A 54971-nucleotide genomic window follows, 5' to 3' on the forward strand; every position below is an offset into this window, starting at 1 on the left:
CACTCCACCGCTAGCTGCCGTTCCCGACAAGCGCTGCGTTGTGATCAGCGAAGCCCACGACTGTAGCACAGGTTTTTGGGGGATCGCAAGACTTTCAGCGAATTCATTCAGACAAGAGCCTCCGCCCTGCAGCGAATCCCTACTGCTCTGTATAGGGAAGCTTGCCGCCCGGCTTGTTCCCTGCAGCTACCCGACCACGAGGAGCGGCCCTTGCGATCAGTGCACCGCAGCGCTGCGTTGTCCGATCAATTCCTTCTCGGCGGTCGCCTGCGGATCCTCGCTGTCCAGGATGTTCGGCAGGGCCAGCGCCAGGCGCTGTGCGTCGGCGCGCAAGATGCGCTGCTTGACTGCCGGGATCTGGGACGGGTGCATGGAGAAGCTGCGCAGCCCCATCGCCAACAGCAATTCGGTGAAAACGGGATCGCCTGCCATCTCGCCACAGACGCTGACGCCCTTGCCCGCCGCGCGCGCCTGCGCGATGGACTGGCTGATCAACTGCAGCACGGCCGGGTGCCAGGGGTCGTAGAGATGCGCGACCGCCTCATCGGCCCGGTCGATGGCCAGGGTGTACTGGATAAGGTCGTTGGTGCCGATGGAGACGAAGTCCACATGCCGCAGCAACAGCGGCAGCATCACGGCCGCCGCAGGAATCTCGATCATCACGCCCAGCTCGACGCGCGTGTAGGCATGGCCGGCATCGGTGAGCTGCTGCTGCACTTTGCGCACCGTCTCGACGATCTGCTTCACCTCGGACAGGTGGGCCACCATGGGGATCAGCAGCCTGACCTTGCCGAACGCGCTCGCTCTATATATGGCACGCAGTTGCTGGCGGAACATGCTGGGCTCGGCCAGGCTCCAGCGGATGGCCCGCAAGCCCATGGCCGGGTTCAACACATGCTCGTGGCGCAGCTCATTGACGGTCAGGCGGTCCAACGGCTTGTCGGCGCCGACGTCTACCGTGCGGATGGTGACCGGCATGCCCTTCATGGCCACCACGGCCGCCTTGTAGGCGGCGAACTGCTCGTCCTCGCTGGGCAGTTCGCCGTCGCGGTTCATGAACAGGAACTCGCTGCGGAACAGGCCGACCCCCGTGGCGCCTGACTCCACTGCGGCCTCCGCATCGGCCGGCATCTCGATGTTGGCGTGCAATTCAATGTGCTCGCCGTCCAGCGTGACCGCCGGCGTATGCCGCAACCGGCCGAGGCGCGCGCGTTCGAGCTCGCTCTGGCGCTGGCGGAAGCGGTACTCCTCCAGCACGATGGGCGAAGGGTTGACGATGACGGTGCCGGCGTCGCCATCGATGATGACCCAGTCGTCCTGCCTGATGAGGCGTGAAGCCTCGCGCGTGCCGACCACCGCCGGAATGTCCATGCTGCGCGCGACGATGGCCGTGTGAGAGGTCTTGCCGCCGATATCGGTGATGAACCCCCGGAAGACGCTGCGCTTGAACTGGATCATGTCGGCCGGAGCGATGTCCGCGGCTACCAGCAGCAGCGGATCCTCGCCGGCGAAATCTCGCGGCGTGACGGGCGTGGGCGTATCCCCCTGCTCTTCCGCCAGCGCCCGCAGCACCCGCTCGACGACCTGCTCCAGGTCGGCCTTGCGTTCGCGCAGATAGTCGTCCTCCATCTCGTCGAACTGGCGCGCCAGCACTTCGAGCTGGGCGGAGAGCGCCCATTCGGCGTTGTAGTGGCGGTCGACGATCCACTGGCTGGCGCTGCCGGTCAGGGCCTCGTCGTGCAGCAGCATCAGGTGCACGTCCAGCAGGGCGGCGAGTTCGTGCGGCGCGTCGTCGGGCAGCTCGGCCTTCAGCGTCTCCAGTTCCAGCACGACGGCATCCCGGGCACGCAGCAGGCGCGCGATTTCCGGCTGGACTTCATTGGGCGCCACGAAATAGTGGGCAACGTCGACGCGGCTGGAAGCAATCAGCACGGCCCGGCCAATCGCCACGCCGCGTGAGACCGCAATGCCGAACACCTGGAAACTCATCAGCACCCTCCGCAGATCAATCCCCAATGTAGCCTGAGCCGCAAGCCCCTCGCGTCATGGTTTTTTCATAGAGGCTTCACCGCGGCGTCAAACCGCCGGCCCAGCATGCCGGCATGAACCGCAGTCTGATCGTCACGCATGCGCTGTCGCATGCCCCCGTCCTGCCGCGCCTGGCGCGTACCCCCTCTCCCCGGTTCAGCGTGAGCTGGGCCAGCAGCGAAGCCGAGGTGCGAGAAGCCCAGGCCCTGCGCTATCAGGTCTTCGCCATCGAGATGGGCGCCCGCCTGCCCAGCCCCAAGGGCGCGCCGGCCGGCCTGGACATCGACCTCTTCGACGCCCATTGCGAACACCTGCTGGTGCGCACCGAAGGCGAAGACGGGGAGCCTGGCCCGGTCGTCGGCACCTACCGGGTGCTGACGCCATCCGCGGCGAAGCGCGCCGGTGGCTTCTACAGCGATACCGAGTTCGACCTGACACGCCTGCGCGGCATGCGCTCGCGCATCGCCGAGATCGGCCGCTCCTGCGTGCACGCCGACCATCGCAGCGGTGGCGCCATCATTGCGCTCTGGGGCGCGCTGGCCGAATTCATGGCGCGCAACGGATTGGACACCGTCATCGGCTGCGCCAGCGTCAGCATGCGCGATGGCGGGCATTTCGCGGCCAGTCTGTGGAAGCAGATCGCGGCAGACCACTTCGCGCCCATTGACTGCCAGGTGCGGCCCCGCCTGCCGCTGCCCATTGCTCACCTGCGCCAGGACCTGCAGGTGGAGCCGCCCGCCCTGATCCGCGGCTATCTGCGCTGCGGCGCGAGGCTGATGGGCGAGCCCGCCTGGGACCCCGACTTCAACACTGCCGACCTGCCATTGCTGCTGCGCACCGCCGACCTGCCGGCGCGCTTTCGCCGCCTGACCGGCGGCTGATCAGCTCACTGGCCTTCGCCGAACTTGTCGTTGACGAGGGCTGTGATCTGGTCCTGGGCGGCCTGTTCGTCGTCGCCGTCGGTCTCCAGCTCGACGGTCGCACCGATGCCGGCGGCCAGCATCATGACCCCCATGATGCTCTTGGCGTTCACGCGGCGGCCGTTGCGGCTCATATAGACCTCGCACTTGAAGCTGCCGGCCAGCTTGGTCAGCTTGGCCGAGGCGCGCGCGTGAAGACCCAGTTTGTTGCTGATGGTGAGGGTGGACTTGATCATTCGTCGGGGGACAAGGGAGGCGTGGCGACGATGCCGGTGTTGGCGCCCTGCATGGCGCGCCGTGCCAGCTCGGTCAAAGGCTTCTGACTGGCATAGCAGAGGGTGCGCCACAGCATGGGCACGCTGACGCCGGTCAGCACCTGCACCTGCTCGCCCGCCAGGCGCTGGGCGCCATTGCTGGGTGTGGCGCCAAAGACGTCGGTCAGCACCAGCCATTCGGACGGACCGGCCGGGGCCATCAGCGCGCGGGCCGCCGTCTCGACGTCCTCGGCACACATGCTGGTGTCGACGTCCAGCACGGTCAACGTCGGGGCGCAATCGGGAAAGGTGTGCTCGGCCACCTGCCGAAGCGCGGAGGCCAGCGGCGCATGGGCAATCACGAGCAGGTTGGGCATGCCGGGATGTTAGCGGGCGGCCTCGATGGCCAGCCCGGAACGGAAGTTCTCCCAAGCAGCCTTGTCGTCTTCTGCGGCCGTCATCAGCGCCTGATAGACACGCCCGCCATGGGCGAAGACGGCAACTCGCGAGACGCCGGCCGCGGTCGCCAGCCGGTATTCGGCGGCTTCGGGCAAAGGCGTCATGCCCGGCACTTGCAGGGCCTGGCCCGGCGGCAGGGGCTGGCCCAGCTTGGTCGCCAGCGCCTGAGGCATGGCCTTCAGGGCCGGACTGAGTTGGGTGGGATCCGGCAGATCGGCCCAGGACAGCGCAAACCGCTTGCCCGCTGCCTCGCACTGGGCCAGGCCCTTGTCCTGGCGCTGATCGACCTCGGGCTTGCAGGGAAAGAGGGCAACCGCTCCCGATCCGGCTGGCCGGGCCTCGCGCCAGTTCAGCGCTGGCTGGCAGGCCGCCAGCAGGGCGAGCATTAGGGCAAATCCGGCGGTCTTGCGGGAGGGCATGCCTGAATTATCGACAGCGGCCCGAGGACAATTCCGCAATGCAAGAAATGCCCTCTCTCCAAGCCCTGGCAGGCGTTCGCGTGCTGGACCTCTCCCGCGTGCTGGCCGGCCCCTGGTGCACCCAGACCCTGGCCGACCTCGGCGCCGACGTCATCAAGATCGAAAGACCCGGCAGCGGCGACGACACCCGCGCCTGGGGCCCGCCCTATCTGAAGGACGCCGACGGCCAGGACACCACCGAGGCCGCCTATTTCCTCGGCGCCAACCGCAACAAGCGCTCCCTCGCCGTGGACCTGTCCAAGCCGGAAGGCCAGGCCATCGTGCGCAAGCTGGCGGCCCAGGTCGACGTGCTGGTCGAGAACTTCAAGGTCGGCGACCTGGCCCGCTACGGCCTGGACGCGCAAAGCCTGCTGGCCGAGCATCCCGGCCTCGTCATCTGCTCCATCACCGGCTTCGGCCAGACCGGCCCCTATGCCGAGCGCGCCGGCTACGACTACGCCGTGCAGGGCATGGGCGGGCTGATGAGTGTGACCGGCGAGCGCGACGACCTGCCCGGCGGCGGCCCGCAGAAGGTGGGCGTCGCCGTGTCCGACCTCTTCACCGGCATGTATGCCACCGTCGCCATCCTGGCCGCGCTGCGTCACCGCGACGCCACCGGCCAGGGCCAGCTCATCGACATGGCCCTGCTGGACACCCAGCTCGCCATGCTGGCCAACCTGGGCAGCAACTACCTCTGCAGCGGCAAGGCGCCCGGTCGCATGGGCAATGCGCACCAGAACATCGTGCCCTACCAGGTGTTCGAGGCCAGCGACGGCCATCTGATCCTGGCCGTCGGCAACGACCGCCAGTTCGCCAAGTTCTGCGACATCGCCGGCCGGCCCGACTGGGCGACCGACCCGCGCTTCGCCACCAACTCGGAGCGGGTGCGCAACCGCGCCCTGCTGGTGCCCCAGCTGGAAGCAGCCGTCCGCCAACGGCCTCGCAACGACTGGCTGGCCGCCCTGGAGGCCGCCAAGGTGCCTTGTGGCTCGATCAACTCTATTGGGGAGGCGCTCTCCGACCCGCAGGCGCAAGCTCGCGGCGCCGTGGTTCCCATGCCCCACCCGCTGACCCCCGAACTGCGCCTCATCGCCAGCCCCATGAAGCTGTCCGGCACGCCCGTGCAGTACCGGCATGCGCCGCCGCTGTTGGGCCAACACAGCGACGAGTTGCTGCGAGAAGCCGGCTGTTCCGTGGAAGAAATCACAAGCTGGCGTAACAGCGGTGTCATTGCGTGAGGGCTAACCCACCCCCAAACCCAGGGTTTCCCCCTGGGTGAGGGATGGAGATACCCCTGCGCCGTCCGCAGCATGCGCTCACGCACCGAGGTGGGCCAACCACCTAGAACCATCCGCCTCGGGTCCGCAGTCACCGGGTCATGTCCACACCGCCTTCATCAGCGCCAGTCAATGCCGCCAACGATGTCACTCCTGAGCCGACGCCGGTCCAGTGGGCGGACATCGTCCAGCAGCTCGGTGCCGAGATCGCCGGGCCGCTGAGCGCCGCGCTCGAGCAGATCCAGAACCTCGCCAGCACCGGCCAGATCGACCGTCGCGGCCTGCGCCTGCTGCGCCGCAGCGTGGACGACGCCCGCACGGCCGGCATGTTGGGCCAACAGCTGTCCCGCCTAGCCTCCGGCCGCCTGCGCCTGAACCGCGAACGTCAGCACCTGACCCAGATGCTGCGCAGCGTGCTGGCGCAGCGCAGCCGCGAGACGCAAGCCCGCGGCGTGCAGGTGCGCCAGTCGCTGAAGCCGGTGGAGATCTGGGCCGACGGCGCCCTGCTCTTCGGCCTGATCAACGCGCTGATGGACTGGGCGCTGGCCAACACGCACTCCTCGGTCGACCTGCGCCTGGATCTGACGCCCTGGCCGGTCAAGGCACGCCTGAGCTGCCGTTTCGCCCACCGCTCACTGGAGCTGCTCGGCGATGAGGCCGACCCGAGCGCCCCCACGCCCGGCCTGGACTCCCTGGCCTGGCGCCTGCTGGAGCAGACCGCCATCACCCTGGGCGTGCTGCCGCTGCGCGAGCAGGAGGCCGGCATCACCCTGTTGACGCTGGAATTCAACCAGCTGGCACCCGAGGAGGCGCCGCCGCCGGACAGCACCCATGCCAAGCTGGAGGCCGAGGCCGAACGCATGGGCGGCAATTCTCGGCCGCTGGCGGGCTGCCAGCTGCTGATCGTGTCGGCCCACCGCGACATGCGCACCGAGGCCCAGGCCGCCGTGCGCCACATGGGCATGCTGGTCGATGTCGTCGGCAGCGTGGCCGAGGCCGAGCAGTTCTGCCGCGAAGGCCTGCCCCACGCCATGCTGTTCGACGCGGCCCAGATGAGCGAGCCCCTGCTGCAGCTCATCGCCGGCGTCATGCGCGATGCGCCGGACTTCGCCTTCGTCGAGATGTTCGACGGCGAGCACCGCACCCAGCTGTCCACCGCCACCGGCGACGGCGTGGCGCGCATCTCGCGCCGCCACCTGCCCGACGCCCTGCCCTCGCTGCTGATGTTCGAGCTGGCCAAGAGGATTTAGCGGCTTCTCTAGAATCCGCGCCATGCTGTCCCGCCGAGCCCTTGCTGCTGCCCTGGTTTGCGTCGCCGCCTTGACGGGCTGTGCCCGCGAACAGGCCCCCGCCGTCGACTACGTGCTGCTGAACGGCCAGAAGGCCAGCTCGCGGGACTGGAACGGCAAGGTCATGCTGGTGAACTTCTGGGCCACCAGCTGCGCGACCTGCGTGAAGGAGATGCCGCAGATCGTCGCCACCCACGACAAATTCAAGGCCCGCGGCCTGGACACCGTGGCCGTGGCCATGAGCTACGACCCGCCGGCCTTCGTGTCCAAGTTCGCCGAGACGCGCAAGCTGCCCTTCGGCGTGGCCATCGACAACACCGGCAGCGTCGCCCAGGCCTTCGGCCCGGTGCAGATGACGCCGACGACTTTCCTCATCAACAAGCGCGGCGAGATCGTCAAGCGCTATGTCGGCGAACCCGATTTCGCCGCCCTGCACGGCCTCATCGAGAAGCTGCTGGCCGAGACCTGAGCACGTTATGGGAGCTGCACAAGCTCTCATGGGCGCGACGACTGCCGGACGCCGACACTGGCGCGATGCGAATCCAGACCCTGACCGCCCTGGCCGCCGCACTGCTGCTGGCCGCATGCGCCCATCAACCGCCGGCGCCAGCGGCGCCACAAGTCCTGCCGACGACCGCTCAGCTGGACGCCGCCCGCCGCGCCGGGCTGGACGCGCCACAGCTCACCCGCCTGCTGAACAAGCCGCTGTACCAGATGCAGCCCGCCGAGGTCGGCCCCTACCTGGCCTGGCAGCAGCTGGACCAGCCTGATCTGCGCAAGCGCATCGCCGCCATTGCACGCAAGAACATCGGCCAGCCCTATGAGCTCTTCCTGCTGGGCGAGTTCCCCTACGAGACCTACGACACCCAGCCGCTGTTCAGCCTGGCCAAGAGCGACTGCGTCGTGTTCGCCGAGCACACCTACGCGATGGCGCTGAGCGCGTCGTGGGAGGAGTTCTTCTGGGTGTTGCAACGCATCCGCTACCGCGACGGCGTCATCGGCACGGCCACGCGCAACCACTACACCGAAGCGGACTGGAATGTCGCCAACAGCTGGCTGGTGACCGACGTGACCCGCACGCTGGGCGCGCCGACGCTGCCCTATCACCAGCGCATCGACCGCCAGGCCTTCCTGCTCAAGCAGTTCAAGATCCAGCGCGACATCGCGGTGCAGCCCTTCGACGACGTCTACATCGCCAAGCAGGACGTGGCCGCCATCGAGGCCGAGCTGCAGGACGGCGACTTCGTCAACGTCATCTCGGGCCGCAACGGCAACCACTACGCCTCGCACGTCGGGCTCATCGTCACCGGCGCCGACGGCTCGCGCCGCCTGCTGCATTCAGCGGAGCCGCGGGTGAGGGAAGAGACCTTGCAGGCCTTCATCGCCCGCATGGCCGAGCGCGATGCGCGCCAGGCCGGCCAGAACAAGCCGACGCTGTCGGGCTTCAAGTTCCTGCGGTTGAACGACGCGCCCCAGGCGCCACCGATGGCGCCACAGCCGCGCCCCTCGCGGCCCGCCGTCCTCGGCTGATCAGGCCGCCGTCGGATTCAGCACGCCGTGGGCCTGCTGGTCCGCGTGGTAGCTGGAGCGCACCATGGCGCCGACGGCCGCGTGCGTGAAGCCCAGTTCGTAGGCTTCCTTCTCGAACTGCTTGAAGGCGTCCGGCGTCACATAGCGGCGCACCGGCAGGTGGTGGCCGGACGGGGCCAGGTACTGGCCGATGGTGATCATGTCGATGTTGTGCGCGCGCATGTCACGCATGACCTGGCGGATCTCGTCGTCCGTCTCGCCCAGGCCGACCATGATGCCGCTCTTGGTCGGCACGCCCGGCACTTCTTCCTTGAAGCGCTTCAGCAGATTCAGGCTGAACTCGTAGTCCGAGCCCGGGCGCGCTTCCTTGTACAGGCGCGGCGCGGTCTCGAGGTTGTGGTTCATCACGTCCGGCGGCGCGGCCTTCAGGATGTTCAGCGCGCGGTCGGCGCGGCCGCGGAAGTCGGGCACCAGCACTTCGATCTGCGTCATCGGCGACAGCTCGCGCGTCTTGGTAATGCACTCGGCGAAGTGGGCCGCGCCACCGTCCTTCAGGTCGTCGCGGTCGACGCTGGTGATGACGACGTACTTGAGCTTCAGGGCCGCAATCGTCTTGGCCAGGTTCAGTGGCTCGTCGACGTCCAGCGGGTCGGGCCGGCCATGGCCGACGTCGCAGAAGGGGCAGCGGCGGGTGCACTTGTCACCCATGATCATGAAGGTGGCCGTGCCCTTGCCGAAGCATTCGCCGATATTGGGGCAGCTGGCCTCCTCGCAGACGGTGTGCAGCTTGTGCTCGCGCAGGATCTGCTTGATCTCGTAGAAGCGGGTGCTCGGCGAGCCGGCCTTGACGCGGATCCAGTCGGGCTTCTTCAGCACCTCGGCCGGCACGATCTTGATCGGGATGCGCGAGGTCTTGGCCTCGGCCTTTTGCTTGATCGTCGGGTCGTAGGTCGTCGTGTCGGACATGGTCAGGGCGTCTTGACTTCGAATTGAGCCGAGAGTCGCTCGGCGAGCCGGCCGGCCGCGGTCGGCCAGTCGGTGAAAACCCCGAGTTTATCGAGAGACGTGGTTTCCAGCCCTTCGTATCCGCACGGGTTGATGCGAAGAAAGGGTTCCAGGTCCATGTTCACGTTCAGCGCGAGGCCGTGATAGGTGCAGTGGCGGCTGACCTTGATACCCAGAGCCGCCACCTTGGCCAAGCCCGCGAACCCCTGCATCGGTCCGGTGAGCGCCGCATGGCTGCCAGGGTCGGCCGGGCGCACATAGATGCCCGGCGCGCCGCCGACGCGCAGGCCGGTCACGCCATAGCTGTCCAGGGTCTGGATCAGGGCCGTCTCCAGCCGGAACACGTATTCCTTGACGAAGATGCCCTGGCGCCGCAGGTCGATCAGCGGATAGGCGGTGATCTGGCCGGGGCCGTGATACGTCACCTGACCGCCGCGTTCGGTCGGCACGACAGGGATATCGCCGGGCAGCAGCAGATGCTCCGGTTTGCCGGCGATACCTTGCGTGAAAGTGGGCGGATGCTCACACAGCCAGAGCTCGTCGGGCGTGTCCGCGTCGCGCGCCGCCGTGAAGGCACGCATGGCCTCCAGCGTGGGCAGGTATTCGACCCGCCCGAGAGTCTTGACGATCATGCGGGCATCATAGGCAGGCGCTGTAAGCCTTCGCTTGCCCGAGCCGACTCGACCCGATGAAGACTCCACTGATTGCCACCCTGCTGCTTGCCGCCTCGCTGGTGCACGCCGCCACCTTGTCCGACGCGCTGACCGCCTATGACGAGGGCAACCTGAAAGCCGCGGCCAAGGGCTTTGCGGATTCCGCCAAACGCGGCGAGGCCCTGGGCCAGTTCAATCTCGCCATGATGAATCTGCGCAAGGAAGTGCCCGGCGCCAGCGACGCCAAGGCCTGGCAGCTGCTGCAGCGCGCGGCGGCTCAAAAACTGGCCCTGGCCGAGAACGCGCTGGGCGAGATGATCGAGCAGGGCCGCCACGGCAAGCCCGACCCCAAGGCCGCCTGCGGTTGGTTCGAGCGCGCCGCCGAACAGGGCAATGGCGACGGCGCGCTGGCGACCGCCACCTGCTACTTCCTCGGCCGCGGCCGCGGCCAGGACATGGCCCAGGCGCACCGCTGGTATCTGGAGGCCGCCAAGGCCGGCGACGTCGGCGCCCAGTACATCGTCGCGTCGATGTTCGAGACCGGCTCCGGCGTGGAGGCCGATGCACGGCTCGCGCGCTATTGGTACGACGTGGCCGCCAGGAACGGCGACGACGCCGCCAAGGCCAAGCTCAAGGCCTTGCAGGCCGCCGAGGCGTCGACCTGATCAGAGCACGACCTTGACCATGGGGTGCGTGGTCAGGGTGCGGTAGATCTCGTCGAGCTGCTCGCGGCTGGTGGCCGTGATCGTGATGGTCAGGCCGAGGTAGTTGCCGCCCTTGCTCGGGCGCTGCTCGATGGTGGACGCGTCGAAGGCCGGGTCGAACTGGCGGGCGACATGGGCGATGGCGTCGACGAAGCCCTCGACATGGGCGCCCATGACCTTGATGGGGAACTGCGACGGGTATTCGATCAGCGACTGCTCGGGCGGGATGTCGGGCGGCGTGTTCATGGCGACCTCACTTGATCCACAGACGCAGCGAGTCCCAGGCGCGGCCGATCAGGCCGGCGCCGGGCACGGCTTCCTGCACGATCAGCGGCACCTCGGCCACCGGCGCGCCGGCCGTCGTCGTCACGCGCAGAGTACCGACGCGCTGGCCCTTGGCCAGCGGCGCGACCAGTGGATCGGTGCGCTCGACTTGCGTCTGCAGCTTGCTGCCGTCGCCGCGCGGCACGGCGACGAAGATGGCGTCGGCGGCGCCGAGCTTGGCTTCCTTGGCCTCGCCCTTCCAGACCGGCACCGTGGCGATGGCCTTGCCGGCGTCGAAGATCTTGACCGCGTCGAAGGCCGTGTAGCCCCAGTTCAGCAGCTTCTGGCTTTCGCTGGCGCGGGCTTCCTTGGACGAGGTGCCCATGACGACGGACAGCAGGCGGCGCTTGCCGTTGGGGAAGTCGCGGTTGGCGCTGGACACCAGGCAGTAGCCGGCGGCCTCGGTGTAGCCGGTCTTCATGCCGTCCACCGTCGGGTCGCGGCGCAGCAGCAGGTTGCGGTTGTCCTGGCGGATCTTGTTGAAGGTGTAGTCGCGCTGCGAGTAGTAGGCGTAGTACTCGGGGAAGTCCGTGATGATGTGGGCGGCCACCGTCGCGATGTCGCGGGCGCTGGCCTTGTGGCCGGGCTCGGACATGCCGGTCACGTTCCTGAACTCGGTGTTTTTCAGGCCCCAGGCCTGGGCCTGGCGGTTCATCAGCTGCACGAAGTTCTCGACCGAGCCGGCCGCGCCTTCGGCCAGGGCCACGGCGGCGTCATTGCCGCTCTGGATGATGAGGCCGCGCAGCAGCTCGTCGACCTTGGGCGTCATCGTCGTGTCGATGAACATCAGCGAAGGGTCGCCCTTGCGCTCGTCCCAGGCGCGCTTGGAGACGGTCAGGGTCTGCTCCAGCGTCAGCTTCTTCTCCTTCAGCGCGCTGAAGACGACGTAGGCCGTCATCAACTTGGTGAGGGAAGCCGGATCCTGGGCGGTGTCGGCGTCGCGCTCGGCCAGGGTCTTGTGCGTCGTCAGGTCGATCAGGACGTAGTTGCGCGCGGCGAGCTCGGGGGGCTGGGGCGCCTGGGCATGAGCGGTCAGGCTGGATGCCGCCAGGACGGCGGTGAGGAAGGAAGCAAGCAGTCGTTTCATCGGATGGCGTCAGGCGCGGAGCTCAGATCTTTGTGGGATCAAAGGCCCGCACCACGAGGGACTTGAGCAGCGGCAGCTGCCCGTGGAAGAAGTGGCCGACACCGGGCACGACGGTGACGGGCAGGCTTTGCGGCCGCGCCCAGTCGAGCACGGCGGCGAGGGGCACAACGTCGTCGACCTCGCCGTGGATGACCACGGTGTCGGCCGGCACGGCGGCGGTATCGAAGCGGCTGGTCGCGGGGCCCACCAGCACGAGGCGGCGGGCCGGCGTGGCCAGGCGCTGGGCGGCGCGCGAGGCGACATAGCCGCCGAAGGAGAAGCCGGACAGGATCAGGGCCTCGCCGGGCGGCAGCACGGCGTCCAGCACGGCGAGGGCGTCATCGACCTCGCCACGGCCTTCGTCCCAGCCGCCTTCGGATTGGCCGATGCCGCGGAAGTTGAAGCGCACGGCGCGCCAGCCGAGCTGGATGAAGGCACGTGCCAGGGTCTGGACGACCTTGTTGTCCATGGTCCCGCCCTGGGTCGGGTTGGGATGGCAGATCAGGGCCGTGCCGACCGGCGCGGCGCCTGAATCGGAACCAGGCGGCAGGTCGACGGCGACCTCGATCTGGCCGGCCGGACCGGGCACGAGGCGCTTCTCGGTCTGGGAATTCATCGGCCGACGGAGTCCGGCAGCACCAGGCGCTCGACGACCTTGCCGTCGCGCAGATGGCTTTCGACGATCTCGTCGATGTCGCTCTGGTCGACCCAGGAATACCAGACGGCTTCCGGATAGACGACAGCGACTGGCCCGCCGGCGCAGCGGTCCAGGCAACCCGCCTTGTTGACCCGCACGCCGCCCTTGCCGGCCAGGCCAAGCTGCTTGACGCGGGACTTGCAGTGGTCGAAGCCGCCTTGCGCGTCATGGTCGGCGCAGCTGGCCTCGCCGTTGGTGCGCTGGTTCAGGCAGAAGAAGACGTGGCGCTCGTAGTAACTCATCGCCGGCGATTGTCTCACTGGGGTTTTTGCACCAGGCGCGCCGCGAGCCAGATGAGTGCAACGAAAGGCCACGTCCACGCCACCCAGCGCGTCAGCCCATAGAGGTTGACGAAGCGGCCATGCTCCCAGGCCTGCATGTTCAGCGTCAGATAGGGGTCGCTGGGCGCGATGCTGATCAGGCCGATGAGGGCGCACAGCACGAAGAGGCCGAGGGCGGCGGCCACGCGCGACGGCAGCAGGCAGGCCAGCAGGCCCAGCACGACGCCCAGGCCCACGCCGGGCCGGGTCGCGTCGCTGAGCCAGGCCCAGGCATGGTCGGGCCCGAAGGCCATGGCCGTCGACGTCGCGGTGCCCAGCAGCCCGAGCAGCACGGCGCCGCCGGCCAGCGCCAGGCGGCGCAGGCCCGGGCGGGCGACGGTGATCATCAGCAGCACCGGCGCCAGCAGGCCCAGGCCGATGGCCAGCGCCTCCAGGCCCGGCGGCAGTTCGTGCTCGATGGTGACGGAGTCGCCCCAGTTCAGCGCCCAGGGCGTGCCGGCCAGGGCGTCCAGCAGCATCTCCCGCCACCAGGGCAGCCACTGGCCGAGGCCGAAGGGCAGGGGCGTCGGATACAGCAGGGCCAGGGGCCACAGCGCGAGCAGGGCCAGGGCCGGCGCGCTGCTGGCGCCGAACCAGTGATCGCGCACGTCTTCCCAGCGCTCCAGGCCGCCGAGGGCGCTGAGCACCAGGCACAGCGCCGCGCCCAGCGTGCTGCCGACGGAGTTGAGCGCCCAGTCCGACAGCGAGGGCACCCGTCCGGGCACGAAGAACTGCAGCGTCTCCATCGCGAACGACAGCAGCGGCCCGGGCAGCAGGCCGAGCAGCAGCCCGCCGCGCAGCCCCCAGCCCGAGCGCATCGCCGCCGCGAAGCCGAGCAGGCCCAGCGGGATGTAGCCGATCAGGTTGGCTTCGACATCGAAGGCCCAGAAGCGCGGCGGCCACGGCAGGCTGAACAGCCAGGGCAGGCCCATGCCCGGCGGCCAGCGCCAGGGCCAGAAAGGGTAGAGGCTGGCGTAGACGACCAGGCCCATATGGGCCAGCAGCAGCCAGGTCGCGGAGCTTTGACGGCGACGCACGGCCGGCCTCGTCAGAAAGGCTTGACCGTCACCAGCACGACGATGGCGGCGAACAGCAGCACGGCGGTCTCGTTGTAGACCCGGAACCAGCGGTGGCTGCGCTTGTTGGACAGCTCCTCGAAGCTGCGCAGCAGGCGCCGGTTCATGTGGTGGTAGCCGATGGCGCCGACGACCAGCAGCATCTTGGCGTGCAGCCAGTAGCTGCCGGCGAAGCGGCTCACGCCCCAGCCGACCAGCACCCAGACGCCCAGCAGCAGGGCCACACCCATCAGGATGCTGCTGAAGCGGTGCAGCTTGTGCGCCATCAGCAGCAGGCGCTCGCGTTCGGCATGGCTGTCGGCCGCCACCATGGCCAGGTTCACGAAGATGCGCGGCAGATAGAACAGACCGGCAAACCAGGCGGCAACGAAGACGATATGGAAGGCTTTGACCCAGAGCATGCCGTCATTATGGGCAGCCCCTCGTCGCCGACGCCGAATGCAGCGTGAGCCCGCAGGGCTCCATCGGCTTCAGGGCATCGCACCGCGAGACGCATGCCCTGTGACGACAAAAAAAAGCCCCGGTTCAAGACCGGGGCCGAGAAAGCCTTATCGCTGTCATCACGCTAAGGCTCCTGCTCAGGGAGGAAAAGCAGGGAACGACCACCTTGCGGCTATCATTCGCGAACCAGTTTAGCGCGCTTGAGCGGCGACGTCAGGAATAAATGACGTCCGGATGTGTCAACCATCACGCGCCGGGCCGCACCCCCCGCAGCCTGAGGATTTGACTTGGCCCGCTCCGTTTTTCCCTCCTCCGCCTTCCCCGCGGCACGCCCGCGTCGCCTGCGTCGCGACGCCTTCACTCGGGCTCTCGTGCGCGAGCATTCGCTGAGCGCCAGCGACCTCATCCTGCCGGTCTTCATCCATGAAGGCGAGAACCGCCTGGACGCCGTCGCCTCCATGCCCGGCGTGTCGCGCCAGAGCCTGGATCACCTGCTGCGCACGGCCGAGCAATGCGTCGAACTCGGCGTGCCGGTCATGGCCCTGTTCCCCGTCATCGATGCCTCGCTGAAGACGCCCGACGGTGCCGAAGCGCTGAACCCGAACGGCCTCGTGCCGCGCGCCGTGCGCGAGGTAAAAAAACATTTCCCGCAGCTCGGCCTGCTGACCGATGTGGCCCTGGACCCCTTCACCAGCCATGGCCAGGACGGCGTCATCGACGAGACCGGCTACATCATCAATGACGCGACGGTGGAGATCCTGGCACGGCAGGCCCGGGTGCAGGCCGACGCTGGCGTCGACATCGTCGCGCCCAGCGACATGATGGACGGCCGCATCGGCGCCATCCGCCAGGCGCTGGAGGCCGCTGGCCACATTCACACGCGCATCATGGCCTACAGCGCCAAATACGCCAGCAGCTTCTACGGCCCCTTCCGCGACGCCGTGGGCTCGGCTGCCAACCTCGGCAAGGCGGACAAGAAGACCTACCAGATGGACCCCGGCAACAGCGACGAAGCCCTGCGCGAAGTGGCCCTGGACCTGGCCGAGGGGGCCGACATGGTCATGGTCAAGCCCGGCATGCCTTACCTGGACATCGTGCGCCGCGTGAAGGACGAGTTCCGCGTGCCGACCTTCGCCTACCAGGTCAGCGGCGAGTACGCCATGGTCAAGGCCGCCGCGGCCAACGGCTGGCTGGACCACGACGCCGTCATGATGGAGTCGCTGCTGGCCTTCAAGCGCGCGGGCGCCGACGGCGTGCTGAGCTACTTCGCGCTGGACGCCGCCCGGCTGCTGAAGAAGGGCTGAACCCGTGCGGGTCTTCCACATCCTGCCGGACAGCTTCCAGGAGCTGTCCGCCCTGCCCGACAGCCTGCCGGAACGCGGCTTCCTGTGGCTGGGCTACGGCCGGCGCGAGTTCGAGGTCGGCGAGGCCACCGCCCAGCAGGCGCTGGCGCGCTGGGGCTGCGGCAATATCGTCGACCTGCATGTCTCCGACCTGATCAACAACCAGCTGCCCTCGCACTTCGACTACACGTCCTGGTACGACATGCTGGTGTTCCGCCGCCTGGCCGCGGCGCCGGGCAGCCAGGACCTGTTCGTCGATGACGAGCACGGCACGCTGGCCTCGGCCCAGCGCGCGCTGCGCGCCATCGACACCAGCCCCGTCGGCTTCGCCGTCTTCGACCGCGTGCTGGTCACCGTGCATCCGACCGACTGCCAGGTACGCGAGTTCTTCGCCCAGAAGCTGGACCGCCTCATCGAAGGCCGCGAGAAGGCCCCCACGCGCGGCAGCGCCCGCCTGCCGGCCAGCCCGGCCGACCTGATGCTGCGCATGGTCAACCACATGGTGGACAGCTATCTGGAACTGCGCCGCCTGCTGACCCGCCAGCTCGGCACGCTGCAGCGCGTGCTGCTGGACCAGAGCAGCGAGTTCGACGACTGGCCACTGCTGCTGGAAAGCCGCGACGCCCTGCACCGCCTGGAGGACACCTGCGAGGACCAGCGCGCAGCCATCCAGGAGTGGATCGATGCGCTGGACGAATGGCCGGCCGACGGCGACGCCCAGGTCACGCGCGAGCGGGAGCTGCTGCGGGTCAGGTCACGCGATGTGCTCGAGCACGTGGAGCGGGTGCTGACCCATGTGCGCCGGCTCGAGTCTTCGGCCGAATCGGCGGTGCAGATGCATTTCAGCGCCTTGGGCCACCGCACCAACAGCATCATGCGCACGCTGACGGTGCTGACGGCCATCTTCCTGCCGCTGAACCTCATCACCGGCATCTTCGGCATGAACTTCGAGTGGATGCCGCTGATCAAGAATCCCAACGGTTTCTGGGAGGCCGCGCTGTTGATCCTGGCCTTGGCGCTGGGGCTGTGGGCCCTGTTCCGCCGCAAGCGCTATCTGAGCAGCAGCCGTTAGCGCAGGCGGCGGCGTGCCACCGTCAGGATGACGCCCAGGCCGGCGAGCAGCAGGGCATAGGTCTCGGGCTCAGGAACCGCCGTGGTGGCGATGACATTGGAGCTGCCGCGCAGGCAGGCACCACCGCCCGGGCATTCGGACGGGTAGAGAGGCTGCAGCGCCGTGAACGAAGAGCCCTGCTGAACATCGGCCGCGCCGCCGCCGAAGGTCGCGGCAATGCCATTGGTGTTGAAGTAGGCATTGGCCGTGCCACCGGCCGCCGTGTCGACATCCATCAGGCCGGTGCTGAAACCCGTCGGGCTGGTGGTGCCGATGCCGACGCCGGTCGCGATGAAGGTGTTGCCGCTGGCATCGACCGCATGGCCCTTCAGCGCCAGCAGCAGGGTGCCGTTGCTCGCCTCGGCCAGGTCGCCGGCCGAGCCGCCGGCATTCAGCGTCGTGAAGTCGTTGTCGGCGCCGAAGCCCGCATAGACCTTGAGCCAGCCCCCGCTGAAGCGGACCTCGCTGGAGCTGATGGATGCCACCGTGTAGCCGCCGAAGACATAGGTCAGCTCGCAGCCGGAGCACAGGCTGGACACGGCAAGGGAGTTGATGGAGTCGATCTTGCCGTAGCCGCTCAGGGTGTCGCCGAGTCCCAGCGGCACGTTCTGGTAGGTCTGGGTGGCCGCGAAGATCTCGCCCAGCGGAATGTCCACCCCGGAGATGACCACGGCATGCGACGCGCTCGCTGCGACGAGGCTGGCTGCGGCAGCAGCGTGGCGGAACAGCTTCAGCATGAGAGGCTCCCGGCGATGGCGACCGAAAGCACAAACATACTCGCCGGCCCCCGGGGCTGTCCACTGCGGCAGCCCCCTAGGACGGTGAGGCTCAGCGCGCGTAGGGGTTGCTGAACCCCAGCGCCGCCAGGATCTCGGCCTCGCGCGCCTCCATGGCCTCGGCCTCGTCGTCTTCCTCGTGGTCATAGCCCTGGGCGTGCAGGGTGCCGTGCACCAGCATGTGGGCGTAATGGTCGAGCAGCGCGATGCCCATCTCGGCCGCCTCCTTCTCCACGATCTCGGCGCAGATGACGAGGTCGGCGCCGACGACGGGCTCGTGGGCGTAGTCGAAGGTCAGCACATTGGTCGCGTAGTCCTTGCCGCGGAAGTCACGGTTCAGGGTGCGCCCCTCCTCGGCATCGACGATGCGCACGGCAATCTCGCCGGGCAGCTCCAGCGCGGCACGGATGAAGCGCTGCACCTTGTGGCGGGGCAGCACCGCCCGGTGGCGCGGGTCGGCGAATTGCAGGGACAGGCTCAGTTCAGGTTGGCTCATGCTTCACGCGCCTCACCTCAGTTCAGGTTGGCTCATGCTTCACGCGCCTCACGTTTGGCACGCGCCTCATAGGCCTCGACGATGCGCGCCACCAGCGGGTGGCGCACGACGTCGGCGCTGGTGAAGCGCGTCATCGCGATGCCCTTGACCTTGGCCAGCACATGCTCGGCATCGATGAGGCCGGACTGCACGCCGCGCGGCAGGTCGATCTGGCTGGTGTCGCCGGTGACGACGCAGCGGCTGCCGAAGCCGATGCGGGTCAGGAACATCTTCATCTGCTCGGGCGTCGTGTTCTGGGCCTCGTCGAGGATGACGAAGGCGTGGTTGAGGGTGCGGCCGCGCATGAAGGCCAGCGGCGCCACCTCCAGCTGGCCCTTCTCGAAGGCCTTGGTGACGCGGTCGAAGCCCAGCAGGTCGTAGAGGGCGTCGTACAACGGGCGCAGATAGGGATCGACCTTCTGCGTCAGGTCGCCGGGCAGGAAGCCCAGGCGCTCGCCGGCCTCGACGGCCGGGCGGGTCAGGATGATGCGCTGCACCGTCGAGCGCTCCAGCGCGTCCACCGCGCAGGCGACGGCCAGGAAGGTCTTGCCGGTGCCGGCCGGGCCGAGGCCGAGGGTGATGTCGTGCGACAGGATCTGCTGCAGATACTGGTGCTGGCGCGGCGTGCGGGCCGACAGGTCGGCGCGACGGGTGCGCAGCACCAGCGGACCGTCCTCGCCCGGTTGCGGCGCGGCCTGGGCCACCGGCGCCTTGGCTTCGACCAGGGCCAGCTGCAGGGTCTCCGCCGACAGCGGCCGCCTGGCGCGCTCGTACAGGCCCTCCAACAGGCCCTGCACGCGCTCGGCCGCCGCCTTGGCGCCGTTGACGCGGAACTCGCCATCGCGGCGCGCGATCTTCACGCCGAAGGCCGCCTCGATTTCGCGCAGATGAGCGTCCAGGCTGCCGCAGACGCGGGCCAGGCGCGTGTTGTCGACCGGTTCGAAGGAAAAGCGCAGGATCACGATGACTGGAAGGAAGTGGCCGCGGATTGTCGCCGCCCGCGTGCAAAGAGGCGCCTCTCTGGTGCATTCCCGCCCCGTGGCTGGCAGGCGCTCACGCACAATGCCGGCCCATGACGTCACCGATCGCGCCGAGGGCCTCCAGGGCTCGGCGCCTGCCCCTTTTTCTGCTGCTGTCCGCCACCCTGCTCTGCCCGGCCGCCGTCCAGGCCCAGGCACTCGCGGGGCCGGACTGGACGGCCACGGTGCGCGGCTGGGTGGCCGCCATGCTGGCCCTGATGGCCACCGTCGTCGGCCTGGTCTCCAGCCTGCACCACCGTGAGCGCCCCGCCAGCTTCCTCATCGGCATGATGCTGAGCTGGGTCGTGCTGCGCGCCGCCGCCGCGCCCGGCGCCGCGGGACTGAGGCCGCTGCTGCTGACCCTGCTGGTGCTGTGCGGCGTGCAATACCTGCTGCGGCAGATGAACTGGAAGCGCAGCTGGATCGACCATGCCCTGCTGATCCAGTGCCTGATCGTGCCGGCCAGCCTGCTGCTGACGGGCGGCCAGATCGGCATCCTCGGCTCCATCTGGCAGGCCGTGCTGAGCCTGGAACTGGTGGCCGCCATGGGCTGGGCGCTGTGGCTGCGCCGCGAGCGGCTGAAGGCCGGCGCCGACGAGGCCCAGTCGCGCGAGTTCATGCTGATGGCCGCCCTGCTGCTGCCCACCATGGCGGCACTGGTCGCCGAGCGGCTGCTGGCCGCCACCAGCGATGCCCTGTGGGCGACCGCCGCACCATGGCTGAACCTGATGCTGCCGATGCTGATGCTGGGGCTGGGACTGCAGCTGGTGAACAGCGTGGCCCATGCGCGGGTGGACGCCGAGAAGCGCATCGCCGCGATCGAGCAGCGCATGAACGAGCGCATCGCCGAGGTCGAGCGCAGCCACAGCCAGCTCGCCGAGCAGAAGCTCGAGCAGGTGACGGAGCGCGAGCGCAAGCGCATCGCAGCCGACCTGCACGACGACCTCGGCGCCAAGCTGCTGACCATCGTGCACACCAGCGAGTCCGACCGCATCTCCACGCTGGCCCGCGAGGCGCTGGAGGAGATGCGGCTGTCAGTGCGCGGCCTGACCGGCAAGCCGGTGCACCTCATCGACGCGCTGGGCGACTGGCGGGCGGAGGTCGTGATGCGGCTGGGCCAGGCGAACATCCTGGCGGAATGGAAATCGCCTGCGGACGAGATCGAGCACACCTTCCAGGCCCGCTCCTATGTGCAGACGACCCGCATCCTGCGCGAGTCCGTCTCCAACATCATCAAGCACAGCGGCGCCACCCATGCGACCATCTCCAGTGCCGTCCAGGAGGGTGATTTCATCCTGACCATCCAGGACAACGGCCAGGGCATTCCCTCCGAACTGGACGGAAGGTTGGACAGAGGCCACGGCATGGCGAGCATGAAGTCACGCGCCAAGCAGATGCATGGCCAATGCCTGGTTGAATCCGGCCCTGGCTGGGGTACTGTGATCCGTCTGACCATCCCGCTGTGATTTCGCTCTAGATTTCCGAGGCTCCCCATGAACCACATCCTGCTGCTCGAAGACATCCCGGAGATCCGCGCCTGGCTCAAGGCCCTGGTCAAGCAGGTGTTCGCCAACGCCCAGATTACCGAGTGCTCGCGCGTCCAGGACGCCCTGGCCCTGGTCAACGGCCAGCGCTTCACGCTGGCCCTGCTCGACCTGGGCCTGCCCGACGGCTCCGGCGTCGAGGTCATCGCGGCGCTGCGCGAGAAGCAGCCCGAAGTGCAGTCGGTCATCGTCACCATCCACGACGACGACGAACACCTCTTCCCCGCCCTGCAGGCCGGCGCCTTCGGCTATCTGCTGAAGGAGCAGTCGCGCGAGCTGCTGGTCGAACAGCTGCAGCGCATGAGCCAGGGCGAACCGCCGCTGTCGCCGTCCATCGCACGCAAGGTCATCGCCTATTTCGCCGCCCAGGCCAAGCCGAGCTCGCAGGCCCTGCTGCACGAGGTGTCGCTGACCGACCGCGAGACCGAAGTGCTGCTGCGCGTGGCCAAGGGCTTCACGCTGCCGGAGATCGGCGTACAGCTGGGCCTGTCGCGCCACACCATCGCCGACTATGTGAAGCAGATCTACCGCAAGCTCAATGTGAGCTCGCGCGCCGAGGCGGCGCTGGAAGCCCAGCGCCTGGGTTTGTTCGGTCGAAACTAATGGCTTGGGGATGGCCCTGTGCGCGCAGCGCGCAGCTCCGTCCCCAACAGACTTAGAGCGGCCCAGATAATCGGGCCATGATCGGAAGACTCAGCGGCGTCATTGCCGAGAAAACACCGCCGCAGGTGGTGATCGACGTGGCCGGCGTCGGCTATGAGGTTGATGTGCCCATGAGCACGTTCTTCAACCTGGGACAGCTCGGCGAGCGCGCCGTGCTGCTCACCCACCTGACCATCCGCGAAGACGCCCACCAGCTCTTCGGCTTCCTCACGCACGAGGAGCGCGCGACCTTCCGCCAGCTCATCAAGATCAGCGGCGTCGGTCCGAAGATGGCGCTGGGGCTGCTGTCCGGCCTGTCGGTGTCGGAACTCGCCCAGGCCGTGTCGCGACAGGATGCCGGCCGGCTGACCAAGGTACCGGGCATCGGCAAGAAAACGGCCGAGCGCCTGCTGCTGGAACTCAAGGGCAAGCTCGGTGCCGACTTGGCGCTGCCGGCTGCCGTCGCCAACGACGCCCAGGCGGACATCCTGCAGGCCCTGGTCGCCCTGGGTTACAGCGAAAAGGATGCCGCCGCCGCGCTGAAGGTGCTGCCGCCCGATGTTGGCGTCAGTGACGGCATCAAGCTGGCGCTGAAGAAGCTGACATGAGCATCCAAACCGACAAATTCGGCGACGACTTCGCCCCGGCGCCCCGCGTCGTCAGCGCCGCGCCCGAATCCAGCCGCGAGGAGGCGCTGGAGCGCGCCCTGCGTCCCAAGCATCTTGATGAGTACGTCGGCCAGGCCAAGGCGAGAGAGCAGCTGGAGATCTTCATCGGCGCGGCCCGCAAGCGCCGCGAAGCCCTGGACCATGTGCTGCTGTTCGGCCCACCGGGCCTCGGCAAGACGACGCTTTCGCACATCATCGCGGCCGAACTGGGCGTCAACCTGCGCCAGACCTCCGGCCCGGTGCTGGAGAAGCCCAAGGACCTGGCCGCCATCCTGACCAATCTCGAGAAGAACGACGTCCTCTTCATCGACGAGATCCATCGCTTGAGCCCCGTCGTCGAGGAAATCCTCTACCCGGCGCTGGAGGACTACCAGATCGACATCATGATCGGCGAGGGCCCGGCGGCGCGCTCCATCAAGCTGGACCTGCAGCCCTTCACGCTGGTCGGTGCGACGACGCGCGCCGGCATGCTGACCAACCCGCTGCGCGACCGCTTCGGCATCGTCGCGCGGCTGGAGTTCTACACCCCGACGGAGCTGCAGCGCATCGTGACGCGCTCGGCCGGCCTGCTCGGCGCGCCCATCGACGCCGACGGCGCATTGGAGATCGCCCGCCGCTCGCGCGGCACGCCGCGCATCGCCAACCGCCTGCTGCGCCGCGTGCGCGACTACGCCGAGGTCAAGGCCGATGGCCGCATCGTCGCCGGCATCGCCGACAAGGCCCTGGCCATGCTGGATGTCGACCCGCAGGGCTTCGACCTGATGGACCGCAAGCTGCTGGAGGCGGTGGTCCACCGCTTCGACGGCGGCCCGGTCGGCCTGGAGAACGTGGCGGCCGCCATCGGCGAGGAGGCTGGCACCATCGAGGACGTCATCGAGCCCTATCTGATCCAGCAGGGCTTCCTGCAGCGCACGCCCCGTGGCCGTGTCGCGACGCTGGCGGCCTATCGCCATCTCGGCCTGACGCCGCCCGGCGGCAAGGCCTCGCCCGACCTGTTCGGAGAGTGAGAGCGCGGCGTCTTTCGAGACGCCCATGAAAAAAGCGCCCCGCGGGGCGCTTTCTTGCATCTGGTCCCGAAGGATCAGAAGTTGTGGCGGACACCAGCAGCCAGCGAGCTGAAGTCTTGACCAGCAACGCCGGTGAAGTAGTTGCCGGCGGATTGGTTGTCGGTCTTGGTCCAGAAGCCGTAGACCTTGGTGCGCTTGCTCAGGTTGTAGTTGTAGCCAACCGTCAGCTGCTTGGCACCGTCGTTGACGTTGATGTTGTCAGCCTTGCCGAAGTTCAGGTGGAACTCGGACTGGCCCATGACGTACATGCCGGAAGCGCGCCAGACGTTCCAGTTCTTCTGGACGCCGCCGAACACGTTCTCAGCGCGCTGGACGTAGCCACCGATGACCACGGGGCCGAACTCATACAGGCCGCGGACGGCGAACTGGTTGAAGGAACCCTTCTTCTCGTAGCCGAAACCGAAGTGGGCGGGGCCCATGTCGTAGTTGACGGCGACGTCTTGAGCGCGGGTCGTGGTGTTCTCACCAGCGGCCACCGACAGCTCGGCGGAGAAGCCGGCCACGGTCGGCGTGAAGTAGGAGACCTTGTTGTTCGTGTAGAACTGGGTCGCGTACAGCGAGTCGGACGAGGTGCCCGTGTCGTGGTTGTGGTTGCTGACGTAGTCAGCGGTGGCGAAGTACGAGCCCGGGAACCACTTGCCGAGGCGGATGCCGCCGAACTGGCCTTCCAGCTGAACCCACGAAGCGCGGTTCCAGAAGGTGGTGCCGCCGGTAGCGGCGCCGGTGTCGCTGTTCACGCCGTGTTCCAGCGAGAAGGAAGCCTTCAGGCCACCGCCGAGGTCTTCGCTGCCCTTGAAGCCCAGACGCGAAGAGTTGTTTTGCACAACGATCTTGCGGTCTTGGGAGCCGAACTTCTGGCTTTCGACCGTGGTGTTCAGGCGGCCCCACAGGGTCACGCTTTGAGCGAAAGCCGGAGCGGCGGCGGTAGCGGCCAGAGCGGCGACGAGTGCAATCTTCTTCATCGTTTGCCTTTGCAGAAAGGTTGGGCGGGGCCTGCAGCCCTGCCTAGAAGGACAAGTGGCGGCCAGTATAGGAGCGGCTTTTGCCGCGCCCGAATGGAGCGACGCGTGGATGCAACAGTGGGCCTAGGGACCTTGAAAAGCCCGCCGGGCGGTTTCAGGCGGCGATGTCGTCGGCGCTCAGGCCGGCCAGATGCCGGTCATCGTTCCAGCCGACCAGGGTGAAACCCTCGGGCGTCGCGAGCAGCCGGTTGATGGTGGCATTGCCCAGTTGCCAACTGCGCGGGGCGTCCAGGGCGACCTGGGTGGCGGCCCGGTAGAGGCAGTCCAGCACGCCGCCGTGGGCGACCAGCGCGATGCTCTGGCCCGGATGGGCAGCGGCGGCGCGGCGCGCGGCGGCCAGGCAGCGCGCGCTGAAGACCGTCAGGCTCTCGCCACCACCGACAGGGAAGTCGGGCTCGCGGCGCCGCCAGCGGGCGGCATCATCGGGATAACCCTGATCAATCTCCGCCCAGCTCAGGCCCTCGAAGCGGCCGAAGGCGCGCTCGCGCAAGGCCACGTCGAAGTGAACCCCGACGCCCTGCACGCGGGCGACGGCCTCGGCGGTCTCGCGAGCGCGGCTGAGGTCGCTGGAATAGATGGCCGCCAGCGCCTCGTCGGCCAGCGCCTCGGCCAGCCTCTCGGCCTGCGCCTGGCCCAGCGTGCTCAAGGGGATGTCGGTATGCCCCTGGATGCGAGTCGCGCGATTCCAGGCGGTTTCGCCGTGGCGGATCAGGATGACGCGGGTGGCTTCTTCCAGCACTAGACGCCCCAGACGACGTCAGCTTTTTCCTTCACGCTGCGCTGCATCAGCTCGAGCAGCGGCCAGGCACGCTGGCGCAGGGACACGCCCTGGCGGCGCGGCACGGCCTCGCCGGCGGCCTTGGCGTCGTCTATGGCGCGCTGGAATTGCGCTTCATCAGCGGCCACGCCAGCTTCCAGGGCCTGGATCAGGGCTGGCAGGACGGCGGTTTCGAGGATGCCTTGAGGGGCGGGCGCACGCCCCATCAGGCGCAGCACGGCATCGGCCGAGTCGGCCATCATGATGACGTCGGCACCAGCCTTGGATTTGAAGCGGTAGAGCATGGCGGCATTGTGCGCCGCGCGGGATTCAGCCGCTCGCGAGGCCCAGCCAACCGGAGACCGGCGAGTCGACGACGTGGCGGCGTGGCCGCACGCGCTGCTCGAATTCCTCGGGCCGCAGCGGCTTGGCAAACAGATAGCCCTGGAACTCATGGCAGCCGGCCTGGGCCAGGAAGTCGCGCTGGGCTTCGGTCTCGACGCCCTCGGCGATGACCTGCAGGCCCAGGGCCCGACCCATCTGCACGATGGCGTTCGCTATGCCGACGTCGCTGGGGTCGTTGGGAAGGCCTTGCACGAAGCTGCGGTCGATCTTCAGGCGCTGGATGGGGAAGCGCTTCAGATAGCCCAGGGAGGAGTAGCCGGTGCCGAAGTCGTCGATGGACAGCGTGACGCCCAGGGCGGCCAGGGCGCGCATGCGCTTCAGCGCCTCGTCCGCGTCGCCCAGCAGCACGCCCTCGGTCAGCTCCAGTTCGAGCAGGCTGGCCGGCAGCGTGGCTTCGCGCAACGCCTCGGCCACGGTCTCGACGAAATGCGCCTGCTGGAACTGCAGGGCCGACACGTTGACGGCCACCGGCATGCGCAGGCCGCGGCTCAACCAGTAGGCGGCTTGGCCGACGGCTTCACGCAGCACCCATTCGCCGATGGCGACGACGAAGCCGCTCTCCTCAGCCAGCGGGATGAACTCGGCGGGCGAGATGTCGCCGCGCTGCGGGTCGCGCCAGCGGATCAGGGCCTCGGCGCCGATGACGCGGTCGCTGCCCAGTTCCACCTGGGGCTGGTAATGCAGGCGGAAGCGCCCCTCAGCCAGGGCCTGGCGCATGTCGTGATCCAGGCGCATGCGCGACAGCAGGTCGACTTCCTTGCGCGGCACATGGAAGCGAAAACCCGCGCGGCCGCTCTCCTTGACCCAGTGCATGGCGCGCTCGGCGCTGGCCATCAGCTCGTCGGGCGAGCCGCCGTCGCCCGGGTGCAGGGCGATGCCGCAGCTGGCCGTGACGGTGAAGCTCAGGGTGTCGAAGCTGAAGGGCTGGGCCAGCAGCTCCTGCACATGGCGGGCGGCGGCCTCGGCCTCGAACATCTGGGCGCCGTCGATCAGCAGGGCGAACTCGTCGCCCCCCAGGCGGGCCAGGGTGTCGCTGGCGCCGACGGCGCCACGCAGGCGCTCGACGACCTCGCGCAGCACGCGGTCGCCATAGCTGTGGCCCAGGGTGTCGTTGATCTGCTTGAAGCGGTCCAGGTCCAGGTGCAGCAGCGCGAAGGCCGGCGGCGGCTCACCGGTGTTGACGGCGGCCATCTGCTGCACGATGCGATCGGCCAGGGCGCGGCGGTTGGGCGCGCCGGTCAGCGCGTCGGAGCGGCCGAGCTCCTCGATGCGCTGGTGGGCCGCCAGCTTCTCGCTGAGGTCACGGAAGGAAAACACGCGGCCAATGGGCTCGCCGCGGCTCATCTGCGGCAGCGAGACCTGCTCCAACACGCGGCCGTCGGCCAGGCGCAGCATGTCGCTGGAGCGCATCAGCGGCGCGTCCAGCAGGGCCTCGATGCGCAGCCGGTATTGCTCGCCGTCGCGCATGACGCGCTGCAGGCTCAGCCACAGGCCGGCGTCGCCGGGTTCATGCAGCAGGCCGCCGGGCAGGCCCCAGAGCTTGGCAAAGCGGCGGTTGAAGCTGCGCACGCGGCCGCCCAGGTCGACGACGAGGATGCCGTCGGCGGTGGATTCGAGCGTGGCACGCAGCTCGGCCAGCAGGGTCTCGCGCTCGGCCTCGGCGCGGCGGCGGCGGGTCTGGTCATGCAGAAGCACCAGCCAGTAGCGGCCGCCTTCGGGCGTATGGATGGGGCTGATGCTGCGGCTGACCCAGCGCGGCTGGCCGTCGCTGTGCGTCAGCACGGTGTCGGAGCGGATGCGGGCGAAGGGGTCGCGAGCCGCGCCCTGCCAGAAGGCTTCGTCTTCCAGCGAACCGCACAGCGCGGCGGGCGGCTGGCCGAGGGCGCGCTCCGGCTTCAGGCCGAGCAGGCGCAGGGCGGCGCGGTTGACGACGCTGACCGTCAGGCTTTCTCCGTCCACCAGCCAGGCGGGCTCGGGAAGGCCTTCCAGCAGTGCGCCGATCACGGACGGCGCCTCCGGAACGCGGGGCAAGGCAGGAGTCGCCTCGCGACCGGCAGTCACGTGCTGAGCTCCCCTGGCCCGGTGCTGGCGGCGTCGAAGAAATAGGCGATGCGGGCGCGCGGGCTGAGGTAGTCCAGCGAGGCGCGCGGCAGGAACTGGGGCTTGAGACTGCGGCGGATGCCGAGATCGGGCATCTCTTCCAGGTTGAGGATCAACGCCTCTTCCTTCGGCACCTTGACGTCATGGACCATGACGCGGGGCTTCAGCGGCCGTGCCGAGTTGACGGACACGACGAGGGCGTAGCGGTCGTCGGTGAGTTGCACGGTGGAGCCCGGCGGGTAGACGCCCATCATGCGGATGAAGGCGTTCAGCATGGTCGCGTCGAAGCGGTTGCGGCCCTGGGCGAACATCAGCGACAGCGCCTCGTGGGGCGTCATGGCCTTGGAGGTGATCAGCGGGTTGCACAGGCCGTCGAAGCGATTCACCAGGGCGACGATGCGCGCGCCGGTGCTCATGCGGTCCATGTTGATGCGCTGCGGAAAACCGCTGCCGTCGGCGTGCTCATGGTGCTGGGCGACGATGAGCAGGGGGCCGGGCGCCAGGCCCATGGTCTGGGCGATGGCCACGCCCTTGACGACGTGCTGCTGGTAGGCCTGGGTCTCGGCGGCCGTGAAGCTCTCGTCGCGGTGGCGCAGGCGGGCGGCGACCTCGAGCTTGCCGACGTCGTGCAGCAGGGAGCCGACGCCGAGGTCCATCATCTCGTCGCGGCCGAGGCCGAAAGCGCGGCCGAGCAGCAGGGCAATGATGCAGACGTTCAGCGCATGCGCCGTGCTGCGGTCACCGGCGGCTTCGTTGAGCAGCCGCATATTCAGATCACCCTCGACCAGCATCTTGTCGAGCAGGGCGGCGGTCAGGGCCTCGGCCTGGGCACGGGCGGCGTGCGGGTCGGACTGGACCTGCTCCATGACGACGCGGAAGCCGTCGGCGGCCTCGCCGTACTGTTCCTCGCACAGGCGCAGGGCCTCCTGCTGGGCCGCCAGCGCGCGGCGATGGGCCTCGCGGGCGAGGTCTTCGGGGCTGGGTTGCGCAGGCGCGGAGGGGTCGACGGCAGGAGCGGCGCCGTCGGCATCTGCGGCCGACACCTCTTCGGAGGACTGCAGCGACAGGTCGCTCTTGGCAGGGCTCCAGCGCACCTGGGTCAGGCCCAGGCGGCGCAGGATCAGCAACTGATCACTGGACGCGATCTTGAAGCTCGACAGCGGGAAGGGATGCGACATCCAGCCGAGATCCAGATGAATGAACATCCCGACCGTCAACTGGCTGACATCGATCAGTGGATCGCTGGTTCTATCCTGCATTCGCTCAAAACCCGTGCGCCGGGCACCCTCGACTCGGCTCAAGCTCCGGCAAAAACGCCAGAGTCCCCGAGCCGGCCTCCTGCTATACGTCAAATCGGTCGAATGCGCCTGTTCCTGCCCGGGAAAAAACCCAGGCGAGGCGCAACTCGGAGCTTAGCGCCTGAACGTGACCGATTTCCCGCCGCTTAGTCGGGGCAAACGCGGAGGAATGCATACCCGAGGGCTTGCGCGAGAGGCGCCGAAGCCCTCAGCGGTGCTGGTGATGGCGGGCGATGAAGTCCCGATACCAGTGGGCGCTGTCCTTGAGCAGGCGCTGCTGGGTTTCGTAGTCGACATGGACAAGGCCGAAACGCTTGTCGTAGCCGGAGTTCCACTCGAAGTTGTCGAGCAGGCTCCAATAGAAATAGCCGCGCACGTCGGCGCCCAGGTGCATGGCCATGGACAGGGCCTGCAGATGGGCGGACAGGTAGGCGATGCGTTCGGTGTCCGGCACCCGGCCGTCGATGACGCGATCGGCGTTCGCCATGCCGTTCTCGGTGATGTACATCGGCGGCGGGTTGTACTCGCGGGCCAGACGCACCAGATGCTGGGCGAAGACCTCGGGCACGATCTCCCAGCCCATGTCGGTGAAGCCGCGCTTGCCGGGGCCCGGCACGGTCTTGCCGTCGGCGCCGAAGAGGCTGCGCGTGTAGAAGTTGATGCCCAGGAAGTCCAGCGGCTGGTGGATGCGGTCCAGGTCGCCGGCCTCGACCTGGGGCGCATCGGCGCCAACGAACTCCAGCGCATCGGCCGGATAGGCGCCGCGGAAGATGGGGTCCATATACCAGCGCACGTTGAGCCCGTCGTCGATGCGTGCGGCGCGGCGGTCGGCCTCGTTGGGCGTGGCCGGGAAGGACGGCGTGTGGTTGAGGACGATGCCGAGCTTGGTCTTGGTGACGGCGCGCATGGCGGCAATCGCGTCGCCATGGGACAGCATCAGGTGGTGGGCCACCTGCAGGCTCTCGGCGCGGCTGGTATGGCCGGGCGCGAACTGCGCCGTCTCATAGCCCAAGGTGGCCGTGCACCAGGGCTCGTTGTGCGTCGCGATGCTGGCCAGGCGGTCGCCGAAGCGGCGCGCGACCTCGGCCCCATAGTCCGCAAAGCGGCCCACGACCTCGCGGGACAGCCAGCCGCCGATGCTCTCGTCCAGGGCCTGGGGCAGGTCCCAGTGGTAGAGGGTGGCGTGAGGCTGGATGCCGGCTTCGAGCAGGGCGTCGATGAGACGGTCGTAGAAGGCAAAGCCGGCCTCATTCCAGGCGCCCTGCCCCAGCGGCTGCACGCGCGGCCAGGCGAAGCTGAAGCGATAGCAATCCAGGCCCAGGCCCTTCATCAGCGCGACGTCATCGCGGAAGCGGTGGTAGTGGTCGCAGGCGACGTCGATGTTGGAGGCGTCCTTGATGCGGCCGGGCTGGCGGCAGAAATGGTCCCAGATGGACGCGCCCTTGCCGTCCTCGAAGGCGGCGCCCTCGATCTGCGCGGCGCTGGTGGCGACTCCCCAGAGAAAGCCGGGCGGGAAGGATTGGGCGAGGGCGGCGGGGTCGATGCGGTCGAGGTTGGGAAGGCTCATGGCTGGGGCAGGAAGGGCGGGTCGAAGGCGGGGCGCCGCGAAATCGTCCGGCATCTTGCCCGATTGATGACAACGCTGTCAATTAGCTTTGATAGCGATAACGGCCGCGGGCTGGCGGCGCTTCAGCGCCACGGGAATGAAAGCGTGGCGCGCCGCCTCAGCGGGCGCGCGTGGAGTCGCGCACGACGAGCTCGTGCGGCAGCACCTTGTGCAGATCGGCCTCATCGGCCGGGGCTTCGGCGCGCTGGCCCGTGACCAGCATTTCCACCGCCGTGCGCGCCATCTCGGCGACCGGCTGGCGCACGGTGGTCAGCGGCGGCCAGACCAGGGCGGCCGTCGGCGAATCATCGAAGCCGGCCACCGACAGTTCGTTAGGCACGGCCAGGCCCAGGCGCTGGGCGGCGGCGAGCACGCCCAGGGCCATGTCGTCATTGCTGGCGAAGACGGCGGTCGGGCGCTGGCGGCGGCTCAGCAGCTGGTGGGCGGCGTCGCGGCCGCTTTCAAAAGTGAAGGCGCCGGGCTGGATCAGCTCGGGGTCGGGCTCCAGGCCATGCGCGCGCAGCGCATTGACGAAGCCCTGGTAGCGCAGGCCGCTGGCCGACTGGTCGGCCGGCCCCTTGATGAAGGCGATGCGCTGGTGGCCCAGGCTGAGCAGCAGATTGGTGATCTCCTCGGCCGCATGCACATCGTCCATGCGCACCGAAGGCACGCCACGCAGGTCACGCTCGGGCGACATCAGCACACAGGGCGTACCGCTCTCGCGCAGGGCGGCGAGCACCTCGGGGTTGTCGCACAGCGGCGGCGTCAGGATCATGCCGTCCGGCCGCAGTGCCAGCACCATGCGGTCGATCTGCTGGCGCAGATCGGGCGCATCGTTGTGAAGTGACTCGACAACGAGGTGATAACCCAGCTCGCGGCATCGCAGCGTCGCGCCTTGCTGCACGCTGCCGACGAAGATCGCGCTGGGGTCGTAATAGAGCAGGCCGATCAGGAAGGACCGTCCACCTGCGAGGCTGCGTGCCGACTGCTTGGGCCGGTAGCGCAGGGCCTCCACCACCTTGAGCACCTGATCCCGGGTGCTTTCATGCACGCCGGGCTCATGGTTGAGCACGCGCGATACCGTCTTGATCGACACGCCCGCCTCGCGGGCAACGTCGACGATGGTGGGGCTGGTACCGCGCGAGCTCATCGCCACGAAGAATTACTTCTTCTTGGCCTTGGCGGCCGGCTTGGCGGCGGGCTTGGCAGCAGCCTTCTTGGCAGCGGCCTTGGGGTCGACGGCGGCCTTGAAGCCAGCGCCGGCGGTGAACTTCGGCAGCTTGGCGGCAGCAATCTTGATCTTCGCGCCGGTGCTGGGGTTCACGCCGTTGCGGGCGGCACGGGCGTGCTGCTTGAAGGAGCCGAAGCCCGGGATCGACACGGCACCACCCTTTTTGACGGTGGTGACGATGGCGTCCAGCAGGGTCTCGAGGACGCGGCCGGCTTCGGCCTTGCTCAGCTCGTGCTTGGCGGCCAGGTGTTCGATCAGATCGGTCTTGTTCATGCGGGGGGTCTCGTCCAAAAACGCGCCCGAACGGCTCGGGCGGGCGCGATTGTGGCCTATCGCGAGGGGCATACAGTCTCGGCAGAGTCCCGTATCCATCGCCGATGCCTCCGCCCGTGCACTTTGCCTCCTTGCTCGACGCCTTGCCCCAACAGGTCTGGAAGGCCGATGCGCAAGGCCGTCTGCTGTGGATGAACGCGCGCCTGGCCGAGGCGCTGAACCGCCCCGCCCTGCCCACGCTGCTGGCGAACTGGCTGCACGCCGACGACCGCACCGCCTTCGCCGAACGCTGGGCCGAGGCGCAGCGCAGCGGCCGCTTCGACATGGAGTACCGCATCGGCCACCAATGGGTGCTGGCCCAGGCCCAGCGCCTGCCGGATTCGCCGCTGTGGCTGGGCACGCATACCGACATCGGCGCGAGGCGCTCGGCCGAGGCCAGGCTGCGCGAGGCCGATGAAGTCTGGAAGCTGGCCCTGGAATGCAGCGGCGACGGCGTCTGGGACTGGCATGTGCAGGCCGGCATCGAATACTTCTCCGAACGCTATCTGCGCCTGTACGGCTTCGAGCCCGGCGATGTCGACGCAACGCCCGAGGCCTTCGACGCGCGCACCCATCCCGACGACCTCGCGCAGATGGACAAGGACCGCGATGACCATTTCGCTGGCCGCACCGCCGTCTACCGCAATGAACACCGCGTGCTGGCCAAGGACGGCACCTGGAAGTGGATCCTCAGCCGCGGCATGGTCATCGAGCGCGATGCCGAGGGGCGGCCACTGCGCATGGTGGGCACGCACACCGACATCACCGACCGCAAGCGCCAGGAGGCCCTGTTCTGGCAGCAGGCCCGCGTCGACACGCTGACCGGCCTGCCCAACCGCCGCTCCCTGCGCGAGCGCATCGAGCGCGCGCTGGCCCTGCGCGCCATGCGGGGCGAGGAGCTGGCCGTCATGTTCGTCGACCTGGACCATTTCAAGGAGATCAACGACTCGCTCGGCCACGACGTCGGCGACGCCCTGCTCGTGCAGGTGGCCGGCCGGCTGCAGGACTGCATGCCGGCGGGCGGCGTCGTCGCGCGCATGGGCGGCGACGAGTTCACCGTGCTGCTGGCCTCAGGGGATGCGGCGGCCGCCGCAGCGCGCGTCGGCCATGATTTGCTGGAGGCGCTGTCGGCGACCTTCGACGTCAGCGGCGAGCGCGTCTATGTCTCGGCCAGCATCGGCGTCAGCCTGGCGCCGCGCGACGGCGTCGAGATCGAGGCCCTGTTCAAGCACGCCGACCAGGCGCTGTACGAAGCCAAGGGCGCCGGCCGCAACCGCATGAGCCTGTTCACGCCGGCCCTGCACGAGGCGGCACAGCGACGCGCCAAACTGGCCGGCGAGTTGCGCGAAGCGCTGGCGTTGGGGCAGTTCAGCCTGGTCTACCAGCCCATCCTGTCGCTGCGCGATCCGAGCGCGGCGCCGCGCAAGGCCGAGGCCCTGCTGCGCTGGAAGCACCCGACCCTGGGCGATGTCAGCCCGGCGCAGTTCATCCCGCTGGCCGAGACCAGCGGCCTCATCGTCGACATCGGCGACTGGGTGTTCCGCGAGGCGGCCGCCCAGGCCGCGGCCTGGCGCACCGCGGGGCATGAGGGCTTCCAGATCAGCATCAACAAGTCGCCGGTGCAGTTCCTCAGCGAACGCAGCCATCGCGTGCAGCCGGACTGGGTGCTGCATCTGCGCGGCCTGGGGCTGAGCGGCGACGCGCTGGCGGTGGAGATCACCGAGGGGCTGCTGCTGGAAAGGGACGAGGCGGTGGCCGAGCGGTTGCGGGCCTTGCGCGAGGCGGGGCTGGCAATCTCGCTGGACGACTTCGGGACAGGCTATTCGTCACTCAGCTATCTGCAGCACCACGAGATCGACACCGTGAAGATCGATCGCAGCTTCGTCGCCGGACTCGAAGGCGGCGGCAAGGCGCTGGCCCTGTGCCGGGCCATCGTGACGATGGCGCATGAGCTGGGGATGGAGGTGGTGGCGGAGGGGGTGGAGACGGAGGCGCAGGCTCACATGCTCCGCGACATGGGGTGTGATTGGGGGCAGGGGTGGTGGTTTGGGAAGGGCGTGCCGGCGCGGGAATTTGAAGAGCGCTGGTTTTCCGCCACGACACGCTGAACGGCCCATCGAGGGCCATTCAGCGGGGACTCGGTCACCTCCGGCGACCCCGGCAGACGGCTCGGCGCTTGCAGGCGCCAAGCCTTCACCGAGGCGTCGGACAAGCCGCAGGGCTTGTCCTCGGTCCCCGGTCACGTGCCCTTCGAGTCCTCTCCTGAGCACCAAAAGCAAAAGGCCAGCACTTTCGTGCTGGCCTTTTGCTTTTGTTTGGTGCCCAGGAGAGGACTCGAACCTCCACGGAGTTACCCGCTAGTACCTGAAACTAGTGCGTCTACCAATTCCGCCACCTGGGCTTTCAGGGAGGCCGGACTATAGCCCAGTTTTTTGCCCTCCCCGATGAAGTCGACTCAGATGTCGAACTTCACTCCCTGAGCAAGAGGCAGCTCGCTCGAATAGTTCACGGTGTTGGTGGTGCGGCGCATATAGGCCTTCCACGCATCCGAGCCGCTCTCGCGGCCACCGCCGGTTTCCTTCTCGCCACCGAAGGCGCCGCCGATCTCCGCGCCGGACGTGCCGATGTTGACGTTGGCAATGCCGCAGTCGCTGCCCGACGCGCTCATGAAGCGCTCGGCCTCGCGGATGTCGGTCGTGAAGATGGCGCTCGACAGGCCTTGCGGCACGCCGTTCTGCAGCTCGATGGCTTCTTCCAGCGTCTTGTACTTCAGCGTGTACAGGATGGGCGCAAAGGTCTCGTGGCACACCACTTCGGTTTGCGAAGGCATGCGCACCAGGGCCGGCACGGCGTAATAGGCCTCGGGGAAGCGATCCGTGAGGGCGCGCTCGCCGCCGCTGACCTGGCCACCCTGCTCGCGAGCGGCATTCAGCGCGAACTGCATCGCGTCGAAGGACTGCGCGTCGATCAGCGGGCCGATCAGCGTGCCCTGCTCCACCGGCGAACCGATGGGCAGCTGGGCGCGGGCGCGGTCGAGGCGCTCGACGAGGGCGTCATGGATGCTCTCGTGGGCGATGACGCGGCGCGTCGTCGTGCAGCGCTGGCCGGCCGTGCCGTAGGCGCCGAACAGGATGCCGCGCACGGCCAGTTCCAGGTCGGCGCTGGGCGTCACGATGATGGCGTTGTTGCCACCGAGCTCCAGCAGCGAGCGGCCGAAGCGTGCCGCCACGCGCGGGCCGACGGCGCGGCCCATGCGGGTCGAACCCGTGGCCGAGACGAGGGCGACGCGAACGTCGTCCACCATGGCTTCGCCCACGTCGGCGCGGCCGATGATCAGCTCGGACAGGCCGTCAGGCGCGGCGTTGCCGGCGGCGCGATAGGCCTTCAGCGCGCGCTCGAACAGGGCCTGCGTGGCCAGGGCGGTCAGCGGCGTCTTCTCGGACGGTTTCCACACGCAGGTGTCGCCGGCCACCAGGGCCAGGGCGGAGTTCCAGGCCCAGACGGCCACGGGGAAGTTGAAGGCCGAGATGATGCCGACGACGCCCAGGGGCAGCCACTGTTCCATCATGCGATGGCCGGGGCGCTCGCTGGCGATGGTCAGGCCATGCAGCTGGCGCGACAGACCGACGGCGAATTCGCAGATGTCGATCATTTCCTGGACTTCGCCCAGGCCTTCGCTCGTGACCTTGCCGGCTTCGATCGAAACCAGCTGGGCCAGCTGGGCCTTGTGGGCGCGCAGCTCTTCACCAAACAGGCGGATCAGCTCGCCGCGCTTGGGCGCCGGCACGACGCGCCAGGCCTTGAAGGCCTCGGCGGCGCGGCCGATGGCGGCTTGCATGTCTTCGCGGCTGGCGGTCGGGAGCTGGGCCAGAACGCCGCCGTCGATGGGCGAGCGCACGGTCAGGTCGCCGGAGGCCGGCAGGTGGACGCCGAGGGCGTCGAGGACGGAAAGGGTTTGTTGCTTCATGGTCCGCATTGTCCCGATCAGGAGATGGACTCGACTTGACGGGATTGTTGATACGCCGAGCCGAAGCGGTTGGCAAGGAAGTCGGGCAGCTTGACCTCTTCCTGGCGCACGAAGCCCTTCTGCGGCAGCTTGCCTTCGCGGAACAGGTCGACGGCGGCGCAGATGCCGGCGGCCGTCGTGATCTGGATGGCGCTCAGCGGCTGGGCGCCGTCACGCGTGGCGAAGATCTTGCGGGCGAAGACTTCCTGCAGCAGCACGCCGTTCTTCTGGCCGGAGACGGTCACGAACACCAGCACCACGTCCTGCATCGTGGCGGGCATGCTCTTGCGCATGATGTCCTTCAGCAGGTTCTGGTCGCCCTTCAGGCCCAGGTCGCCCAGCAGGAACTGCATCAGGTCGCGGTGGCCGGGGTAGCGCACGGTCTTGTAGTCGAGGTTTCGCACCTTGCCAGCCCAGGTCTCGCACAGCGTGCCCAGGCCGCCGGAGGTGTTGAAGGCCTCGTATTCGGTGCCGTCCAGGCTGAAGTGCTCCAGGCCTTCCAGCGGCAGCGCCGAGATGGTCTCGCCCTCATGGACGGCTTCGCAGGGGTGGCAGTACTCGTTGATGAGGCCGTCGACCGACCAGGTCAGGTTGTACTTCAGTGCATTGGTCGGGAAGGCCGGCAGGGCGCCGACGCGCATCTGCACGTCGCGCACCGAGTCGAAGCCGCTGGCCAGGTGGTGGGCCACGATGCCGATGAAGCCGGGGGCCAGGCCGCACTGCGGCATGAAGGCGGTCTTGGCGCCCTGGGCCATCTTCATGATGGCCTTGGTGGCGGCCACGTCCTCGGTCAGGTCGAAGTAGTGGCAGCCGCACTCCAGCGCCAGCTCGGCCGCGGTGATGGCCAGGTGGTAGGGCAGCGCGTTGACGACGGCGTCCTTGCCACGCAGCTGGGCGGCCAGGGCGGCGCGGTTGTCGCTGTCGACTTCGGCCGTGGCGATGCCCTCGGCGGCCAGCACCTTCAGATAGCCGGCGTTCTTGTCCAGCACCGTCACTTGATAGTCGCCGGTGGCGTGCAGCAGGCGGGCGATGGTCTGGCCGATGTGTCCGGCGCCAAGCAGGGCGATCTTCATGGGGTGCTCCGTGGAGGTGTGTTGTCTTGCCCGGCACTCTAGGCAGGGGCGATGACGAAAGAAAGCACCAGTCCGACGAAATCAATTGCGGATTCGACGATTCGTCGCGATGATTCGTCGATATGGATGAATCAAGGGTAAACCCGATCACCTCGGCCGACGACCTCGACCGCCGGCTGATCCTGCTGCTGCAGGCCAATGCGCGGGAGAGCACGGCGACGCTGGCGCGCAAGCTGGGCGTGGCGCGCACCACCGTTGTCGCGCGGCTGGCGCGGCTGGAGGCCAGCGGCCGCATCGTGGGCTACACGGCGCGGCTGGGCGGCGACGAAGCGGGGCGCAGCGTGCAGGCCTTTGTCGGCATCACCGTCAGCCCCAAGGCCGGGCGCGAGGTCGTCAAGCGCCTATCAGAACTGCCCGAGCTGCGCCAGCTCGCCTCCGTCAGTGGTGAGTTCGACTACATGGCGCTTTTGCGCGCCGACACTACGGCCCGGCTCGACGCCCTGCTCGACGAGATCGGCGAGATCGACGGCGTGCTTCGCACCAACAGCTCGGTGGTGCTGGCGCTGCGCGTCGACAGACAAACCTGAACCGGAGACCTTCAATGACCTGGCTCGCCCTCGGCCTCTTCCTCTTCATCGGCATCCACCTGACCCGCGCGCTGATGCCGCAATGGCGCGAGGCGCAGATGGCCCGCCTCGGCGAAAAGGCCTGGAAAGGCCTGTACACGGGGGTCTCCATCGTTGGCTTCGGGCTGATCCTGTGGGGCTACTCGCAGGCGCGGCAGACACCCGTCGTGCTGTGGGCGCCCATCCCCGGCATGAACCACGCGGCCGCGGCCCTGGTGCTGATCGCCATGATCCTGATGGCCGCGGCCTATGTGCCGCGCAACCATTTCAAGGCCAAGCTGCAGCACCCCATGACGCTGTCGGTCAAGGTCTGGGCCCTGGCCCACCTGATCGCCAACAACACGCTGGCCGATGTGATGCTGTTCGGCAGTTTCCTGGTCTGGTCCATCCTGGTCTTCCGCGCGGCACGCCGCCGCCCTGCGCCGGCCGCTGCGCCCGGCACCGTGGCCGGCACCGTCGCCACCGTCATTGCCGGCTTTGCGCTGTGGGCCTTCTTCGCCTTCTGGGCGCATGCGGCCTGGCTGGGCATTGCGCCTCTTGGCCGCTGAACTGGCGGTGATCCGCCCCGTCACGGCGGCGGATGAAGCCGCCTTCATCGCTGCGGCTCGCGCCAGCCGCAAACTGCACCGCCCTTGGGTGCAGCCGCCCTGCGATGCGGCGGCCTTTGCCCGCTATCTGGCGCGCTTCGACGCGACAGCCCATCACGGCTTTGTCGTGGAAGTGGGCGGCGCCTTGGCGGGCGCCGTCAACCTGACCAACATCGTCATGGGCGCCTTGCGCAGCGGCTACCTGGGCTATTACGCCTTCGCCGGTTTCGAGGGCCGCGGACTGATGACACAGGGCTTGAACGCGGTGGTGAAGCATGCGTTCGCGGACCTGGGCCTGCACCGGGTCGAGGCCAACATCCAGCCCGGCAACCTCGCATCGATCGCGCTGGCGAAGCGCTGCGGCTTCGTGCTCGAAGGCTATTCGCCCAGGTACCTGAAGATCGGCGGCCGCTGGCGCGACCACGAGCGCTGGGCCCGCATCAAGCGCTAGACCGGCAGCTGTCCATCAATCGCGTCAGCCCCAGCAGGGCATCCAGCATCGGCGTCGCCACCCCGAGTTGCTGAGCCAGCTCACGCGGCGCCTCGAGCAGGGCGTTGACCTCGATGGCCCGGCCTGCCTCGATGTCCTGCAGCATCGAGGTCTTGAAGGCGCCCAGCGAGCGCGTGATGGCGTGGCGGTCCTGGGGTGTCTGCGAGATCGGGCAGCCCATGCGCTCGCCGACCTCCGCCGCTTCCAACATGATGGCCGTCGTGAACTCGCGCACCAGGTCGTCGGCCAGGATGCGGTCGGTCGTCGCGCGCGTCAGCGCCGAGACCGGGTTGGTCGTCATATTGCCCCAGAGCTTGTACCAGGCGTCGCGCTGGATGCTTTCCGCCGCCTTGGCCTCGAAGCCGGCATTGCCGAGCAGCGTCGCCAAGGCATCGACGGCGGCGCTCGTGCCGCCCACGGCCTCGCCGATCAGCAAGCCATTGCCCATCACATGGCGGATATGCCCCGGCCCCTCGGCAAAGCAGCTGGCATGGACGACGCAGCCGATGACACGCTCCGGCGGGATCAGCAACGAGATATAGCCCTCGGGGTCCACGCACTTCAAGGTCAGGCCCGGCACGGCCAGTCCGGCGGTGAACCACCAGGGCAGGCCATTCAACGCCGTCAGCACCCGCGTATCCGGCCCGCAAAGCTGAGCGACCTGGGCCGCCACGCTGGCGATGGCCGGGCCCTTGACGGCCAGGATGACGAGGTCCTGCGGGCCCAGCTCGGCCGCATCCCCACTGACTCGCAGCGGCACGGTCCAGCTGTCCTCGGTGCTGTCCAGCCGCAGGCCCCGCTCGCGCACCGCGGCCAAGGTCTCGCCGCGCGCCAGCGCGCTGACACTCAGTCCTTCGACGCGTTGCAGATAGGCGGCCATCCAGCCGCCGATGGCCCCCAGGCCGACGATGCAGACCTTAAACATGGGGACCAGTCTCGCATGTGGGCTTGTGGCCGAGATGACCCGCAGCCATGATCGCCCTCCTCTCGAGGAGACACCCATGGCCACCAAGACCAAAAAGACCACCACCGTCGCCACCCCCAAGCTCGACGCCCGTCCCGACCGCCTGGACCTGCGCGACCTCGTCTATCGCTCGCCGCTGCGTTCCCTGCCCGCCCGCTGGCCGCTGGACGCCGACCTGAAGCGCCTGCTGCCCGCCTATGTGAAGGCTGGGCGCATCCTCAACCAGGGCCAGGAAGGCGCCTGCACCGGCTTCGGCCTGGCCTGCGTGACCAACTATCTCTACTGGCTGCGCCACCTCGACACGCCGCGCGCCCGCCTGCCGGAGCAGGTCAGCCCGCGCATGTTCTACGAGCTGGCCCGGCTCTACGACGAATGGCCTGGCCAGGACTATGAAGGCTCGTCCTGCCGCGGCGCGCTGAAGGGCTGGCACAAGCACGGCGTGTGCACGTCCAAGCTCTGGCCCTTTCCCATCGACAAGGACGGCAACGGCGTCTTTCAGCGCCCATCAGCCGGCTGGGACGATGACGCGACGACGCGGCCGCTGGGTGTCTATTACCGCGTCAACAAGAAGAGCATCGTCGACATGCAGGCCGCCATCTACGAGATCGGCGCCATCTATGTGTCGGCCGATGTGCACGACGGCTGGAACAACCTCGACGTGACCGCCGCGCCTTCCAGCCACGACAAGCTGTCCCGCATCGAGGGCCGCACGTCCAAGATCGGCAACCACGCCTTTGCGCTGGTCGGCTTCAACGAGCGTGGCTTCGTCGTGCAGAACAGCTGGGGCACGGGCTGGGGCGCCAGCGGTTTCGCCGTGCTGAGCTACGAGGACTGGATCACCCATGGCACCGACGCCTGGGCCGTGGCCCTGGGCGTGCCCCAGGACCTGTCGGACGTGAAGGCCCGCCCGGCCCTGCCGGCCAAGGCCGCCACCAAAGCCAAGCCCGTCGCCGTGGCGGGAGGCTTTCGCGCCATGGCGGGCCGTGGCCTGGCCGACGTCGCCGCGACGCTGCGCGTCGAGGACAACCCGCGCGACGACCCCTGGCCCGTCAACCACGTCTTCGCCCACAAGCCCTACCAGCCGCTGCGCACCGACGAGGCCTACACCCACACCCTGGTGTCCGGCAACGACGGCCAGCTGATGGCCACCGACTTCACCCGCGCCCGCCACGACCGCGAGGGTCTGGCGCGCGAGATCGTCGTCGAGCGCCCCATGGCCTGGTTCAAGGCGCGCAAGGACAAGACCGTCAAGCTCGCCCTCTATGCCCATGGCGGCCTGAACAACGAGAGCGGCTCCCTGCAGCGCATCCGCGTGCTGGCGCCCTACTTCCTCGCCAACGGCATCTACCCGCTGTTCTTCACCTGGAAGACCGGCCCCGGCGAGACGCTGAAGGACATGCTGGAGGATCTGAAGCATCGCGTCGTCGAATCGGCCGACCGCAGCGATGCCTGGCTGGACCGCATGCGCGACGCGGCGGCCGAGGCCAAGGACCGCGCCATCGAGGCCGTCGGCCGCCAGTTCGCGCGCGGCATCTGGAGCGAGATGCGCGAGAACGCCGCCGGCGGCGCGACGGCCGACCATGTGCTGGACCTCTCAGCCCGCCTGCTGCGCGAGCTGCGCGATGCGCTGGCCCAGGGCGGCCGGACGCTGGAGATCCATCTCATCGGCCACTCGGCCGGCTCGATCCTGCTCGGCCATCTGCTGGGCCGCCTGGGCGGCGCCGCCCCCGTGCAAGCCGCCAGCTGCGAGCTCTATGCCGCGGCCTGTTCCAGCGGCTTCGCGGTGCGGCACTACGGGGCGGCCCATCAGGCCGGCGTGCTGTCGCTGGAGCGCCTGCGCCTGCATGTGCTGACCGACGCCAACGAACGTGCAGACGGCCTGCCCAGCGCCGACCGCGATATCTACGGCAAGTCCCTGCTCTACCTGGTTTCGCGCGCGCTCGACGACGTGCGCAAGCAGCCCCTGCTCGGCATGGAGCGCGCCCTGTGCGCGGCCGACCCGCTCTGGAGCGACGACCAGTGGGACGGGGCGCCGAACGCCGACGTCGCCGCCTGGCTCAAGCTCTGGCCCGCCGGCGAGCTGCTGCACCTCGTCACCTCGCCCAAGGTCCGCACGACCAAGGCCGGCGACCAGATTGCCGCCAGCCATGGCAGCTTCGACAACAACATCGACGTCATCGCCGGCACGCTGGAGCGCATCCGCGGCACCGGCCTCGTCGCCCCCATGGAGTGGCTCGACTACTGACGCAAGAACTGACACCCTGGCGACGGTTGGAGATGTCCGGTTCCGGCGGGCAGGCCAGCGGCGGGGCGGACACCATGGGCCACCACTACAGGAGATGGCCATGGCCTCGATCCACCGCGAAATCCTCGTCGACACCCCCGCCGCCGCCCTCTGGGACGCGATGCGCGATGCCGGCGCCCTGCACACCCGCCTCGCGCCCGGCTTCGTCACCGAATGCGCGATGGGCGGTGACGAGGCGCGCCAGCTGCGCTTCGGCAACGGCATGAGCGCGCGCGAGCTCATCCTCGACATCGACGACCAGGCCCGCCGCATCGCCTGGTCGGCCGTCGGCGGGCGGCTGACCCACCACAACGCCTCGACCCAGATCTTTGACGAGGGCGGCGCGCGCTGCCGCGTCGTCTGGATCGCCGACCTGCTGCCCCACGCGCTGGCGCCCGCCGTCGCCGGCATGATCGAAGCCGGCCTGCAGGCGATGAAGGCCCACGCCGAGGCCGCCCCGGTCGGCGCCTGACGCAGCCCTCGGGTTTTCGAGCCACGCCTGCCGCACCCAAACGCCGAGTGATAGCCGTAACATCCTGATTCATCTGCAGCGGGCCCGATGAGGCCCGTCGATGAAAACGACGGCCAGGGAGGCCCGAATGACGCAGGGGTTGCCGTATACCGGCATCGCTGAGGACGAGGCGGCGGAAGTCCACCTCGGCGCCGTCGCGCGCAGCATGCGCAGCGGCGTCGCGTCCGGCGTGCTGGCCGTGCCCCTGTTCATCACCGGTCTGAGCCTGCGCGGCCCGCTGGACTGGCCCCTGACCCTCGCCTGGGCGGGGCTGCTGGTGGCGGTGCTGCTCGCCTACTACCTGATCGCGCCGCTGCGCCTGCGCTGGCAGGCCGCCGGGCGCCTGGACCGCTGGTGGCGGCTGCTGCTGGCCTACAACTTCGCCGTCGGCACGGTCTGGGGCCTGTCGGGGCTGCTGTTCTTCGACGCCGACCCGCTGCGCCTGCTGGTGCTGCTGGTGCTGCAGATGGGCATGATGCTCAGCGTCGCGCCGAGCATGGCGCCGCTGACGCTGGCGACCTACGCCAACCTGCTGCCCTGCGCCCTGCCCCTGGTCGTGCGCGCCGCCCTCGATCCCGCCCCCATCGGCCTGGTCATGGGGCTGGCCGTGCTGCTGATGCTGGCCTTCATGATGGCCTACGCCCATGTGTTCGCCCGCACCCAGATCGAGTCGGTGCGCATGCGCTTCGAGAACCGCCGCCTCAACGAGGCCCTGACCGAGCAGCGCGTGCGCGAGCGCACCGCCGTGCTGGAGGCCGCCAGCGCCCACAAGTCGGCCTTTCTTGCCACGGTCAGCCACGAGATCCGCACGCCGATGAACGCCATCATCGGCATGACCCACCTGGCCCTGAACACGGCGCGCGAGAGCCAGCGCCTGGACTATCTGCGCAAGATCAGGCAGTCGTCCCAGCACCTGCTGCACATCATCAACGACATCCTCGACTTCTCGAAGATCGAGGCCGACAAGCTGGAGCTGGAGAGCATCGATTTCAGCCTCGCGTCGGTGCTGGACGACTTCGCCACCGTCATCTCCGAGAAGGCGAGCGCCAAGGGCCTGGAGCTGATCTTCGACGTCGCGCGCGGCGTGCCCAACCACCTGGTCGGCGACCCCGTGCGCCTGGGCCAGATCCTCATCAACTACGGCAGCAACGCCGTCAAGTTCACGGCCCGCGGCGAAGTCGTCGTGCGGGTGCGCAAGCTGGACACCGGCACCGACGACGTCAGGCTGCGCTTCGAGGTCAGCGACACCGGCATCGGCCTGGACGAGGCCCAGATCGCCCTGCTGTTCCAGAGCTTCCAGCAGGCCGACAGCTCCACCAGCCGCCAGTTCGGCGGCACCGGCCTGGGCCTGGCCATCGCCAAGCGCCTGGCCGGCCTGATGGACGGCGAGGTCGGCGTGCACAGCGCCGTCGGCGTGGGGTCGACCTTCTGGTTCACGGCGCGCATGGGCCTGGGCCACGAGCTCGCGCCGGCGGCCAGTCCGCGCGACCTGCGCGGCCGGCGCGTCCTCGTCGTCGACGACAACGACAGCGCCCGTACCGTGCTCGTGGACGCTCTGGAAGGCTTCGGCATCCGCGCCGAGGCGCGCGGCGACGGCGCCAGCGCGATCGAGGCCGTCGCCCAGGCCGACAGCGCCGGCGAGCCCTTCGACGCGCTGCTGATCGACTGGCATATGCCGGGCCTGGACGGCCTCGCGACCAGCCACCGCCTGCATGCCCTGGCGCTGGCGGCAACGCCGCGCCAGCTGCTGATCACGGCCTTCGACCGCGACGAGGCGCTGCGTCTGGCCGCGCCGGGCCAGTTCGACGATGTGCTGGTCAAGCCCATCAACCCCTCGACACTGCTGGACCGGCTGATGCGCGTCCTGGTCGCCGGCCTGCCGCCGGCCGCCGACGACGCCCAGGCCGACGCCCCATCGCCGGCCCTGCTGGCCCTGCGCCCGCTGCGCGGCAGGCGCGTGCTGGTGGTGGACGACAACGCCATCAACCGCCAGATCGTCGGCGAGCTGCTGCACGACGCCGGCCTCGTCGTCGACGACAGCGTCGATGGCGAACAGGCCCTGCAGGCCTTGCACGACCAAGCCTACGACCTCGTGCTGATGGACATGAACATGCCCGTGATGGACGGCCCCACGGCGGCGCGCGCCATCCGCGCCCGCCCCGAGCTGGCGGAGCTGCCCGTCATCGCGATGACGGCCAACGTCATGCAGGCCGACCGCAGCCTCTGCCTCGAGGCCGGCATGAACGCCTTCCTGAACAAGCCCATCGAGCCCGACCGCCTCTATGAGCTGGTGGCGGCCTGGGTGCGCCCGGCCGAAGCCGTCGCAGCGCGCCCGCGGTCCGGTGCCATGGCGAGCGCCGTCGAGGACGCCGCCGCGCTGCAGGCCGCCCTCGAGGCGCTGCGCCAGGCCCCGGGCCTGGACGTCAACACCGGCCTGCGCCGCAGCGGCTACAAGCCGGCCCTCTATGTGTCGGTGCTGCAGCAGTTCCTGGCCGGCCAGGGACGCTTTGCCGAGCAGCTCGCGGCCGCCCTGGCCGAGGGCCGCGCGGCGGATGCGCTGCGCCTGGCCCACACGCTGAAGGGCACGGCCGGCAACCTCGGCGCGGTCGCGCTGCAGGCCAGCGCCGGGCGCCTCGAGCAGGGGCTTCAAGGTACGCCCGCGGAAGTGTCCGAGCGGGTGCTGGAAACCACGGCCCGCCTGGACGAGCTGCTCGCCCATCTGCGCCGCTGCCTGCCCGCGGTGGCTGCCGCCCCGGCCGCTGCCTGCGACCTGGCCGAGTGGCGCGAAGTAAGCCTGGCGCTCAGGCGGCAGCTGCAGGAGGGCTTCCCGGAAGTGCGCGAGGCCACGGCCCGGCACGCGGCGCTGCTGCAGGCGGCCATGGGCGCCGACCACAAGGCCTTCGCCGAAGCGGTGCGGGTGTTCGACCACGACGCGGCCCTGGAGGTGCTCGAGCGATGCCTGCGGCAACACGACATCCCAGCCTGACACGGAGGACGGCATGAGCGGCACTCCCCATCCAGCCCTTCCGGTCGTCCTGGTCGTCGACGACACGCCGGAGAACCTGGACCTGATGGTCGGCCTGCTGAGCGACCGCTACCGCGTCATCGTCGCCAACTCGGGCGAACGCGCCCTGCGCCTGGCCAGCGGCGAGCACCGGCCCGACCTGATCCTGCTGGACATCACCATGCCCGGCATGGATGGCTACGAGGTCTGCCGCGGCCTGAAGGCCGAGCCCCGCACGCGCGACATCCCCGTCATCTTCCTCACCGCCAAGGCGGAGGTGGACGACGAGAGGCTGGGCCTGGAGCTGGGTGCGGTGGACTACATCACCAAGCCCATCAGCCCGCCCATCGTGATGGCGCGCATCCGCACCCACCTGACGCTGAAGGCCGCCGCCGACTTCCTGCGCGACCGCAGCGACTACCTGGCGGCCGAGGTGCAGCGGCGCACGCAGGAGATCGAGGCCCTGCAGGACGTCATCGTGCTGGCCATGGCCTCGCTGGGCGAGACGCGCGACAACGAGACGGGCAACCACCTGCGCCGCACCCAGCACTATGTGCGCTGCCTGGCCGGGCAGCTGCGCGCCCACCCCCGCTTCGCCGCCCTGCTGACGCCGCAGAACATCGAGCTGCTCTACAAGTCGGCGCCCATGCACGACATCGGCAAGGTCGGCATCCCGGACCGCATCCTGCTGAAGCCCGGCAAGCTGGACGCTGACGAGTTCGAGGTCATGAAGACGCACACGACGCTGGGCTTTGAGGCCATCCAGCGCGCCGAGGCCTCGCTGGGCCGCGACATGCCCTTCCTGCGCTTCTCCAAGGAGATCACGCTGTCGCACCAGGAGAAGTGGGACGGCTCGGGCTACCCCCAGGGCCTGGCGGGCGATGCCATCCCGGTCTCGGCGAGGCTGATGGCCCTGGCCGATGTCTACGACGCCCTCATCAGCAGGCGCGTCTACAAGCCGGCCTTCAGCCACGCGAAATCGCGCGACATCCTGCTGGCCGGCCGGGCCAGCCACTTCGACCCCGACGTCGTGGACGCCTTCATCGCCTGCGAGGCCGAATTCCAGGCCATTGCCGAGCGCTACGCCGATCCGCCGTGATGCAAAGAGAATGGGCGCATTTCCAACCCGCCCGGCCCCATGAAATACCTCCACACCATGGTCCGCGTCAGCGACCTCGACGCCTCGCTGAAGTTCTACTGCGACGCCCTCGGCCTGCGCGAGCTGCGCCGCTCCGAGCACGAAGCCGGCCGCTTCACGCTGATCTTCCTGGCCGCGCCGGGGGATGACCAAGCCCAGGTCGAGCTGACCCACAACTGGGATGAAAGCGGCTACGCCGGCGGCCGCAACTTCGGCCATCTCGCCTATGCCGTGCCCGACATCTACGCCGCCTGCCAGAAGCTGGCCGACCATGGCGTGACCATCAACCGCCCGCCGCGCGACGGCCGCATGGCCTTTGTGCGCTCGCCGGACGGCATCTCCGTCGAGCTGCTGCAGGCCGGCCCTTCGCTTGCACCCGCCGAGCCCTGGGCCTCCATGCCCAACACCGGCAGCTGGTAGGCCCACGCCGCCAGCCATGCAGGCCGAAGCGGCCGACACCGCGGCCCTGGCCGGCCTCAGGCTGGGCGCCTGGGTGCTGTGGCGGCGCATCGGCAGCGGCGGCCTGGGCGAAGTCTGGGAAGCCGAACGCGACGACGGCCTCTACCAGGCCCGCGCCGCCATCAAGCTGCTGCATGGCGACAGCGCCACGCCCGCCGTCGCCAGGCGCTTCATGCGCGAGCGCGCGGCCCTCGGCCTGCTGACGCACACGGGCATCGCCGCCCTGCTCGGGCCCGCGCCGCCCGGCCCGCCGGCCTGGCCGCCGGCCATCCGCTGGACAGCGTCAGCCAGTGGCTGGAGGCCCGCCACCGCGCCGGCCGGGACGACGATGCCGCCACGCGCAAGGCCTGGGCGGCCCTCGCCGCTTGGCGTGGCGCCGGCGCGCCGACGCTGGCCAGCCTGGGCGGCCTACTGCCCTAGGCTGTCGGCCCAGATGTTCTCGGCCCAGGCCAGCGCGATGGCGGCTTCGGCCGCGCTCGCGGCCGGCGACACGCCACCGGCGCCGGGCACGGCCTTCATGGTCTTGTCCGCCGCGTCGTACTGGTGGACGGAGGCCACATGCATGGCCTCGCCCGGCGTGACGAAGCTGTAGCAGGTGTTCATGACGACCGGCGCCGGGTGGGGCGCCTCGCCCCTGAGCAGTTGCAGCACGGCGGCGGCGGCCAGCTTGGCCTGCTGGTTGGCCAGGTGGCCCGACTTGGGCATGCCCGGCGCCGAGAAGATCGCGTCGCCGACGACATGCACGCCCGGCGCCGCCTGGGCCTGCATGCTCAGCCAATCGACGCCGACCCAGCGGCCGTTCACATTGGCGAAGTCGCGCGCCAGGGCTCCGGCGCGCTGCGGCGGAATCAGGTTCAGCACATCGGCCTTCACATCCTCGAACTCGAAGCGCGCCGTGCCGTCGGCCAGCACCTCCCTGAGCTCGGCATTCGGCCGGTACTCCAGCACGCCGGCATGGTGCTGGGTGAAGGCGCGCTCGAACAGGGCCTTCTTGCTCTGCACCTCGGGGTTGGCGTCCAGCACCAGCAGCTTGGCGCGCGGCCTGGCGCGCCTCAGATAGGAGGCGATCAGGCAGGCCCGCTCATAGGGCCCGGGCGGACAGCGGTAGGGTGCCTTGGGGATGCTCATCAGCACGACGCCGCCCTCGGGCAGGGCCTCGAGCTGGCGGCGCAGGGCCATGGTCTGGGCGCCGGCCCGCCAGGCATGCACGGCGCGGCCGCTGTCGAGGGCGGCGCCGAGGCCGGGCACGGCGTCCAGCATGAAGTCGATGCCGGGGGCCAGTACCAGACGGTCCCAGCCCAGCGTGCTGCGGTCAGCGAAGCGAATCGTCCTGGCCACCGGATCGATGCCGACAACCTCGGCGCGCAGCCGCTTCACGCCGCGCGCCTCCAGGCTGGCGTAGCCATGGGCGATGCTGAGCGGGTCGCGCGCGCCGGCGATGACGAGGTTGGACATGGGGCAAGAGATGAAGCCGTCGTTGCGCTCCACCAGCGTCACGTCGACGGCCGGCCCGCCCCAGAGCTTCAGATAGCGCGCCGCGGTCGCGCCGCCGAAGCCGCCGCCCACGACGACGACGCGGGCCGCCGGTGCGGGCGGCGTGGCGCAACCCGCGAGGGCCAGTCCCCCCGCTGCAATCAGCTGGCGACGGTCCATCATGGCTTGGCCTGGCTCGCGAAATAGGCGGCCACGAGGCGCAGTTGCTCCTCGGTGTAGCCCTTGACGATCTGCGGCATGACACTGCCCGGCTGCCTGCCGCTGCGGTAATCGGCCAGCAGATCCAGCATGGCCTCGGCCTTCATGCCGGCCAGCGGCGGCATGACCTGGCCGCGCGGGCGGCCGTTCGTGCCGTGGCAGCCGGCGCAGGTGGCCGCGAGGCTGCGGCCGACGTTGAGGTCCTGCGCCAGCGCCGGGGCGCACAGCAGCAGCGTCATCCACAACAACGGCCAAGCCTTCATCCACATCTCCTCAGAGCTTGTGCGATCGGTCTCCGCGTTCAAAACCCAGGGCATCAAAACTGCCATGCAGCGGCGCGAAGCCGATCACCTTGAACAGCTCGCCCATCTCATGCTCGGCCAGCAGGCGGTGGGCCATGGCCCGCTCACCCAGGGAGGTGCCGGCCAGCAGATCGGCGATGCCGCAGTTGAGCAGGAAATTGGCTTGGCTGGTATAGCCCAGCACGACCAGGCCGGCGTCCTGGCCCGCCAGCGCCACGCCGGTGAAGTTGACGTGGGCCGTGATGTCCTTGTCGCCCACGGCCAGCAGCGGGTCAGGGTCGGCCAGATGGCCTTGGTGGCACATCAGCGTGCCGCCGCGGCGCTGCGGGTGGTAGTACTCGGCCTCGGGGAAACCGTAGTCGATGAAGAAGGCGGCGCCACGCTTGAGCGTGCGGGCCAGCGTCGTGATGAAGGCCTCGCCCTGGGGGTGGATCTCGGTGACTGTGCCCGGCACGAAACCCGTCTCCAGCGGCGGGCGCAGCATGCTGTCGCGGTCCTCGAAGGCGAAGCCTTTGCCACTCGAGACCACGCCGCGCTCGCGCCAGGCCTGGCCGTCGAAGGCGATGAGCTGGACCGGCATCGCGTCCAGCACCTCGTTGCCGATGACGACGGCCTCCAGCTCGTCCGGCAGCGCATCCAGCCAGTCGACGCGGTCGCCCCAGTGCGCGAGACGCTCGCGCTGGCGCTCACGCAGCTCGGCCGACAGCTCGACGATGCGGTAGCGCGCCAGCCCGGCGTCCAGCGCATCCAGCTCGGCGATGAGCTGGGCCGCCAGCGCGCCCGAGCCGGCGCCGAACTCGACGACGTCGCGGCAGCCGGCAGCAATCATGGCCTGGGCCAGCTGGCGGGCCAGCGCGCGGCCGAACAGCGGCGACATCTCGGGCGCCGTGACGAAGTCCGAGCCTTCGCTGGGCATCTGGCCGAACTTGCGCCGGCCACCGGCGTAATAGCCGAGACCGGGCTCGTACAGGGCCATGGCCATGAAGCGGTCGAAGGGCAGCCAGCCGCCGGCGGCGGCGATCTCGGCGTGGACCTTGTCCACAAGGCTCATCGCGCTCACCTGGCTTTCACCCAGGCTTCGAAATCGGCCGCCGACATCGGCGCGCCCACCAGCTCGCCCTGGAACTGCTGGCAGCCCCAGCCGGCCAGCAGCTGCCATTGGGCGGCGCTGCGCACGCCCTCGGCGGTGACGGTCAGCCCCAGGCCGACGGCCATCTGCACGATGGCCTTGGTGATGGCCTGGGCGCCGACGTCGTCGGGCAGGCGGGCGACGAAGCCCTGGTCGATCTTGAGCTTGTCCAGCGGCAGCTCGGTCAGGTGGGCCAGCGAGGTGTAGCCGGTGCCGAAATCGTCGACCGACACGGTCAGGCCCAGGGCGCGCAGCTGGGTGAGCGTGGCCGGCGCATGGGTGATGTCGTCGATGAGCATGCGTTCGGTCAGCTCCAGCTCCAGCCACTGGCCCTGGGCGCCGGAATCGGCCAGCACTCGCTTGACGGTGTCGGCAAAGCCGTCGAGGTGGAACTGGATGCGCGACAGGTTGACGGCGATGCGCATCGGCCCGTGGCCGCTGGTCAACCCTTTCTCGCGCCAGCGCCGCGCCGTCACGGCGGCCTCGCGCAGCACCCATTCGCCGAGGTTGAGCATCAGGCGGTGGCGTTCGGCGACGAAGATGAAGCTGTCGGGGCTCAGCAGGCCGCGCTGCGGATGGCGCCAGCGCAGCAGGGCCTCGGCGCCGGACAGCTGGCCCGTCGTCGCCTCGACCTGGGGCTGGAAGAAGAGTTCGAACTCGTTGCGCGTCAGGCCCTGGGCCAGTTCGGCCTCCAGCACCAGGTCGGCATAGGCCGTCGCGGCCAGGGCCGGCTCGAAGAACTGGTAGGTGGCGCGGCCGCGGGCCTTGGCGCTGTACATGGCCGTGTCGGCATGCTGGATGAGCTCGTCGGCCTGCTTGCCGTCGTCGGGATAGACGGCCACGCCGATGGACGGCGTGACGGACAGCGCGCGGCCGTCGGCCTTGACGGGCACCTCGACGACGGACAGCAGCGCGTCCAGCACCACCTTGATGTCGTCGCGGCTGGTCAGGTCGCTGAGCAGCACGACGAACTCGTCGCCGCCGAAACGACCCACGAGGTCGCTGGCGCGCAGCGCGCCGACCAGGCGCTCGGACACCGTCGTCAGCACCTGGTCGCCTTCGAGATGCCCCAGGGAGTCGTTGACGCGCTTGAAGTTGTCCAGGTCGATGAAGAGCAGGGCCAGGATCTCGCCCTTGCGCTCGGCGCGGCGCATCAGCAGGGCCATGCGGTCCATGAAGGCGGCGCGGTTGAGCAGGCCGGTCAGCGCGTCGTGGTGGGCCAGGTGCTGGATGCGGGCCTCGCTGGCGAGGCGGTCGCGGATGTCGCGCACGATGGTCATGCGCAGCTTCTCGCCATCGCGCTCGATGGTGCGCACGATGAACTCGACCGGGATGCGCGTGCCGTCCTTGTGCGAGACGGCAGTCTCGTAGCGCACCTCCTTGCCCAGGCGCATGACCTCCTTGACCTTGTTCAGCTCGTCCTCGGCGATGAAGGACAGCACATGCCGCCCCACCATCTCCTGCAGGGTGTAGCCGACCAGCTCGCAGCAGGGCGGGTTCACGTCGGTGGTGATGCCGTCCTTGTGGAAGAGGATGCCCTCCACCGTGGCCCGCATGAACTTGTCCAGGCGCGCCTCGGACTCGCGCACCTGGCGCTCGGCCAGGCGGTGCTTGGTGATGTCGTTGATCATCACGCAGCTGGCCACCGGCACGCCGTCCTCGCCGAGCTGGGGGATGAGGTGGACCTCGATCCAGCGCGGCGTGCCGTCGGCCTCAGGCAGCTCGCGCTCATAGCTGACGGCGATGCGCTCGGCCAGCACGCGGTCGACGGCCGGCTGGATCACCTTCAGCGCCTCGGGGCCGATGATCTCGCCGAAGGTCTTGCCGAGGATGCTCTCCTCGGTCAGGCCGAAGGCCTCGGCATAGCCGCGGTTGGCGAACAGGCAGCGTTCGGTCTTGGCGTCGTACAGCGCGATCCAGGCCGGCACATAGTCGGCCAGCAGCTTGAAGCGCGCGGCCTCGTTCTCCAGGGCGGCTTCGACCCCGGTCTTCATGAGTTGGCGGTCTTGCGGGCCAGACACAGGTCGTCCCAGGCGCCGGCCTTGTCCGCCGGCGAACGCAACAGGTAGGCCGGATGGTAGGTGACCACGACGGGCAGGTCGCGCCAGGCATGCACGCGGCCGCGCAGCTTGCCCAGGGGCTCGGCCAGGCCGGTGAGGCGGCGCGCCGCCTGCAGGCCCATGGCCAGCACGAGGCGGGGGCGCAGCAGCTCGGCTTGGGCGGCGAGCACGGCCTCGCCGGCCTCCAGCTCCGGCGGCAGCGGCTGGCGGCCACGCGGCGCCCGGCCGGGCACCAGCGGCGCCACGAAGGCGTTCGCGCCCTCGCCGCCCAGGCTCAGGCCGGCGGCTTTCAGCATGCGGTCCAGCAGCCGGCCGGCATCGCCGCTGATCAACTGGCCGGCCGCCTCGTCGGCTTCCTCCGGCGGGTCGGTGACGACCAGCCAGTCCACCTGTGATTCGGCGCCGCGGCCGAACAGGTGGACGCGGTGCTGGCAGCCGCCGCAGGCTTGGCCCGCCAGCACGGCCTCGCGCAGCGACGCCAGATCCAGGCCGGCCAGACTGGGCGCGGCCGAGGGCGCGGCGACACGGATGACGGCGGGCGGAGGCGCCGCGACGGTGATGGGTTCGGGCTCGGCCTCGACGACCGCCAACGCTTCGGCCGCCCCAGCGGCAGCCGCCGGCACGCGGAAGCCCATCTCGGCCAGCATGGCCCTTTGGCGGCTGTCCCAGCTCATGCCGGCACCGCCAGGCTCATCAGGATGGCGTCCTCGCGCGGCCCTTGCTGCACCGGGTAGTAGGCGCGGCGCTTGCCGACCTCGGCAAAGCCATAGCAGCGGTAGACCTCGCGGGCGCGCTCGTTGCTGACGCGCACCTCCAGCCACAGCTGGGTCAGGCCGCGGCGGCGGCAGTCGGCCACCAGGCGGTCCAGCATGGCCACGGCCAGGCCGCGGCCCTGCCAGGCGGGCACGACGGTGATGTTGAGCAGGTGCATCTCGTCCACGCCCGGCATGGCGACCCAGTAGCCGAGCAGCTCGGCGCGCGCCCCGCGCAGCACTTCCGCCGGATAGGCGGCGGCCAGGGAGTCGACGAAATTGCCATGCGTCCACGGCACCGGATAGGCCTGGCGCTCGACCGCGATGATCTCGGTCAGGTCGGGGATACGCATGGCCGCGGCCTCGAAGGGCGGCGTGCTGGGCTGGACGACGGCGTTCATGGCGCCGCCTTCTGCTCGCGCTCGGCCGTGGTCAGGGCAACCTTGTCGCGCACATAGACGGGCAAAGCCTCGGCCGCGTCGCGCATCTCGCCGCGCTGCCAGGCCGCCAGCGCGAGTGCGCCCAGGGCCACGGCGCGCGAGCGCGCCTGCGGCCAGGCATGGGGCAGGGTGCCCAGGGCCTCGGCATATTCGTTCAAGGCCGTGCCGGCGACCGCGGTGGGTTCGCCCCAGTGCGCAGCCAGGACTTCGGGCTTGTAGAGGGCCGGCGCCTCGACGACCTGCCAGCCGGCATCGGCCCAGCGGTAGTGCGCGGCATAGATCTCGCCGATGCGCGCATCCATGGCCACCCAGATATCGTCACCGGCGCCCTGGCCGCGGGCGTCCTCGGCCACCAGCATCAGGCTGTCGACGGCCAGCACCGGCTTGTCCAGGCCGAAGGCCAGGCCCTGGGCGACGGCGCAGGCGGTGCGCAGGCCGGTGAAGGCACCGGGGCCCTGGCCGAAGGCGATGGCGTCCAGGTCGGCCATCGCCACCCCCGCGCCGGCCAGCAGGGCCTTGACCTCGGGCAGCAGGCGCGCCGAGGCCTGGGCACCGCCCTGGGCCTCGAAAACCCGGGTCTGGCCCTGCGCCACGAGGGCCAGGGCCATCGTGTCGGTGGAGCTGTCGAGAGCCAGGAGAGAGGGCATCAAGGCAGTGTAACTTTCGGGTCATGGGCAAACGGGCGTTGGGATGGGTGCTGGCGGGGTGGATCCTGGGGGTGCAGGCGGCCGAACCGCTGCCGCTGTCGGTCCAGGTCGCGCTGCGCCAGGCCCAGTTGCCGGCCACGGCCCTGGGCGTCGTCGTCCAGGCCCTGGATGAAGCCAGGCCCCGCCTGGCCTGGCAGGCCGATCTGGCCCAGAACCCGGCCTCGCTGACCAAGCTCGTCACCAGCATGGCCGCCCTGGACACCCTGGGCCCGGCCTGGCAATGGCAGACGCCGGTCTGGCTGACCGAGGACGGCGGCCTCACTCTCCAGGGCAGCGGCGATCCGCGCCTGTCCACCGAGAAGCTCTGGATCGGGCTCAAGCGCCTGGGCGTCACCGAGTTGCGCGGCCCGCTGCGCCTGGACCGCGGCGCCTTCACGCCGGGCACGGCCGAGCCGGGTGATTTCGACGGCGAGCCCTGGCGCGTCGGCAACGCCCTGCCCGAGGCCCTGCTGCTGAACGCCAAGGCGGTGGGCTACACCATCCGCGTCATCGACGGCACGCAGGCCCGCATCACCGCCGACCCGCCGCTGGACCCGCCCGCCCTCGTGCCCACGACCGCCGGCCCCTGCGGCGACTGGCGCAGCGCGCTGAAGCTGCAATGGGCGGCGGGGCAGCGCCCGCGCTTCACCGGCAGCTTTCCCGCAGCCTGCGGCGAGCAGACCTGGACGCTGGCCGACCCCGATCCCGCCACCTATCCGGGGCGGCTGCTGACGCTGATGCTGCGCGAAGCCGGCATCGCCTGGCGCGGCG

General features: G+C 69.2%; 55 protein-coding genes and 1 tRNA gene (1 of these 56 running past the window's edge). 22 read left to right on the forward strand and 34 right to left on the reverse strand.

The window, feature by feature from the left end; translation table 11 throughout:
- Positions 1 to 216 precede the first annotated feature (216 nt).
- On the reverse strand, positions 217 to 1989 hold the full coding sequence (gene ptsP / locus AC07OY_RS23785) for a phosphoenolpyruvate--protein phosphotransferase (protein WP_495045060.1): 1773 nt from the start codon (positions 1987 to 1989) through the stop codon (positions 217 to 219).
- 113 nt (positions 1990 to 2102) lie between these two features.
- On the opposite strand from ptsP, the gene AC07OY_RS23790 reads away from it, so the two are divergent.
- Entirely contained in the window at positions 2103 to 2909 is an 807-nt protein-coding gene (locus tag AC07OY_RS23790) for a GNAT family N-acetyltransferase (RefSeq protein WP_495045061.1), read from the forward strand.
- A 5-nt stretch (positions 2910 to 2914) separates the two neighbouring features.
- Here AC07OY_RS23790 and AC07OY_RS23795 read toward each other — a convergent pair whose 3' ends face one another.
- From AC07OY_RS23795 to AC07OY_RS23805, 3 genes are read right to left on the reverse strand one after another with little or no spacing between them, the layout of a single operon-like run.
- Positions 2915 to 3184, reverse strand: coding sequence for an HPr family phosphocarrier protein (locus tag AC07OY_RS23795; protein WP_495045062.1), 270 nt, complete (start codon positions 3182 to 3184; stop codon positions 2915 to 2917).
- Positions 3181 to 3579 (reverse strand): PTS sugar transporter subunit IIA, encoded by a 399-nt coding sequence (locus tag AC07OY_RS23800; protein ID WP_495045063.1) that lies wholly within the window; start codon positions 3577 to 3579, stop codon positions 3181 to 3183. Before AC07OY_RS23800 ends, AC07OY_RS23795 begins: the two co-directional genes overlap by 4 nt.
- A gap of 9 nt (positions 3580 to 3588) precedes the next feature.
- A complete protein-coding gene (locus tag AC07OY_RS23805) occupies positions 3589 to 4080 on the reverse strand; it encodes a hypothetical protein (RefSeq protein WP_495045064.1) in 492 nt (163 codons plus the stop codon).
- 47 nt (positions 4081 to 4127) lie between these two features.
- Here AC07OY_RS23805 and AC07OY_RS23810 point away from each other — a divergent pair, with 47 nt between their 5' ends.
- The 4 genes from AC07OY_RS23810 to AC07OY_RS23825 all read left to right on the forward strand — a co-directional run bounded on the left by AC07OY_RS23810 (position 4128) and on the right by AC07OY_RS23825 (position 8215).
- Positions 4128 to 5357 carry a CaiB/BaiF CoA transferase family protein gene (locus AC07OY_RS23810; RefSeq protein ID WP_495045065.1) on the forward strand — a complete coding sequence of 410 codons (1230 nt, stop codon included), beginning with the start codon at positions 4128 to 4130 and terminating at the stop codon, positions 5355 to 5357.
- A gap of 140 nt (positions 5358 to 5497) precedes the next feature.
- Positions 5498 to 6646, forward strand: coding sequence for a hypothetical protein (locus AC07OY_RS23815; RefSeq protein ID WP_495045066.1), 1149 nt, complete (start codon positions 5498 to 5500; stop codon positions 6644 to 6646).
- Positions 6647 to 6668: 22 nt separating this feature from the next.
- Entirely contained in the window at positions 6669 to 7154 is a 486-nt protein-coding gene (locus AC07OY_RS23820; RefSeq protein ID WP_495045067.1) for a TlpA family protein disulfide reductase, read from the forward strand.
- 65 nt (positions 7155 to 7219) lie between these two features.
- Complete coding sequence (locus AC07OY_RS23825) at positions 7220 to 8215, forward strand: N-acetylmuramoyl-L-alanine amidase-like domain-containing protein (RefSeq protein WP_495045068.1); 996 nt, start codon at positions 7220 to 7222, stop codon at positions 8213 to 8215.
- Here the strand turns inward: AC07OY_RS23825 and lipA are convergent, their stop codons facing one another.
- Complete coding sequence (gene lipA / locus AC07OY_RS23830; protein WP_495045069.1) at positions 8216 to 9181, reverse strand: lipoyl synthase; 966 nt, start codon at positions 9179 to 9181, stop codon at positions 8216 to 8218.
- A gap of 2 nt (positions 9182 to 9183) precedes the next feature.
- On the reverse strand, positions 9184 to 9852 hold the full coding sequence (gene lipB, locus AC07OY_RS23835) for a lipoyl(octanoyl) transferase LipB (RefSeq protein WP_495045070.1): 669 nt from the start codon (positions 9850 to 9852) through the stop codon (positions 9184 to 9186).
- A 56-nt stretch (positions 9853 to 9908) separates the two neighbouring features.
- Here lipB and AC07OY_RS23840 point away from each other — a divergent pair, with 56 nt between their 5' ends.
- Positions 9909 to 10538, forward strand: coding sequence for a tetratricopeptide repeat protein (locus AC07OY_RS23840; protein ID WP_495045071.1), 630 nt, complete (start codon positions 9909 to 9911; stop codon positions 10536 to 10538).
- Here the strand turns inward: AC07OY_RS23840 and AC07OY_RS23845 are convergent, their stop codons facing one another.
- The 6 genes from AC07OY_RS23845 to AC07OY_RS23870 are packed head-to-tail and all read right to left on the reverse strand — an operon-like array spanning position 10539 to position 14521.
- Complete coding sequence (locus AC07OY_RS23845; RefSeq protein WP_495045072.1) at positions 10539 to 10823, reverse strand: DUF493 family protein; 285 nt, start codon at positions 10821 to 10823, stop codon at positions 10539 to 10541.
- A gap of 7 nt (positions 10824 to 10830) precedes the next feature.
- The gene (locus AC07OY_RS23850) at positions 10831 to 11988 is read right to left on the reverse strand and encodes a D-alanyl-D-alanine carboxypeptidase family protein (RefSeq protein ID WP_495045073.1); all 1158 of its coding nucleotides are present in this window, start codon (positions 11986 to 11988) and stop codon (positions 10831 to 10833) included.
- A gap of 22 nt (positions 11989 to 12010) precedes the next feature.
- Positions 12011 to 12643, reverse strand: coding sequence for an alpha/beta hydrolase (locus tag AC07OY_RS23855; RefSeq protein ID WP_495045074.1), 633 nt, complete (start codon positions 12641 to 12643; stop codon positions 12011 to 12013).
- Entirely contained in the window at positions 12640 to 12966 is a 327-nt protein-coding gene (locus tag AC07OY_RS23860) for a (2Fe-2S) ferredoxin domain-containing protein (protein WP_495045075.1), read from the reverse strand. The genes AC07OY_RS23855 and AC07OY_RS23860 overlap by 4 nt, the downstream gene beginning before the upstream one ends.
- Positions 12967 to 12980: 14 nt before the next feature.
- Positions 12981 to 14081: a VanZ family protein gene (locus tag AC07OY_RS23865; RefSeq protein WP_495045076.1), complete on the reverse strand. Its 1101-nt coding sequence runs from the start codon at positions 14079 to 14081 to the stop codon at positions 12981 to 12983.
- 11 nt (positions 14082 to 14092) lie between these two features.
- Positions 14093 to 14521 carry a CopD family protein gene (locus AC07OY_RS23870; protein ID WP_495045077.1) on the reverse strand — a complete coding sequence of 143 codons (429 nt, stop codon included), beginning with the start codon at positions 14519 to 14521 and terminating at the stop codon, positions 14093 to 14095.
- Between the two features lie 327 nt (positions 14522 to 14848).
- Between AC07OY_RS23870 and hemB the strand changes: the two genes are divergently transcribed.
- Together hemB and AC07OY_RS23880 are read left to right on the forward strand one after the other, a co-directional pair.
- Positions 14849 to 15865 (forward strand): porphobilinogen synthase, encoded by a 1017-nt coding sequence (gene hemB, locus AC07OY_RS23875; protein WP_495045078.1) that lies wholly within the window; start codon positions 14849 to 14851, stop codon positions 15863 to 15865.
- Between the two features lie 4 nt (positions 15866 to 15869).
- Positions 15870 to 16976, forward strand: a complete 1107-nt coding sequence (locus AC07OY_RS23880; protein WP_495045079.1) for a magnesium transporter CorA family protein — start codon at positions 15870 to 15872, stop codon at positions 16974 to 16976.
- Here the strand turns inward: AC07OY_RS23880 and AC07OY_RS23885 are convergent.
- The 3 genes from AC07OY_RS23885 to AC07OY_RS23895 form a co-directional block, all read right to left on the reverse strand.
- On the reverse strand, positions 16973 to 17752 hold the full coding sequence (locus AC07OY_RS23885) for a PEP-CTERM sorting domain-containing protein (protein ID WP_495045080.1): 780 nt from the start codon (positions 17750 to 17752) through the stop codon (positions 16973 to 16975). The genes AC07OY_RS23880 and AC07OY_RS23885 overlap by 4 nt on opposite strands.
- 91 nt (positions 17753 to 17843) lie before the next feature.
- A complete protein-coding gene (ybeY, locus tag AC07OY_RS23890; protein WP_495045081.1) occupies positions 17844 to 18287 on the reverse strand; it encodes an rRNA maturation RNase YbeY in 444 nt (147 codons plus the stop codon).
- Positions 18288 to 18319: 32 nt separating this feature from the next.
- On the reverse strand, positions 18320 to 19288 hold the full coding sequence (locus tag AC07OY_RS23895; RefSeq protein ID WP_495045082.1) for a PhoH family protein: 969 nt from the start codon (positions 19286 to 19288) through the stop codon (positions 18320 to 18322).
- 110 nt (positions 19289 to 19398) lie between these two features.
- Here AC07OY_RS23895 and AC07OY_RS23900 point away from each other — a divergent pair, with 110 nt between their 5' ends.
- The 4 genes from AC07OY_RS23900 (at position 19399) to ruvB (ending at position 23206) form a co-directional block, all read left to right on the forward strand.
- Positions 19399 to 20811, forward strand: a complete 1413-nt coding sequence (locus AC07OY_RS23900) for a sensor histidine kinase (protein ID WP_495045083.1) — start codon at positions 19399 to 19401, stop codon at positions 20809 to 20811.
- A 27-nt stretch (positions 20812 to 20838) separates the two neighbouring features.
- Positions 20839 to 21492, forward strand: coding sequence for a response regulator transcription factor (locus AC07OY_RS23905; RefSeq protein ID WP_310273110.1), 654 nt, complete (start codon positions 20839 to 20841; stop codon positions 21490 to 21492).
- 77 nt (positions 21493 to 21569) lie between these two features.
- Positions 21570 to 22139 carry a Holliday junction branch migration protein RuvA gene (gene ruvA, locus AC07OY_RS23910; RefSeq protein WP_495045084.1) on the forward strand — a complete coding sequence of 190 codons (570 nt, stop codon included), beginning with the start codon at positions 21570 to 21572 and terminating at the stop codon, positions 22137 to 22139.
- On the forward strand, positions 22136 to 23206 hold the full coding sequence (gene ruvB, locus AC07OY_RS23915; protein WP_495045085.1) for a Holliday junction branch migration DNA helicase RuvB: 1071 nt from the start codon (positions 22136 to 22138) through the stop codon (positions 23204 to 23206). Before ruvA ends, ruvB begins: the two co-directional genes overlap by 4 nt.
- A gap of 74 nt (positions 23207 to 23280) precedes the next feature.
- Here ruvB and AC07OY_RS23920 read toward each other — a convergent pair whose 3' ends face one another.
- The 8 genes from AC07OY_RS23920 to AC07OY_RS23955 all read right to left on the reverse strand — a co-directional run bounded on the left by AC07OY_RS23920 (position 23281) and on the right by AC07OY_RS23955 (position 31958).
- Entirely contained in the window at positions 23281 to 24228 is a 948-nt protein-coding gene (locus AC07OY_RS23920) for a porin (protein WP_495045086.1), read from the reverse strand.
- 154 nt (positions 24229 to 24382) lie between these two features.
- Entirely contained in the window at positions 24383 to 25024 is a 642-nt protein-coding gene (locus AC07OY_RS23925) for a histidine phosphatase family protein (RefSeq protein WP_495045507.1), read from the reverse strand.
- Positions 25025 to 25026: 2 nt separating this feature from the next.
- Positions 25027 to 25350 (reverse strand): DUF1840 domain-containing protein, encoded by a 324-nt coding sequence (locus AC07OY_RS23930; protein WP_495045087.1) that lies wholly within the window; start codon positions 25348 to 25350, stop codon positions 25027 to 25029.
- 25 nt (positions 25351 to 25375) lie between these two features.
- Positions 25376 to 27454, reverse strand: a complete 2079-nt coding sequence (locus AC07OY_RS23935; RefSeq protein ID WP_495045088.1) for a putative bifunctional diguanylate cyclase/phosphodiesterase — start codon at positions 27452 to 27454, stop codon at positions 25376 to 25378.
- Positions 27455 to 27507: 53 nt separating this feature from the next.
- Positions 27508 to 28809: a cyclic di-GMP phosphodiesterase gene (locus AC07OY_RS23940; RefSeq protein ID WP_495045089.1), complete on the reverse strand. Its 1302-nt coding sequence runs from the start codon at positions 28807 to 28809 to the stop codon at positions 27508 to 27510.
- Positions 28810 to 29056: 247 nt separating this feature from the next.
- On the reverse strand, positions 29057 to 30415 hold the full coding sequence (locus AC07OY_RS23945) for a GH1 family beta-glucosidase (RefSeq protein ID WP_495045090.1): 1359 nt from the start codon (positions 30413 to 30415) through the stop codon (positions 29057 to 29059).
- Positions 30416 to 30572: 157 nt separating this feature from the next.
- Positions 30573 to 31604 carry a LacI family DNA-binding transcriptional regulator gene (locus AC07OY_RS23950; RefSeq protein WP_495045091.1) on the reverse strand — a complete coding sequence of 344 codons (1032 nt, stop codon included), beginning with the start codon at positions 31602 to 31604 and terminating at the stop codon, positions 30573 to 30575.
- 12 nt (positions 31605 to 31616) lie between these two features.
- Positions 31617 to 31958, reverse strand: a complete 342-nt coding sequence (locus AC07OY_RS23955) for an HU family DNA-binding protein (RefSeq protein ID WP_056194383.1) — start codon at positions 31956 to 31958, stop codon at positions 31617 to 31619.
- A gap of 116 nt (positions 31959 to 32074) precedes the next feature.
- Between AC07OY_RS23955 and AC07OY_RS23960 the strand changes: the two genes are divergently transcribed.
- Positions 32075 to 34105: a putative bifunctional diguanylate cyclase/phosphodiesterase gene (locus AC07OY_RS23960; protein WP_495045092.1), complete on the forward strand. Its 2031-nt coding sequence runs from the start codon at positions 32075 to 32077 to the stop codon at positions 34103 to 34105.
- A gap of 208 nt (positions 34106 to 34313) precedes the next feature.
- On the opposite strand, the gene AC07OY_RS23965 is transcribed toward AC07OY_RS23960, so the two are convergent.
- The 3 genes from AC07OY_RS23965 to AC07OY_RS23975 all read right to left on the reverse strand — a co-directional run bounded on the left by AC07OY_RS23965 (position 34314) and on the right by AC07OY_RS23975 (position 37076).
- Positions 34314 to 34398: transfer RNA gene (locus tag AC07OY_RS23965), tRNA-Leu, on the reverse strand.
- A gap of 54 nt (positions 34399 to 34452) precedes the next feature.
- Entirely contained in the window at positions 34453 to 35973 is a 1521-nt protein-coding gene (amaB, locus tag AC07OY_RS23970; RefSeq protein ID WP_495045093.1) for an L-piperidine-6-carboxylate dehydrogenase, read from the reverse strand.
- Positions 35974 to 35981: 8 nt separating this feature from the next.
- On the reverse strand, positions 35982 to 37076 hold the full coding sequence (locus tag AC07OY_RS23975; protein WP_495045094.1) for a saccharopine dehydrogenase family protein: 1095 nt from the start codon (positions 37074 to 37076) through the stop codon (positions 35982 to 35984).
- A 122-nt stretch (positions 37077 to 37198) separates the two neighbouring features.
- Here AC07OY_RS23975 and AC07OY_RS23980 point away from each other — a divergent pair, with 122 nt between their 5' ends.
- Genes AC07OY_RS23980 through AC07OY_RS23990 form a run of 3 tightly spaced genes read left to right on the forward strand, consistent with a single transcriptional unit; the run spans position 37199 to position 38740 of the window.
- Positions 37199 to 37663 (forward strand): Lrp/AsnC family transcriptional regulator, encoded by a 465-nt coding sequence (locus AC07OY_RS23980; RefSeq protein WP_495045095.1) that lies wholly within the window; start codon positions 37199 to 37201, stop codon positions 37661 to 37663.
- Between the two features lie 14 nt (positions 37664 to 37677).
- Positions 37678 to 38250 (forward strand): NnrU family protein, encoded by a 573-nt coding sequence (locus tag AC07OY_RS23985; RefSeq protein WP_495045096.1) that lies wholly within the window; start codon positions 37678 to 37680, stop codon positions 38248 to 38250.
- Positions 38240 to 38740 (forward strand): GNAT family N-acetyltransferase, encoded by a 501-nt coding sequence (locus tag AC07OY_RS23990; protein ID WP_495045097.1) that lies wholly within the window; start codon positions 38240 to 38242, stop codon positions 38738 to 38740. Before AC07OY_RS23985 ends, AC07OY_RS23990 begins: the two co-directional genes overlap by 11 nt.
- On the opposite strand, the gene AC07OY_RS23995 is transcribed toward AC07OY_RS23990, so the two are convergent.
- Positions 38730 to 39704 carry a 2-dehydropantoate 2-reductase gene (locus AC07OY_RS23995; protein WP_495045098.1) on the reverse strand — a complete coding sequence of 325 codons (975 nt, stop codon included), beginning with the start codon at positions 39702 to 39704 and terminating at the stop codon, positions 38730 to 38732. The two genes, AC07OY_RS23990 and AC07OY_RS23995, sit on opposite strands and share 11 nt — an antisense overlap.
- A 76-nt stretch (positions 39705 to 39780) precedes the next feature.
- On the opposite strand from AC07OY_RS23995, the gene AC07OY_RS24000 reads away from it, so the two are divergent.
- From AC07OY_RS24000 to AC07OY_RS24020, 5 genes are all read left to right on the forward strand, one after another.
- A complete protein-coding gene (locus AC07OY_RS24000) occupies positions 39781 to 41988 on the forward strand; it encodes a C1 family peptidase (protein WP_495045099.1) in 2208 nt (735 codons plus the stop codon).
- Positions 41989 to 42088: 100 nt separating this feature from the next.
- Positions 42089 to 42499 carry an SRPBCC family protein gene (locus AC07OY_RS24005; protein WP_495045100.1) on the forward strand — a complete coding sequence of 137 codons (411 nt, stop codon included), beginning with the start codon at positions 42089 to 42091 and terminating at the stop codon, positions 42497 to 42499.
- Between the two features lie 127 nt (positions 42500 to 42626).
- Entirely contained in the window at positions 42627 to 45524 is a 2898-nt protein-coding gene (locus tag AC07OY_RS24010) for a response regulator (protein WP_495045101.1), read from the forward strand.
- Between the two features lie 13 nt (positions 45525 to 45537).
- Positions 45538 to 46641 carry a response regulator gene (locus tag AC07OY_RS24015; RefSeq protein ID WP_495045102.1) on the forward strand — a complete coding sequence of 368 codons (1104 nt, stop codon included), beginning with the start codon at positions 45538 to 45540 and terminating at the stop codon, positions 46639 to 46641.
- A gap of 39 nt (positions 46642 to 46680) precedes the next feature.
- Complete coding sequence (locus AC07OY_RS24020) at positions 46681 to 47100, forward strand: VOC family protein (protein WP_495045103.1); 420 nt, start codon at positions 46681 to 46683, stop codon at positions 47098 to 47100.
- A 447-nt stretch (positions 47101 to 47547) separates the two neighbouring features.
- On the opposite strand, the gene AC07OY_RS24025 is transcribed toward AC07OY_RS24020, so the two are convergent.
- The 7 genes from AC07OY_RS24025 to tsaB are packed head-to-tail and all read right to left on the reverse strand — an operon-like array spanning position 47548 to position 54161.
- Positions 47548 to 48792, reverse strand: coding sequence for an NAD(P)/FAD-dependent oxidoreductase (locus AC07OY_RS24025; protein ID WP_495045508.1), 1245 nt, complete (start codon positions 48790 to 48792; stop codon positions 47548 to 47550).
- Positions 48792 to 49094, reverse strand: a complete 303-nt coding sequence (locus AC07OY_RS24030; protein WP_495045104.1) for a c-type cytochrome — start codon at positions 49092 to 49094, stop codon at positions 48792 to 48794. Before AC07OY_RS24030 ends, AC07OY_RS24025 begins: the two co-directional genes overlap by 1 nt.
- 10 nt (positions 49095 to 49104) lie before the next feature.
- Positions 49105 to 50184: a class I SAM-dependent methyltransferase gene (locus AC07OY_RS24035; RefSeq protein WP_495045105.1), complete on the reverse strand. Its 1080-nt coding sequence runs from the start codon at positions 50182 to 50184 to the stop codon at positions 49105 to 49107.
- A 5-nt stretch (positions 50185 to 50189) separates the two neighbouring features.
- Complete coding sequence (locus AC07OY_RS24040; protein WP_495045106.1) at positions 50190 to 52256, reverse strand: putative bifunctional diguanylate cyclase/phosphodiesterase; 2067 nt, start codon at positions 52254 to 52256, stop codon at positions 50190 to 50192.
- Complete coding sequence (locus AC07OY_RS24045) at positions 52253 to 52996, reverse strand: uracil-DNA glycosylase (RefSeq protein ID WP_495045107.1); 744 nt, start codon at positions 52994 to 52996, stop codon at positions 52253 to 52255. Before AC07OY_RS24045 ends, AC07OY_RS24040 begins: the two co-directional genes overlap by 4 nt.
- Positions 52993 to 53475 carry a ribosomal protein S18-alanine N-acetyltransferase gene (gene rimI, locus AC07OY_RS24050; RefSeq protein WP_495045108.1) on the reverse strand — a complete coding sequence of 161 codons (483 nt, stop codon included), beginning with the start codon at positions 53473 to 53475 and terminating at the stop codon, positions 52993 to 52995. The genes AC07OY_RS24045 and rimI overlap by 4 nt, the downstream gene beginning before the upstream one ends.
- Complete coding sequence (gene tsaB, locus AC07OY_RS24055; RefSeq protein WP_495045109.1) at positions 53472 to 54161, reverse strand: tRNA (adenosine(37)-N6)-threonylcarbamoyltransferase complex dimerization subunit type 1 TsaB; 690 nt, start codon at positions 54159 to 54161, stop codon at positions 53472 to 53474. The genes rimI and tsaB overlap by 4 nt, the downstream gene beginning before the upstream one ends.
- A gap of 71 nt (positions 54162 to 54232) precedes the next feature.
- On the opposite strand from tsaB, the gene dacB reads away from it, so the two are divergent.
- Positions 54233 to 54971, forward strand: partial view of a D-alanyl-D-alanine carboxypeptidase/D-alanyl-D-alanine endopeptidase gene (gene dacB, locus AC07OY_RS24060; RefSeq protein ID WP_495045110.1) — the 5' portion only. 605 nt of this gene lie beyond the right edge of the window; the window shows 739 of its 1344 coding nt (coding positions 1-739); the start codon lies at positions 54233 to 54235; its stop codon lies beyond the right edge, outside the window.

The sequence above is a fragment of the Roseateles sp. GW821-FHT09H10 genome (assembly GCF_059415865.1).

Bases quoted from the DNA above. Each gene is read 5' to 3' on its own strand.
- AC07OY_RS23800 (WP_495045063.1), bottom strand. From the start codon at position 3,579: ATGCCCAACCTGCTCGTGATTGCCCATGCGCCGCTGGCCTCCGCGCTT.
- lipB (WP_495045070.1), bottom strand. From the start codon at position 9,852: ATGATCGTCAAGACTCTCGGGCGGGTCGAATACCTGCCCACGCTGGAG.
- ruvB (WP_495045085.1), top strand. From the start codon at position 22,136: ATGAGCATCCAAACCGACAAATTCGGCGACGACTTCGCCCCGGCGCCC.
- AC07OY_RS23825 (WP_495045068.1), top strand. From the start codon at position 7,220: ATGCGAATCCAGACCCTGACCGCCCTGGCCGCCGCACTGCTGCTGGCC.
- AC07OY_RS23995 (WP_495045098.1), bottom strand. From the start codon at position 39,704: ATGTTTAAGGTCTGCATCGTCGGCCTGGGGGCCATCGGCGGCTGGATG.
- AC07OY_RS24020 (WP_495045103.1), top strand. From the start codon at position 46,681: ATGAAATACCTCCACACCATGGTCCGCGTCAGCGACCTCGACGCCTCG.
- AC07OY_RS23955 (WP_056194383.1), bottom strand. From the start codon at position 31,958: ATGAACAAGACCGATCTGATCGAACACCTGGCCGCCAAGCACGAGCTG.
- AC07OY_RS23945 (WP_495045090.1), bottom strand. From the start codon at position 30,415: ATGAGCCTTCCCAACCTCGACCGCATCGACCCCGCCGCCCTCGCCCAA.
- AC07OY_RS24000 (WP_495045099.1), top strand. From the start codon at position 39,781: ATGGCCACCAAGACCAAAAAGACCACCACCGTCGCCACCCCCAAGCTC.
- AC07OY_RS24030 (WP_495045104.1), bottom strand. From the start codon at position 49,094: ATGAAGGCTTGGCCGTTGTTGTGGATGACGCTGCTGCTGTGCGCCCCG.
- AC07OY_RS23820 (WP_495045067.1), top strand. From the start codon at position 6,669: ATGCTGTCCCGCCGAGCCCTTGCTGCTGCCCTGGTTTGCGTCGCCGCC.
- AC07OY_RS24010 (WP_495045101.1), top strand. From the start codon at position 42,627: ATGACGCAGGGGTTGCCGTATACCGGCATCGCTGAGGACGAGGCGGCG.
- AC07OY_RS23790 (WP_495045061.1), top strand. From the start codon at position 2,103: ATGAACCGCAGTCTGATCGTCACGCATGCGCTGTCGCATGCCCCCGTC.
- AC07OY_RS23810 (WP_495045065.1), top strand. From the start codon at position 4,128: ATGCCCTCTCTCCAAGCCCTGGCAGGCGTTCGCGTGCTGGACCTCTCC.
- AC07OY_RS23920 (WP_495045086.1), bottom strand. From the start codon at position 24,228: ATGAAGAAGATTGCACTCGTCGCCGCTCTGGCCGCTACCGCCGCCGCT.
- AC07OY_RS24045 (WP_495045107.1), bottom strand. From the start codon at position 52,996: ATGAGCTGGGACAGCCGCCAAAGGGCCATGCTGGCCGAGATGGGCTTC.
- AC07OY_RS24005 (WP_495045100.1), top strand. From the start codon at position 42,089: ATGGCCTCGATCCACCGCGAAATCCTCGTCGACACCCCCGCCGCCGCC.
- AC07OY_RS23930 (WP_495045087.1), bottom strand. From the start codon at position 25,350: ATGCTCTACCGCTTCAAATCCAAGGCTGGTGCCGACGTCATCATGATG.
- AC07OY_RS23900 (WP_495045083.1), top strand. From the start codon at position 19,399: ATGACGTCACCGATCGCGCCGAGGGCCTCCAGGGCTCGGCGCCTGCCC.
- ybeY (WP_495045081.1), bottom strand. From the start codon at position 18,287: ATGAGCCAACCTGAACTGAGCCTGTCCCTGCAATTCGCCGACCCGCGC.
- rimI (WP_495045108.1), bottom strand. From the start codon at position 53,475: ATGAACGCCGTCGTCCAGCCCAGCACGCCGCCCTTCGAGGCCGCGGCC.
- AC07OY_RS23860 (WP_495045075.1), bottom strand. From the start codon at position 12,966: ATGAGTTACTACGAGCGCCACGTCTTCTTCTGCCTGAACCAGCGCACC.
- AC07OY_RS24025 (WP_495045508.1), bottom strand. From the start codon at position 48,792: ATGGACCGTCGCCAGCTGATTGCAGCGGGGGGACTGGCCCTCGCGGGT.
- AC07OY_RS23840 (WP_495045071.1), top strand. From the start codon at position 9,909: ATGAAGACTCCACTGATTGCCACCCTGCTGCTTGCCGCCTCGCTGGTG.
- tsaB (WP_495045109.1), bottom strand. From the start codon at position 54,161: ATGCCCTCTCTCCTGGCTCTCGACAGCTCCACCGACACGATGGCCCTG.
- AC07OY_RS23845 (WP_495045072.1), bottom strand. From the start codon at position 10,823: ATGAACACGCCGCCCGACATCCCGCCCGAGCAGTCGCTGATCGAATAC.
- AC07OY_RS23975 (WP_495045094.1), bottom strand. From the start codon at position 37,076: ATGAAGATCGCCCTGCTTGGCGCCGGACACATCGGCCAGACCATCGCC.
- AC07OY_RS23870 (WP_495045077.1), bottom strand. From the start codon at position 14,521: ATGCTCTGGGTCAAAGCCTTCCATATCGTCTTCGTTGCCGCCTGGTTT.
- AC07OY_RS23795 (WP_495045062.1), bottom strand. From the start codon at position 3,184: ATGATCAAGTCCACCCTCACCATCAGCAACAAACTGGGTCTTCACGCG.
- ruvA (WP_495045084.1), top strand. From the start codon at position 21,570: ATGATCGGAAGACTCAGCGGCGTCATTGCCGAGAAAACACCGCCGCAG.
- AC07OY_RS23950 (WP_495045091.1), bottom strand. From the start codon at position 31,604: ATGAGCTCGCGCGGTACCAGCCCCACCATCGTCGACGTTGCCCGCGAG.
- AC07OY_RS23815 (WP_495045066.1), top strand. From the start codon at position 5,498: ATGTCCACACCGCCTTCATCAGCGCCAGTCAATGCCGCCAACGATGTC.
- ptsP (WP_495045060.1), bottom strand. From the start codon at position 1,989: ATGAGTTTCCAGGTGTTCGGCATTGCGGTCTCACGCGGCGTGGCGATT.
- amaB (WP_495045093.1), bottom strand. From the start codon at position 35,973: ATGCGGACCATGAAGCAACAAACCCTTTCCGTCCTCGACGCCCTCGGC.
- AC07OY_RS23850 (WP_495045073.1), bottom strand. From the start codon at position 11,988: ATGAAACGACTGCTTGCTTCCTTCCTCACCGCCGTCCTGGCGGCATCC.
- AC07OY_RS23805 (WP_495045064.1), bottom strand. From the start codon at position 4,080: ATGCCCTCCCGCAAGACCGCCGGATTTGCCCTAATGCTCGCCCTGCTG.
- AC07OY_RS24035 (WP_495045105.1), bottom strand. From the start codon at position 50,184: ATGAGCCTTGTGGACAAGGTCCACGCCGAGATCGCCGCCGCCGGCGGC.
- AC07OY_RS23985 (WP_495045096.1), top strand. From the start codon at position 37,678: ATGACCTGGCTCGCCCTCGGCCTCTTCCTCTTCATCGGCATCCACCTG.
- AC07OY_RS23905 (WP_310273110.1), top strand. From the start codon at position 20,839: ATGAACCACATCCTGCTGCTCGAAGACATCCCGGAGATCCGCGCCTGG.
- AC07OY_RS23940 (WP_495045089.1), bottom strand. From the start codon at position 28,809: ATGCAGGATAGAACCAGCGATCCACTGATCGATGTCAGCCAGTTGACG.
- AC07OY_RS24015 (WP_495045102.1), top strand. From the start codon at position 45,538: ATGAGCGGCACTCCCCATCCAGCCCTTCCGGTCGTCCTGGTCGTCGAC.
- AC07OY_RS23980 (WP_495045095.1), top strand. From the start codon at position 37,199: ATGGATGAATCAAGGGTAAACCCGATCACCTCGGCCGACGACCTCGAC.
- AC07OY_RS23885 (WP_495045080.1), bottom strand. From the start codon at position 17,752: ATGCTGAAGCTGTTCCGCCACGCTGCTGCCGCAGCCAGCCTCGTCGCA.
- AC07OY_RS23855 (WP_495045074.1), bottom strand. From the start codon at position 12,643: ATGAATTCCCAGACCGAGAAGCGCCTCGTGCCCGGTCCGGCCGGCCAG.
- lipA (WP_495045069.1), bottom strand. From the start codon at position 9,181: ATGTCCGACACGACGACCTACGACCCGACGATCAAGCAAAAGGCCGAG.
- AC07OY_RS24040 (WP_495045106.1), bottom strand. From the start codon at position 52,256: ATGAAGACCGGGGTCGAAGCCGCCCTGGAGAACGAGGCCGCGCGCTTC.